The organism is Pseudomonas kuykendallii, assembly GCF_900106975.1.
GTDB classification, from domain to species: Bacteria; Pseudomonadota; Gammaproteobacteria; order Pseudomonadales; family Pseudomonadaceae; genus Pseudomonas_O; species Pseudomonas_O kuykendallii.
This window is the reverse complement of the sequence record NZ_FNNU01000009.1, coordinates 56,258-113,928: the sequence shown is the minus strand read 5'-3', so window position 1 is coordinate 113,928 and position 57,671 is coordinate 56,258. Positions and strand designations below refer to the sequence as shown.

Annotated in this window: 38 protein-coding genes (2 of these 38 running past the window's edge); 29 read left to right on the top strand and 9 right to left on the bottom strand. The window is 62.7% G+C overall.

The genetic code is table 11. The annotated features are described in order from the left end of the window. From pheA to rpsA, 6 genes are all read left to right on the top strand, one after another. Positions 1-139, top strand: the 3' portion of a protein-coding gene (gene pheA, locus BLV15_RS21270; RefSeq protein WP_090231731.1) for a prephenate dehydratase. Its footprint begins 968 nt before the window's first position; 139 of the gene's 1,107 nt are visible here — the last part of the coding sequence; its start codon lies off the left edge, out of view; it ends in the stop codon at positions 137-139. 40 nt (positions 140-179) lie between these two features. Further along, a complete protein-coding gene (locus tag BLV15_RS21265; RefSeq protein WP_090231730.1) occupies positions 180-797 on the top strand; it encodes a YitT family protein in 618 nt (205 codons plus the stop codon). Between the two features lie 33 nt (positions 798-830). Beyond that, complete coding sequence (gene hisC, locus BLV15_RS21260; protein WP_090231729.1) at positions 831-1,943, top strand: histidinol-phosphate transaminase; 1,113 nt, start codon at positions 831-833, stop codon at positions 1,941-1,943. Position 1,944: 1 nt separating this feature from the next. After that, positions 1,945-4,182 carry a bifunctional prephenate dehydrogenase/3-phosphoshikimate 1-carboxyvinyltransferase gene (locus tag BLV15_RS21255; RefSeq protein WP_090231728.1) on the top strand — a complete coding sequence of 746 codons (2,238 nt, stop codon included), beginning with the start codon at positions 1,945-1,947 and terminating at the stop codon, positions 4,180-4,182. Continuing rightward, complete coding sequence (gene cmk / locus BLV15_RS21250) at positions 4,179-4,868, top strand: (d)CMP kinase (RefSeq protein WP_090231727.1); 690 nt, start codon at positions 4,179-4,181, stop codon at positions 4,866-4,868. The genes BLV15_RS21255 and cmk overlap by 4 nt, the downstream gene beginning before the upstream one ends. Before the next feature lie 169 nt (positions 4,869-5,037). Next, on the top strand, positions 5,038-6,720 hold the full coding sequence (rpsA, locus tag BLV15_RS21245; protein WP_090231726.1) for a 30S ribosomal protein S1: 1,683 nt from the start codon (positions 5,038-5,040) through the stop codon (positions 6,718-6,720). An 87-nt stretch (positions 6,721-6,807) separates the two neighbouring features. On the opposite strand, the gene BLV15_RS21240 is transcribed toward rpsA, so the two are convergent. Beyond that, positions 6,808-24,339 carry an autotransporter-associated beta strand repeat-containing protein gene (locus BLV15_RS21240; protein ID WP_175534415.1) on the bottom strand — a complete coding sequence of 5,844 codons (17,532 nt, stop codon included), beginning with the start codon at positions 24,337-24,339 and terminating at the stop codon, positions 6,808-6,810. Here BLV15_RS21240 and BLV15_RS22200 point away from each other — a divergent pair. From BLV15_RS22200 to BLV15_RS21175, 17 genes are all read left to right on the top strand, one after another. Then, the gene (locus BLV15_RS22200) at positions 24,326-24,637 is read left to right on the top strand and encodes a hypothetical protein (protein WP_175534414.1); all 312 of its coding nucleotides are present in this window, start codon (positions 24,326-24,328) and stop codon (positions 24,635-24,637) included. The genes BLV15_RS21240 and BLV15_RS22200 overlap by 14 nt on opposite strands. 345 nt (positions 24,638-24,982) lie before the next feature. Further along, complete coding sequence (ihfB, locus tag BLV15_RS21235) at positions 24,983-25,267, top strand: integration host factor subunit beta (protein ID WP_090231724.1); 285 nt, start codon at positions 24,983-24,985, stop codon at positions 25,265-25,267. A gap of 797 nt (positions 25,268-26,064) precedes the next feature. Further along, positions 26,065-27,348, top strand: coding sequence for a Wzz/FepE/Etk N-terminal domain-containing protein (locus tag BLV15_RS21230; protein WP_090231723.1), 1,284 nt, complete (start codon positions 26,065-26,067; stop codon positions 27,346-27,348). 86 nt (positions 27,349-27,434) lie between these two features. Further along, positions 27,435-28,712 (top strand): Vi polysaccharide biosynthesis UDP-N-acetylglucosamine C-6 dehydrogenase TviB, encoded by a 1,278-nt coding sequence (tviB, locus tag BLV15_RS21225; RefSeq protein WP_090231722.1) that lies wholly within the window; start codon positions 27,435-27,437, stop codon positions 28,710-28,712. Between the two features lie 81 nt (positions 28,713-28,793). Further along, positions 28,794-29,816, top strand: coding sequence for an NAD-dependent epimerase/dehydratase family protein (locus BLV15_RS21220; RefSeq protein ID WP_090231721.1), 1,023 nt, complete (start codon positions 28,794-28,796; stop codon positions 29,814-29,816). Between the two features lie 2 nt (positions 29,817-29,818). After that, positions 29,819-31,009: a lipopolysaccharide biosynthesis protein gene (locus tag BLV15_RS22005; protein WP_139210767.1), complete on the top strand. Its 1,191-nt coding sequence runs from the start codon at positions 29,819-29,821 to the stop codon at positions 31,007-31,009. Beyond that, entirely contained in the window at positions 30,990-32,213 is a 1,224-nt protein-coding gene (locus BLV15_RS22000; protein ID WP_139210766.1) for a glycosyltransferase family protein, read from the top strand. Before BLV15_RS22005 ends, BLV15_RS22000 begins: the two co-directional genes overlap by 20 nt. Further along, positions 32,185-33,447, top strand: coding sequence for a hypothetical protein (locus tag BLV15_RS21995; protein WP_139210765.1), 1,263 nt, complete (start codon positions 32,185-32,187; stop codon positions 33,445-33,447). The genes BLV15_RS22000 and BLV15_RS21995 overlap by 29 nt, the downstream gene beginning before the upstream one ends. Beyond that, positions 33,441-34,559 carry a glycosyltransferase family 4 protein gene (locus BLV15_RS21215; RefSeq protein ID WP_090231720.1) on the top strand — a complete coding sequence of 373 codons (1,119 nt, stop codon included), beginning with the start codon at positions 33,441-33,443 and terminating at the stop codon, positions 34,557-34,559. The genes BLV15_RS21995 and BLV15_RS21215 overlap by 7 nt, the downstream gene beginning before the upstream one ends. Continuing rightward, complete coding sequence (locus BLV15_RS21210; RefSeq protein WP_090231719.1) at positions 34,556-35,806, top strand: glycosyltransferase family 4 protein; 1,251 nt, start codon at positions 34,556-34,558, stop codon at positions 35,804-35,806. The genes BLV15_RS21215 and BLV15_RS21210 overlap by 4 nt, the downstream gene beginning before the upstream one ends. Continuing rightward, positions 35,803-36,660: a dTDP-4-dehydrorhamnose reductase family protein gene (locus BLV15_RS21205; protein WP_090231718.1), complete on the top strand. Its 858-nt coding sequence runs from the start codon at positions 35,803-35,805 to the stop codon at positions 36,658-36,660. Before BLV15_RS21210 ends, BLV15_RS21205 begins: the two co-directional genes overlap by 4 nt. A 27-nt stretch (positions 36,661-36,687) precedes the next feature. After that, entirely contained in the window at positions 36,688-37,698 is a 1,011-nt protein-coding gene (locus tag BLV15_RS21200) for a polysaccharide biosynthesis protein (protein ID WP_090231717.1), read from the top strand. Continuing rightward, a complete protein-coding gene (wecB, locus tag BLV15_RS21195) occupies positions 37,691-38,818 on the top strand; it encodes a non-hydrolyzing UDP-N-acetylglucosamine 2-epimerase (protein WP_090231716.1) in 1,128 nt (375 codons plus the stop codon). Before BLV15_RS21200 ends, wecB begins: the two co-directional genes overlap by 8 nt. Positions 38,819-38,833: 15 nt before the next feature. Further along, positions 38,834-39,793: a UDP-glucose 4-epimerase family protein gene (locus tag BLV15_RS21190; protein WP_090231715.1), complete on the top strand. Its 960-nt coding sequence runs from the start codon at positions 38,834-38,836 to the stop codon at positions 39,791-39,793. 90 nt (positions 39,794-39,883) lie between these two features. Beyond that, positions 39,884-40,894, top strand: a complete 1,011-nt coding sequence (locus tag BLV15_RS21185; RefSeq protein ID WP_245728246.1) for an MraY family glycosyltransferase — start codon at positions 39,884-39,886, stop codon at positions 40,892-40,894. 76 nt (positions 40,895-40,970) lie between these two features. Further along, positions 40,971-42,965, top strand: coding sequence for a polysaccharide biosynthesis protein (locus tag BLV15_RS21180; protein ID WP_090231713.1), 1,995 nt, complete (start codon positions 40,971-40,973; stop codon positions 42,963-42,965). Positions 42,966-43,126: 161 nt separating this feature from the next. Next, positions 43,127-43,444, top strand: a complete 318-nt coding sequence (locus tag BLV15_RS21175) for a ComEA family DNA-binding protein (protein WP_090231712.1) — start codon at positions 43,127-43,129, stop codon at positions 43,442-43,444. 112 nt (positions 43,445-43,556) lie between these two features. On the opposite strand, the gene BLV15_RS21170 is transcribed toward BLV15_RS21175, so the two are convergent. Further along, positions 43,557-45,080 carry a fumarate hydratase gene (locus BLV15_RS21170; RefSeq protein WP_090231711.1) on the bottom strand — a complete coding sequence of 508 codons (1,524 nt, stop codon included), beginning with the start codon at positions 45,078-45,080 and terminating at the stop codon, positions 43,557-43,559. Positions 45,081-45,297: 217 nt separating this feature from the next. On the opposite strand from BLV15_RS21170, the gene BLV15_RS21165 reads away from it, so the two are divergent. The 3 genes from BLV15_RS21165 (at position 45,298) to BLV15_RS21155 (ending at position 48,191) form a co-directional block, all read left to right on the top strand. Continuing rightward, positions 45,298-46,422, top strand: a complete 1,125-nt coding sequence (locus tag BLV15_RS21165) for a GGDEF domain-containing protein (protein ID WP_090231710.1) — start codon at positions 45,298-45,300, stop codon at positions 46,420-46,422. After that, complete coding sequence (locus BLV15_RS21160) at positions 46,409-47,344, top strand: iron-sulfur-binding ferredoxin reductase (RefSeq protein WP_090231709.1); 936 nt, start codon at positions 46,409-46,411, stop codon at positions 47,342-47,344. Before BLV15_RS21165 ends, BLV15_RS21160 begins: the two co-directional genes overlap by 14 nt. A gap of 73 nt (positions 47,345-47,417) precedes the next feature. Continuing rightward, positions 47,418-48,191, top strand: a complete 774-nt coding sequence (locus BLV15_RS21155; protein WP_090231708.1) for an enoyl-CoA hydratase-related protein — start codon at positions 47,418-47,420, stop codon at positions 48,189-48,191. 60 nt (positions 48,192-48,251) lie between these two features. Here BLV15_RS21155 and pyk read toward each other — a convergent pair whose 3' ends face one another. Beyond that, the gene (gene pyk, locus BLV15_RS21150) at positions 48,252-49,703 is read right to left on the bottom strand and encodes a pyruvate kinase (RefSeq protein WP_090231707.1); all 1,452 of its coding nucleotides are present in this window, start codon (positions 49,701-49,703) and stop codon (positions 48,252-48,254) included. A gap of 170 nt (positions 49,704-49,873) precedes the next feature. Between pyk and BLV15_RS21145 the strand changes: the two genes are divergently transcribed. From BLV15_RS21145 to BLV15_RS21135, 3 genes are all read left to right on the top strand, one after another. Then, a complete protein-coding gene (locus BLV15_RS21145; RefSeq protein ID WP_090231706.1) occupies positions 49,874-50,254 on the top strand; it encodes a tetratricopeptide repeat protein in 381 nt (126 codons plus the stop codon). Positions 50,255-50,283: 29 nt separating this feature from the next. Next, positions 50,284-50,706 carry a DUF4124 domain-containing protein gene (locus BLV15_RS21140; RefSeq protein WP_090231705.1) on the top strand — a complete coding sequence of 141 codons (423 nt, stop codon included), beginning with the start codon at positions 50,284-50,286 and terminating at the stop codon, positions 50,704-50,706. Positions 50,707-50,768: 62 nt separating this feature from the next. Next, complete coding sequence (locus tag BLV15_RS21135; RefSeq protein WP_090231704.1) at positions 50,769-51,131, top strand: PilZ domain-containing protein; 363 nt, start codon at positions 50,769-50,771, stop codon at positions 51,129-51,131. Positions 51,132-51,167: 36 nt separating this feature from the next. Here the strand turns inward: BLV15_RS21135 and BLV15_RS21130 are convergent, their stop codons facing one another. The 6 genes in view from BLV15_RS21130 to BLV15_RS21105 are tightly spaced (at most 10 nt apart) and all read right to left on the bottom strand, a layout consistent with a single transcriptional unit that may run on beyond the window. Next, a complete protein-coding gene (locus BLV15_RS21130) occupies positions 51,168-52,499 on the bottom strand; it encodes a DUF58 domain-containing protein (RefSeq protein ID WP_090231703.1) in 1,332 nt (443 codons plus the stop codon). A gap of 10 nt (positions 52,500-52,509) precedes the next feature. Beyond that, positions 52,510-53,526 (bottom strand): AAA family ATPase, encoded by a 1,017-nt coding sequence (locus tag BLV15_RS21125; protein ID WP_090231702.1) that lies wholly within the window; start codon positions 53,524-53,526, stop codon positions 52,510-52,512. Continuing rightward, positions 53,523-54,728 (bottom strand): DUF4350 domain-containing protein, encoded by a 1,206-nt coding sequence (locus BLV15_RS21120; RefSeq protein WP_090231701.1) that lies wholly within the window; start codon positions 54,726-54,728, stop codon positions 53,523-53,525. The genes BLV15_RS21125 and BLV15_RS21120 overlap by 4 nt, the downstream gene beginning before the upstream one ends. After that, positions 54,725-56,308 (bottom strand): DUF4129 domain-containing protein, encoded by a 1,584-nt coding sequence (locus tag BLV15_RS21115; RefSeq protein ID WP_090231700.1) that lies wholly within the window; start codon positions 56,306-56,308, stop codon positions 54,725-54,727. The genes BLV15_RS21120 and BLV15_RS21115 overlap by 4 nt, the downstream gene beginning before the upstream one ends. Continuing rightward, positions 56,295-57,272 (bottom strand): stage II sporulation protein M, encoded by a 978-nt coding sequence (locus BLV15_RS21110; protein WP_090231768.1) that lies wholly within the window; start codon positions 57,270-57,272, stop codon positions 56,295-56,297. Before BLV15_RS21110 ends, BLV15_RS21115 begins: the two co-directional genes overlap by 14 nt. Further along, positions 57,269-57,671, bottom strand: partial view of an RDD family protein gene (locus BLV15_RS21105; protein WP_090231699.1) — the 3' portion only. Its footprint extends 326 nt past the window's final position; only the last 403 of its 729 coding nucleotides appear in the window; its start codon lies beyond the right edge, outside the window; its stop codon occupies positions 57,269-57,271. Before BLV15_RS21105 ends, BLV15_RS21110 begins: the two co-directional genes overlap by 4 nt.

Sequence of the window (57,671 nt, the reverse complement as noted above, 5' to 3'; positions counted from 1 at the left end):
CGGCAAGTGGACCTACGTGTTCTTCATCGACTTCGTCGGCCACCACAAGGACCCGCTGATCAAGGACCTGCTCGAGCGCCTCAGCCAGGAAGCGGTCGCGGTGAAAGTGCTGGGTTCCTACCCCAAGGCCGTGCTCTGAACGGCGCGCGGCACCTGGCGCGCCCGTGCGGAGTGGCGGCATGACGCTGGACAGCACGCCGGCCGACCGCCACAGCCTGTTCGAGGATGCCCAGGCGCTGGTCAGCGGCACCCTGATGATCGCCCTGGCGATCAATCTCTATCGTGCCGCCGGCCTGCTCACCGGCGGCACCGCGGGGCTGGCGTTCCTCACCCAGTACACCGGCGTGGTCAGCTTCGGCGTGGCCTTTTTCGTGATCAACCTGCCGTTCTACTGGCTGGCGATCCGGCGCATGGGCTGGCCGTTCACGCTGCGTACCCTGACGTCGGTGACACTGGTCTCGCTGTTCGCCGACCTGACCCCGCGGCTGATCGGTTTCCAGACGCTCAACCCGCTGTATGCCAGTATTCTGGGCGGCATCCTGATGGGCATCGGCCTGCTGATCCTGTTCCGCCACCGGGCCAGCCTGGGCGGCGTGAACATCGCGGTGCTCTATCTCCAGGACCATTTCGGCTGGCGTGCCGGCAAGGTGCAAATGGTCATCGACTGCCTGATCCTGCTGGTGGCGCTGTTCGTCGTCGATCTGCACGCCATCGCGCTGTCGATCGTCGGCGCGGTGGTACTGAACATGGTGCTGGCGGTCAATCACCGGCCAGGCCGCTATTCGGCAATCAGTTGACCGGCGCGCGGCGCCGCTTGAACAGAGGTTCGCATGAGTTGTGATTTCCTTCGTCTGGCCCAGCCCGGCGTGCAGAAGCTGTCCCCTTACGTGCCGGGCAAGCCGGTCGACGAGCTGGCGCGCGAACTCGGCCTGGAGCCGGCGAGCATCGTCAAGCTGGCCAGCAACGAGAATCCGCTGGGCCCCGGCGAAAAGGCGCTGGCGGCGATCCGCGCCGAACTGGCCGAGCTGACCCGCTACCCCGACGGCAACGGCTTCGAGCTGAAGAGCAAGCTCGCCGAGCGCTGCCGGGTGACCGCCGCGCAGGTGACCCTGGGCAACGGCTCCAACGACATCCTTGAACTGGTCGCGCGTGCCTACCTGGCGCCGGGCCTGAACGCGGTGTTCAGCCAGCACGCGTTCGCCGTCTACCCGATCGTCACCCAGGCCGTCGGCGCCGAAGGGCGCTCGGTCGCGGCGAAGCACTGGGGCCACGATCTGCCGGCGATGCTCGCGGCGATCGACGAGAATACCCGCGTGGTGTTCATCGCCAACCCGAACAACCCGACCGGCACCTGGTTCGGCCCGGCGGCGCTGGCCGACTTCCTCGCCAAGGTCCCGGAGCGTGTGCTGGTGGTGCTGGACGAGGCCTACATCGAGTACGCCGAGGGCGACGAGTTGCCCGACGGCCTCGATTACCTGGCGCAGTACCCCAACCTGCTGGTCTCGCGGACCTTCTCCAAGGCTTACGGCCTGGCCGCGTTGCGCGTCGGTTACGGGTTGTCGTCGACGGAGATCGCCGACGTGCTGAACCGCGTGCGCCAGCCCTTCAACGTCAATAGCCTGGCCCTGAGCGCCGCCTGCGCCGCCCTCGACGACGCCGACTACCTGCAGCGCAGCCGCGCGCTGAACGATGCCGGCATGAAGCAGCTCGAGCAGGGCTTCCGCGCGCTGGACCTGCAGTGGATCGCGTCGAAGGCCAACTTCATCGCCGTCGATCTCGGCCGCGACGCGGCGCCGGTGTACCAGGCGCTGCTGCGTGAAGGCGTGATCGTGCGGCCGGTAGGCGCCTACGGCATGCCCAATCACCTGCGCATCTCCATCGGCCTGGCCGAAGAGAACGCCCGTTGCCTGGATGCGCTGGGACGGATTCTCGCCCGTGGCTGATATGACGCCGCTGCCACAGGCCGGGCGCGCGCTCGGCCGCCTGGTGGTGGTCGGTCTCGGCCTGATCGGCGGCTCGTTCGCCAAAGGCCTGCGCGAGAAAGGCCTGTTCGGCGAAGTGGTGGGCTTCGACCTCGATCCGCAATCGCGCCGCCTGGCGGTGGAACAGGGGGTGGTCGATCGTTGCGAGACCGACCTCGCCGCCGCCTGCCGCGCCGCCGATGTGATCCAGCTGGCCGTGCCGATCCTGGCGATGGAAAAGCTCCTCGCCGAACTGGCCCGGCTCGACCTCGGCAATGCCGTGCTCACCGATGTCGGCAGCGCCAAGGGCAACGTGGTGCGTGCCGCCGGCGAGGCCTTCGGCGAAATGCCGGCGCGCTTCGTCCCCGGCCATCCCATCGCCGGCTCCGAGCGCAGCGGCGTCGAGGCGGCCGACGGCGGGCTGTTCCGTCGCCATAAGGTGATCCTTACGCCGCTGGCGTCGACCGACGGCGAAGCGCTGGCGCTGGTCGACCGGCTCTGGCGCGAACTGGGCGCGGACGTCGAACACATGGAGGTCGAACACCACGATCAAGTGCTCGCCGCCACCAGCCACCTGCCGCATCTGCTGGCATTCGGCCTGGTGGACTCACTGGCCAAGCGCAGCGAGAACCTGGAGATCTTCCGTTACGCCGCCGGCGGTTTTCGCGATTTCACCCGCATTGCCGGCAGCGATCCGGTGATGTGGCACGACATCTTCCTCGCCAACCGCGATGCCGTGCTGCGCACGCTCGACGCCTTCCGTGGTGATCTCGACGCCTTGCGCGAGGCTATCGACAGTGGCGACGGCCATCAGTTGCTCGGCGTGTTCACCCGCGCACGCGTCGCCCGCGAGCATTTCGGCAAGATTCTCGCCCGGCGCGCCTACGTCGATTCGGTGCAGGCCAACGGCGACCTCGTGTTCCTCGCCCAGCCCGGCGGGCGCGTCAGCGGCAGCATCCGGGTACCGGGCGACAAGTCGATTTCCCACCGTTCGATCGTGCTCGGCTCGCTGGCCGAAGGCACCACCGAGATCGACGGTTTCCTCGAAGGAGAGGACGCCCTGGCGACGCTGCAGGCGTTCCGCGACATGGGCGTGGTGATCGAGGGGCCGCACCACGGTCGCGTGATCATCCATGGCGTCGGGCTGCACGGCTTGAAGGCGCCGCCGGGGCCGCTGTATCTGGGCAATTCCGGCACGTCGATGCGCCTGCTCAGCGGGCTGCTGGCGGCGCAGCCGTTCGACAGCGTGCTGACCGGCGACGAGTCGCTGTCGAAGCGTCCGATGGGGCGCATCGCCGAACCGTTGCGCCAGATGGGCGCGCAGATCGAGACCGCCGCCGACGGTCGTCCGCCGCTGAGCATTCGCGGCGGCCAACGCCTGCAAGGGCTGAATTATGCGATGCCGATGGCCAGCGCCCAGGTCAAATCCTGCCTGCTGCTCGCCGGTCTGTACGCCGCGGGAAACACCTCGGTGACCGAGCCGGCGCCGACCCGCGACCACACCGAGCGCATGTTGCGCGGTTTCGGCTATCCGCTGGCGGTGGACGGCGCCACGGTGACGGTCGAGCCCGGCCACAGGCTGCGGGCCTGCGCCATCGAAGTGCCGGCGGACATTTCCTCGGCGGCGTTCTTCCTGGTCGCCGCCAGCATCGCCGAAGGCTCGGAATTGCTGCTGCGGCACGTCGGTGTCAATCCGACCCGCACCGGCGTGATCGACATCCTTCGCCTGATGGGCGCGGATATCACTCTGGAGAATCCGCGTGACGTCGGCGGCGAGCCGGTGGCGGACATCCGCGTGCGCGCTGCGCGCCTGCAGGGCATCGAGATTCCCCGGCACCTGGTGCCGCTGGCCATCGACGAATTCCCGGTGCTGTTCATCGCCGCCGCGGTGGCGTCCGGGCGCACCGTGCTGCGTGGCGCCGAAGAGCTGCGAGTCAAGGAGTCCGATCGCATCCAGGTCATGGCCGATGGCTTGCTCGCCCTCGGCGTGAAGTCCGAAGCGACGGCCGATGGCATCGTCATCGAGGGCGGCAACCTGGGCGGCGGCGAGGTCTACAGCCATGGCGATCACCGCATCGCCATGGCCTTCAGCGTGGCCGCATTGCGCGCCAGCGCGCCGATCCGCATCCACGACTGCGCCAATGTGGCGACATCTTTCCCCAACTTCCTCGCCCTGGCGGCGGAAGTCGGCATCCGAGTAAGCGAAGAGGGCGCATCATGAACACCCAGGCACCAGTCATAGCCATCGACGGACCGGGCGGTTCGGGCAAGGGCACCATCGCCGGCCTGCTGGCCCGGCAACTCGGCTGGAATCTGCTGGATTCCGGCGCGCTCTACCGCCTGCTGGCATTCGCCGCGCGCAACCACGGCGTCGATCTGACCAACGAGGAAGCGCTCAAGGTGCTGGCCGCACACCTCGACGTGCAGTTCGCCGTCGCCGCGCCGGGGCAGGAGCAGCACATCATTCTCGAGGGCGAGGAAGTCACCCAGGCGATCCGCAACGAGCAGATCGGCGCCGCCGCATCGCAGGTCGCCGCGCTGCCGGCGGTGCGCGATGCGCTGCTGCAGCGCCAGCGTGCGTTCCAGGAAAATCCGGGGCTGGTGGCGGACGGCCGGGACATGGGAACAGTGGTGTTTCCGGACGCGCCGCTGAAGATATTCCTCACCGCCAGCGTCGAGGAGCGTGCCCGCCGCCGGTACATGCAGTTGAAGGCCAAGGGTGATGATGTTAGTCTTGCGAGTCTTCTTGATGAGATCCGTGAGCGCGACGAACGCGATACCCAACGAGCGGTAGCGCCTTTGAAGCCGGCGCATGATGCGATCATGCTGGATTCCACGGTGCTTTCCATCGAGCAGGTGCTTGAAAAGATTCTCAGCGAAGTCGCCAGGCGCGATCTCGCCGAGTAACCAGGCCGCAGCAGCCGTCCGCGAAAGCGCCGGAACTGTAGGCCCGACAAGGAGGCGTGCGGGAGACCAGTCCTAGTCCCGCAGGCCTCTTTTTACATGAACGTATCCCACATTGTCTGGAATGTGGCAGATGGGCGTTTTCTCCGCCCTTGAACCAACAGGAATCAACATGAGCGAAAGCTTTGCAGAACTTTTTGAAGAAAGCCTGAAGTCCCTCGACATGCAGCCGGGCGCCATCATCACCGGCATCGTGGTCGACATCGATGGTGACTGGGTCACTGTCCATGCCGGTCTGAAATCCGAGGGCGTCATCCCGGTCGAGCAGTTCTACAACGAACAGGGCGAGCTGACCATCAGCGTGGGTGACGAAGTTCACGTTGCGCTGGACGCGGTTGAAGACGGCTTCGGTGAAACCAAGCTGTCCCGCGAAAAAGCCAAGCGTGCAGAGTGCTGGATCGTTCTGGAAGCGGCTTTCGCAGCGGAAGAAGTTGTCAAGGGCGTCATCAACGGCAAGGTCAAAGGCGGTTTCACCGTCGACGTCAACGGTATCCGTGCGTTCCTGCCAGGCTCCCTGGTGGATGTCCGCCCTGTGCGCGACACCACTCACCTCGAAGGCAAGGAACTCGAGTTCAAGGTCATCAAGCTCGACCAGAAGCGCAACAACGTTGTCGTTTCCCGTCGCAGCGTCCTGGAAGCCGAGAACAGCGCCGAGCGTGAAGCTCTGCTGGAATCCCTGCAGGAAGGTCAGCAAGTCAAGGGTATCGTCAAGAACCTCACCGACTACGGCGCATTCGTCGACCTCGGTGGCGTGGACGGCCTGCTGCACATCACCGACATGGCCTGGAAACGCATCAAGCATCCGTCGGAGATCGTCAACGTTGGCGACGAGATCGACGTCAAGGTTCTCAAGTTCGACCGCGAGCGCAACCGCGTATCGCTGGGCCTGAAGCAACTGGGCGAAGACCCATGGGTTGCCATCAAAGCCCGTTACCCGGAAGGCACCCGTGTCACCGCCAAGGTCACTAACCTCACCGACTACGGCTGCTTCGCCGAGCTGGAAGAGGGCGTGGAAGGCCTGGTGCACGTCTCCGAGATGGATTGGACCAACAAGAACATCCACCCGTCCAAAGTCGTTCAGGTTGGCGACGAAGTGGAAGTTCAGGTTCTCGACATCGACGAAGAGCGTCGTCGTATCTCCCTGGGCATCAAGCAGTGCAAATCCAACCCGTGGGAAGATTTCTCGAGCCGCTTCAACAAGGGTGACAAGATCTCCGGCACCATCAAGTCGATCACCGATTTCGGTATCTTCATCGGCCTGGAAGGCGGCATCGACGGTCTGGTTCACCTGTCCGACATCTCCTGGAACGAAGTCGGTGAAGAAGCCGTTCGCCGCTTCAAGAAGGGCGACGAGCTCGACACCGTCATCCTCTCGGTCGATCCGGAGCGCGAGCGCATCTCCCTGGGTATCAAGCAGCTGGAAGACGATCCGTTCTCCAACTACGCGTCGCTCAATGAGAAAGGCACCATCGTTCGCGGCACCGTGAAAGAAGTTGACGCCAAAGGCGCCATCATCGATCTGGGCAACGATATCGAAGCGACCCTGAAAGCGTCCGAAATCAGCCGCGACCGCATCGAAGATGCGCGCAACGTGCTGAAAGAAGGCGACGAAGTCGAAGCCAAGATCATCAGCATCGACCGCAAGAGCCGCGTAATCAGCCTCTCCATCAAGTCCAAAGACGTCGAAGACGAAAAAGACGCGATGAAAGAGCTGCGTACCAAGCAGGAAACCGAGAGCACCGGTCCGACCACCATTGGTGATCTGATCCGCGCTCAGATGGAAAGCCAGAACTAAGTTCTAGCGATCCAGAGAAAAAGGGCGACTTCGGTCGCCCTTTTTCATGCCCGCGATAAACCTCTGCGAAATCCGGCGGACGGCGATTCAGAAGCGGTAGGAGTAGGTCAGGCTGACGGTATGGTCGCGGCTCTTGTCGGAGAACTGGCCGGCGTAGTTGGCTGAAAGACGGCTGCGCTCCGAGATCGCCATTTCCACGCCGGCCCCGACCAGCGCCGCGTCCCTTGCCATCGGTGCGCCTTCCACCTTGAAACTGTCGCCGCCCTGGGCGAAGCGCATGCTGGCATCGGCCTGGGTGCTGCCGAAGGCATGCTGCCAGCCGACGGAGCCGCGAACGATCAGATCCGCCTCCTGGCCCAGGTCGATGTGCTTCGCCGCGCGCAGGCCAACGGTGGATTGGGTGATGGTCTGGTCGCCATCCGAACGCAGGCTCGCGTCGCCGCCTTTCTCCCTGATCGTGTCGCTCCTGTAGCGGCTGTGGCTGAGGCCGACGAAGGGCTCCAGCGCGACCATTTGGGTATCGATCACGTAGCTCAGTTCACCGAACACCTGTGCTGTGTGGGCGTCGTAACCGGCCTTGGCGCGCTCCGAGAAGCCACTGAAGGCGACATCGCGGCGGCTGTCGATCTCGTGCATCGCATAGGAGGCACCGAAGCGCGCGTTGAAGTTGCCTTCGCGGTAGGACGAGTAGGCCGCCAGGTGATAGGTGTCGACATCGCTCTTCGAGCCGCGGGCGCTGGCGTCCAGCGTGGTCTCGGCATAGCCGGCGGCGACGCCGACGCGCCACTGTTCGTCGAGCTTCTGATCGAAGCCGAACAGGATGCCGGAGCTGCGCCGTTCGAGCTCGGCGGTGTTGCCGTCGCCCTTGAGCTTGCCGCGGCTCGCCAGCGTCTGGCCCCACAGGCTTTCATCGCCCCTTCCGGCAGGCTCGTCACCAATGGCCATGCTCCAGCCGGACACCTGCCCGCCGCACGGTTCGTTCAGGTTGCGATCCAGGCCGGAGGGCGAGAGCAGGGCGCGGGCGTCCATCCGGCCGCCGCTGGAGCAGGATTGACGCAGGCGATCGGTGACCGCCGAGGCGATCATCCGCGACTCTTCGATCAGCGCGGATGCCGTGCTGGCATGGATTTCCCCGCTCAGCGCGTCATAGGCGGCGGGGATTTCGCTGGCGCCAAGGCCGGCCACGGCGCCGGCGACGCTGCTGCTCGGCAGACTGTCTAGCGCGCCGGCGACTGCCCGCTGGTTCGGCGTGACGGCCTGGGAGGCGAAGGACACGGCGCTGCGGCTGACGCTGAGGTTGACCTGCGTGGCGGTGTAGACGAGGGCGAGGTCGAGCAGCGGCGTGTCGGGAAGAATCTCCTCCTGGTAACGGTCGATGATGCCCTGGTCGGCGTTCAGCAGCGTGAAGGTGCTCGCTCCGCTGTAACCGGAGACGCCCAGCACCTGGAGAGTGCCCGCGAGGGTCGCGCTACCGTCGACCTGCAGCGCGCTATTGCCTTCGGGATGCAGCTCGATGCTGGTCCAGCCGCTGGACTGCTGAATCAGGTTGCCGGCGATGCGCAGGCGATTCGCACGGTTGGTGGCGATCATCCCGGCGTTGGTCACCGAGCCGACGGTTCCGGCGCCCATCAGTTGGCCGCCTGACTGGACGAGCAGGCTGGCGTTGGCCAGGGTCGAACGCGAGTTCGGGCCGGCGCCGACGAACAGCCCGCCGTCGGCGACGATGACGTTGCCGCTGAAGTCGCTTTCCTGGGTCATCAGCAGGTCGCCATCGCCTTGCTTGATCAGCGTTCCGCTGCCGGTCAGTGCGCCGGCGAAGAGACCGTCGAAGGACTGGTCGAACACCAGGGTCGCATTGTTCTGGATGGCGCCCTGCAGGCTGGCGCTGTCGCCGACGAGACGGCCACCGTTGACTTGGGTTCCGCCGCTGTAGCTGCTGCCCGCGCTCAGGGTCAGTGTCCCGTTGCCATTCTTGACCAGTTGCCCGGCGCCGCTGTAGAGGCCGCCGAAGGTGCCGTCCTGGGTCTGGTTGAATTGCAGGCGGGTGCTGGCGGCGCTGCTGATCGCGCCCTGCAGGTTGCTGCTGTCGCCGATCAGCGTTCCGCCGTTGAGTTCGGTACCGCCGCTGTGGCTGTTGGCGCTCGAAAGCGTCAGCGAGCCGCTGCCGTTCTTCACCAGCGTGCCTGCGCCGCCGAACGAACCGGTGAACTGGCCGTCGCCGCTCTGCCGGAACTCCAGGCGGGTTCCGGCTTCGCTGTCGATCAGCCCCTGCAGGCTGCCGCTGTCGCCGCGCAGGGTTCCGGCCGCTATCAGCGTCCCGCCGCTGTAGCTGTTGTCGCCGGTCAGCTCCAGCACGCCGTTGCCGTACTTGACCAGCGCGCCGCTGCCGTCGATGCCCTGATCCAGGCTGAAGACGTTGCTGGCGGACTGGATGTCGATGCCGCCGCCCAGGCTTCCCAGGGTGAGGTCGCGCTGGGTACTGGAGTAGCCATCGCCGGCGATGCGCAGGGTCCCGCCGTTGAGGCTCAGAGCACCGCCGGCCTGGCCGAGCTGCTCGTCGGCGCGGACCTGCAGCACGCCGCCGACGACGTGGGTGCCACCGCCGTAGCTGTTGCTGGCGGTGAGGATCAGGGTGCCGCCGTCCCGCTTGTCCAGGCCGCCGTTGCCGGTGATGGCCACATCGATCTGCGCTGTGGCGCCGCTTTCCACGCGGAACAGCGTGTGGCCGCCCGCGGCCGGCACGGTCGTGTTGAGCGCCGCGCTGTCGTCGCCGACCAGGCGATAGCCGTCCACCAGGAACTGCAGACCGGTGACGTTCTGCACGCCGTCGAGGGTGACGTTGCCGCCGCGGGTATCGAACACCGCGAAGTGGCTGGCCCAGGTTTCGCGCTGGCTGAATTCAACGTCGGTCCAGTTGTCCGTCGCCGCGGTCCAGGTTCCGTCGCCGCCGCCCACGCTGCCCAGCGCGGTGCTGTTGTCGCCGTTCCAGTACTGGATTTCGCCGGGAACGCTTTGCACCACCAGGTTGATCCGGTGTTGCGCGAGGTTTTTCTGCAGGCGCAGTTGGGCGGCGCTGTAGGCGCTGGGGAGATTGCCGTAGACCAGCCCGTTGTCGGTCAGGGTGCCGCCGTAGCTGAACATCTGGTAGATGCCGGTGCCCATGCCACCGGCGTCGTTGATGTTCAGGGTGCCGTCGAGGGTCAGGTCGCCCGCGACCTCGACCATGGTCGTCGCCGCATTCGGCAGGCCGAACTGGAAGTCGAGGATGCTGCCGCCGGACAGTTGCAGCGCGTTGAGCCGCAGCGGGGTCATGTTGGTGCCGGCGATGAGGTGGGCGTTGTCGGCCAGGGTGACGTTACCGCCGATCTTCCCGCCGCCGCCGAGGCTGCCGTTGGCGCCGACGTTGATCTGGCTGCTGGCGTTGCCCAGTGAGCCGTCGACCTGCAACTGGCCCGCATCGACCTGGGTGATGCCGCCGAAGCCGCTGCTGTTGCCGCTGAGGATGAGCGTGCCGGCGCCGTCCTTGACCAAGGTGCCGTTTCCGCTGAGCTGGCCGGCGTAGGCACCTTCCATGAGTTGCTGGAAGACCAGGGTGCCGCTGTTGGCGATGTCGCCCTGCAGGCTGCTGCTGTCGCCCACCAGCGTTCCGGCCTGGAGGTCGGTGCCGCCGCTGTAGGTGTTCGCACCGCTGAGGATCAGCGTGCCGGCGCCCGTCTTGATCAGTTCGGCGCCGCCGCTCAGCACGCCGGCGTAGGTGCCGTTGACGCCGCTGCCCTGCTGGAACTCGACCCGCGTGCCGGCCGCGCCGCCGATGTTGCCTTGCAGGCTGCCGCTGTTGCCGATCAGCCCGCCGCCATTCACCTGGGTGCCGCCGCTGTAGCTGTTGCTGCCGGCGAGGAGGAGATCGCCGAGGCCGTTCTTGATCAGGCTGCCGGTGCCGCCGAGGTCGCCGGAAAGGCTCAGGTCATGGCTGCCGCCGATGCTCAATGCGGCGCCGAGCAGGATGTTCTGGGCCAGGTCGATGCCGGCCAGGTTGCTGTCCAGCGTCGCCGCGCCGCCGACGCTGAGCGTGCCGCCGGGCGCACCCAGCGCGGCATCGTTGCCGACGACCAGGGTGCCGCCGTCGAGTTGCGTGCCGCCGGTGTAGGTGTTCGCGCCGTTGAGCGTCACGCTGCCCGGCCCGCCGAGAAGCAGGCCGCCGCCGCCGGTGATGGTGCCGTCGAGAGTCAGCGACGGGTTGCCGGCCAGGCTCAGCAGCGCGCCGAGGTCGATGGCATTGGCCAGGGTGACGCTCGGGTCGCTCTGCAGGCTGGCGTTGCCGGCGACGTGCAGGACGTTGCCGGCGAGGCCGAGGGCGCTGTCGCTACCGACCACCAGGGTGCCGGCGTTGAGCATGGTGTCGCCGCTGAAGCTGTTGTTTCCGGCGAGGGTGAGGCTGGCGTTGCCGTTCTTCACCAGCGGGCCGGTGCCGGCGATGTCGCCGGAGAGCATCAGCCCGGCGTTGCCGGCGAGGGTCAGCAGGCCGCCCAGGTTGATGTCGTTGAGCAGGTTGACCGAGGTATTGCTGTCCAGCGTGGTGCCGGCGGCGGTGGTCAGCGCGCCGCTGCCGAGGGCGGCGGCGTTGCCGACGATCAGCGTGCCGCCGTTGAGCAGCGTGCCGCCGGAGTAGGTGTTGGCGCCGTTCAGGACCAGCACGGCGGGGCCTTCCTTGACCAGGGTGCCGGTGCCGGGACCGTCGCCGATGACGCCGTTCAGGGTCAGGTCGTCGCTGCCGAGGAAGGTCACCGCGCCGCTCAGGTCGAGGGCATTGGCGACGACCAGCGCGGCGTCGTTGCCGATCGAGGTGCCCGCGGCGGCGGACAGCGCGCCGCTGCCCAGGGCGCCGGAGCTGCCGAGGATCAGCGTGCCGGCCTCGAGCGCCATGCCGCCGCTGAAGGTGTTGTTGCCGCCGAGGATGAGGCTGCCCGGGCCTTGCTTGATCAACTCGCCGCTGCCCTGGATCACGCCGGCCAGGTTCAGGTTGGAGGTGCCGCCGACGGTCAGGATGTCGTTCAGCTGGATCAGGTTGGCCAGACGCACGTCGGTGTTGCTGTCGAGGGTGGCGTCGCCCAGCACGTCGAGGGCTCCGCTGCCGAGGGCGTCGTTGGCGCCCACCACCAGGGCGCCGGCATACAGCCGGGTTCCGCCGTTGTAGCCATTGCTGCCGTTGAGCACCAGGGTGCCCGCGCCCTGTTTGCTCAGCGAGCCGGGGCCGCCGAGGTCCTGCCCGAGCGTCAGGGTATTGCCGGCACTGGCGATGTCCAGGGTGCCGCCGCTGGCCAGCAGGAGGATGTTGCGGGTGGTGCTCTGGTAGCTGTCGCCGAGGATCTGCAGGGTGCCGCCGTTGAAGGTCAGCGCGCCGGCTGCGGCGCCGAGGTTGGCGTCGCTGCTGACCTGGGTGACGCCGCCGGAGAAGGTGGTGCCGCCGCTGTAGGTATTGGTGCCGCTGAGTATCAGGGTACCGCCGTCGCGCTTGTCGATCCCCGCGTTGCCGGCGAGGGTCGAGGCGATGGTCGCGGTGACGCCGGCATCGACACGGATCGGCGTGGCGCTGCCGTTGCTGCCCGCGGTGGCGAGCAGTGTGCCGCCGTTCAGCTGGTAACCGTCGGTGAGGAACTGCATGCCGGTGAAGGACTGCTGACCCAGCACACTGACGCTCCCGGGGGTGCCGCCGAACAGTGCGTAACCGCTGTTCCAGGCGAGGTCCGCGCCGGTGGTCGCGGTCAGCCAGTTCGTCGCGCCGCCGCCCCAGCTGCCATTGCCACCCCCGACGCTGCCGATCGGGCCGGGCGTGCCATTCCAGTAGAGCAGGTTGCTGCTGCCGACCAGCAGGTTGACCTGGCCGGCGATGAAGTTCTGCACGCTCAGTTCACTGACCGGTATCCCCGCCGCCGAGCTGATGCTGGCGAAGCTTCCGGTCGGCGTCGTGCCCGCGTAGTTGAACAGCCGGTAGACGCCATAGCCGAAGCCGCCGGCGTCGGTGACGCTCAGCGCGCCGCCGAGCTGCAGCGCGCCCTGTACGTCGACCAGGCTGTTGGCGCTGCCCGGCAGGCCCAGGTTGGCGTTGAAGGTGGCGCCGCTGCCGAGGGTCAGGCTACCCACGCTCAGCGCCGTGCTGCCTGGCGTGGCGAGCAGGGTGCCGTCGACGCTGACGGCGCCGCCGAGGACGCCATTGCCGCTGAGCGTCGCGCCGCTGGCGACGTTCACCGCGCCGCTCGCCAGGCTGCCGTCGACGCGCAGCGTGCCGCTCTGCACGGCGAGCGTGCCGCTGTGCGTGCTCGTTCCGCTGAGGGTGAGGGTGCCGCTGCCGACTTTCTGCAGGCTGCCGCCGCCGTCGATGTTGCCGGCGAACAGGCCGTTCTGGTTGCCGCCCAACGCCAGGCTGGAGCCGGTATCGAGCAGCAGGCGACCGCTGCCGATGAGGGACGTGATGCTCTCCACACCGCCGAGGGCCAGGGTGCCTGCGCTGCCCAGGGTGACGCCGCCGGCGTTGGCGAGAATCGCCGAGCCGCTGGTGGCGAGGCGGCCGCCGAGCACGCTGAGCAGCCCGCTGAAGGTCTGCGGGGTGTTCAGGGTCAAGGTGCCGCTGCCGGTCTTGCTCAGATCGCCGGCACCGCTGTAGGTGCCGGAGAAGAGCCCGTCGCTGGCCTGATCGAAGCGCAGCAGCGTGCCGGCGGCCCCGCTTATGGCGCCTTGCAGGCTGTCGCTGTCGCCGATCAGGCTGCCGTTTTGCACGCCGGTGCCGCCGCTGTAGCTGTTGTTTCCGCCGAGCAGAAGCGCGCCGCTGCCGCTTTTGATCAGGCCGCCGCCGCCGCCGATGTCGCCGGCGAGGGTCAGGTCGAATGCGCCCGGCAGCGTCAGGTCGGCATCGAGCGCCAGACCGTTGCCGAGGCCCAGCGCGCGGTTGCCGGTCAACTGGCTGGCGCCGGCCACGGTGAGCAGGCCGGTGCCGAGGGCGGCATCGTCGCCCAGTTGCAGGGTGCCACCGTTCAGCGTGGTGCCGCCGCCGTAGCCGTTGGCGCCGTTCAGGGTGAGTACGCCGGCGTTCTGCTTGTCCAGCCCGCCACTGCCGCCGATGACGCCGTACAGGGTCAGGTTTTCGTCACTGGGCAGGCTCAGCCGGGCACCGTTGCCGAGGGTGATCGCGTTGCCCAGGGCCATCGCCGTGTCGTTGTCCAGACGGGCATCGCCGGTCACCGACAGTGCGCCCGCGCCCAGTGCCAAAGCGTTGCCCAGGCCTAGCGTGCCGGCCGCGAGGGTGGTGCCGCCGCTGTACAGGTTGCTGCCGCCGAGCAGCAGGGTGCCGCTGCCGGTCTTGTCGATCGCGCCGGCGCCGTCGATCACGCCGGCGAGGGTGAGGGTGTCGCTGCCACTCACGCGCACCTCCAGCGCGTCGCCCAGGTGAACCTGATTGCCGAGCAGGTGATCGCCGAGGGTGGTCAGCCGGGTGCCGCTGCCTTCCACCGCCAGCGCGCCGCTGCCGAGCGCGAGGTCGTTGTCGATGCTCAGGCTGCCGGCGCGCAGGCGCGTGGTGCCGCTGAGGCTGTTGGCGCCGCCGAGGAGGAGGTCGCTGCTGCCGAGCTTGATCAGGTCGCCGGAGTCGGAGATCACCCCGGCGAGCACCAGGTTCTGGCTGCCGGTGAGGGTGAGCGACTGATCCAGTTCGATGTCCTGCGCCAGGGTCATCGCCTGCAACGTATCCAGCGTGGCGCTGCCGGTCACGGTCAGATGGTCGCCGAGCGACTGCGCGCTGCCGAGCACCAGGCTGCCGGCCTGCAGACGGGTGTCCGCGTGGCCGTTGCTGCCGGTCAGGATCAGCGCGGCGAGGCCGTCCTTGATCAGGCTGCCGGCGCCGTCGATGTTTCCGCTGAGCGCCAGCGGGTTGCTGCCGGAGACGGTCAGCGGGGCATCGAGCTGGATGTTCTGTGCGAGGTTCAGCGCCTGGCTGTTGTCCAGGCTGGCCGCGCCGCTGACGGTCAGGGTGGAGCCGGCCGCGCCCAGGGCCTGTGCGTTGCCGAGGATCAGCGCGCCGTCGTTGAGTTCGGTGCCGCCGCTGTAGGTGTTCGCCGCATTGAGGATCAGGCTGCCGTTACCAGTGGAGCGCAGGCCGCCGCTGCCGCTGATCACGCCATTGAGGGTGAGGGCGTGGTCGCCAGAGAGGCTGAGCAGCGCGCTCAGCTCGATGGCATTCGCCACGCTCACATCGCGGGTGCTCTGCAGGGTGCCCGCGCCGGTGACGCCGAGCACGCTGGCGGCGCTGCCCAGCGCGCTGTCGCTGCCGAGGATCAGGGTGCCGGCGTTGAGTTCGGTGCCGCCCTGGTAGGTGTTGGCGCGTTCCAGGGTCAGGCTGCCGTTGCCGGTTTTCAGCAGGCCGCCGGGGCCGTCGAGCGCCCCGGCGAGGATCAGCTCGTTGTTGCCGGCGATCGTCAGCAGGCCACCCAGGTTCACCTGGTTGACCAGGCGCACCCGCTTGTCGCTTTGCAGCGCGGTGCCGGCGGCCGTGCTCAGCGTGCCGCTGCCCAGGGCGGTGTCGCTGCCGAGGATCAGCGTCCCGCCGTTCAGTTCGGTGCCGCCGCTGAAGCGGTTGTCGCCGTTGAGGGTTAGTTGCGCGTTGCCGGTCTTGATCAGCCGCCCGGTGCCGACCAGCGCACCATCGCCTTCGGCCACGGCGCCGCCCAGGGTCAGGTCGTTGCTGCCGAGGAAGGTGACGTCGCCGAGCAGCTCGATGCCGTTGCCGAGGGCCATCGCGATGCTGGTGTCGATGGCCGTGCCGTTCCCGGCGATCAGGTCGCCCCTGCCCAGCGCGTTGGCGTTGCCCAGTACCAGCGTGCCCTGTTCCAGCCAGGTGCCGCCGCCGTGGGCGTTGTTGCCGTTCAGGGCCAGGGCCGAGGCGCCGCGCTTGATCAGGCGGCCGTTACCCTCGAACACGCCGTCGAAGGTCAACGCTGAGCTGCCGGCGACGGTGAGGTCCTCGTCCAGTTGCACGCGGTTGCTCAGGGTCACCGCCGTGCTGCTGTCGAGCGTGGCGTCGCCGCGAACCGCCAGGGTGCCGCTGCCTAGCGCGGCGTCGTTGCCAACCACCAGGGTGCCGTCGAAGAGCTGGGTGCCGCCGCTGTAGCCGTTGGCGTTGGCGAGCAGCAGCGTGCCGTCGCCGTATTTGCCCAGCGCGCCGCTGCCGCTGATCGGCTGGGCGACACTGAAGCTGTTGTTCGCCGCCGCGATGTCCAGTCCGCCGCCGCCGGCTTGCAGGACGATGCTGCGCGCGCTGCTCTGGTAGCCGTTGCCGAGGATTTCCAGGCGCCCGCCGTTGAAGGTCAGCGCGCCGCTGGCATCGCCCAGGTTGTTGTCGTCGGTCACCCGGACGATGCCGCCGGTAAAGGTGGTGCCGCCGGTGTAGGTGTTGTTGCCGGCCAGCACCAGCGTGCCGCCGTCGTGTTTGTCGATGCCGGTGCTGCCGCTTATCGAGACGCCGATCGTGGCGAGCACGCCGCCGTCGACACGGATCGGCGTGGCGCCGCTGCTGGCGTCGGCGATCAGTTGGCCGTTGTTGCTGGCGACCAGGTTGTAGCCGTCGGTGATGAACTGCAGGCCGCTGAAGTGCTGCGCGCCTTCGACGCTCACCGTGCCGGCGGCGCCGGCGAACAGCGCGTAGTTGTCGTTCCACGAGGTGATGCCGAGGTTGGTCGCGCCGAGCCAGTTGAGCGAGCCGTCGGCCCAGGTGCCGTTGCCGCCGAGGATGCTGGTGGTGCCGCCGGTGCCGTTCCAGTAGCGCAGGTTGTCACCGCCGACCAGCAGGTTGACCTCGCCGGCCAGGGTCTGCAGGCCGAGCGCGCTGTCGGGAATGCCGCCCGTGGAGTTCAACTGGTCGAAGTGGCCGCTGAGAGTGCCGCCGTAGCCGAACAGGCGATAGACGCCATAGCCGTAACCGCCGATGTCGGTGATGTTCAGGCTACCACCCAGGTGCAGGTCGCCGTTCACGCTGACCAGGTTGGCGCCGCCATTCGGGGCGCCGAGCCCGACGTTGAAGTTCGAGCCGCTTTCCAGGCTCAGCGAGCCCAGGGCCAGCAGGGCGTTGCCGGGCGAGGTTTGCAGGGTGCCGAAGACATCGACGTTTCCGGTCAGGGTGCCGTTGCCCGTCAGGGTGGTGCCGCTGCTCACGGTGACCTGGCTGCTGGCCAGGGTGCCATCCACCCGCAAGGTGCCGCCGTCGAGGCTGAACGCGCCGCTGTGGGTGTTGCTGCCGGTGAGGGTCAGGGTGCTGGCGCCGACCTTGTGCAGGCTGCCGTTGCCATCGATGACCCCGGCGAACAGGTTGTCGAGGTTGCCGCCCAGACTCAGGTTGGCGTTCTGTTCGAGCAAAAGACGGCCGAAGCCGTTGAGGGTGGAGAAGCTCTCGCTGCCGCCCAGCTGCAGCGTGCCGGCATTCAGGTTCACCGTGCCGACGCTGCCGATGCGGTTGTCGCCCTGGGTGCGCAGGGTTCCGCCCAGCACGTTGAGGTCGCCGCTGAAGCCCTGCGCGCTGTTGAGGGTCAACACGCCATTGCCCGTCTTGGTCAGGCTGCCGGCGCCGCTGTAGCTGCCGGCGAAGGTGCCGTCGCTGTTCTGGGCGAAGGTCAGCGAGGTTCCGGCCGCGCTGTCGATGCTGCCCTGCAGGCTGCTGCTGGTGCCGGTCAGGCTGCCGCTTTGCACTTGGGTGCCGCCGCTGTAGCTGTTGCTGCCGCCGAGCAGCAGTGCGCCGCTGCCGGTCTTGATCAGGGCACCGCTGCCGGAGACGTTGCCGCCAAGCGCGAGGTCGAAGGCGCCCGGTAGCGTCAGGTCGGCGTTGAGGATCAGCCCGTTGCCGAGGTTGAGCGCCTTGCTGCCGAGCAGTTCGCTGTCGCCTTGGACCGTGAGCGCGCCGGCACCGAGCGCGGCGTCGTCGCCCAGCAGCAGGCGTGCGCCGGCGAGGCGGGTGCCGCCGCTGTAGCTGTTCGCCGCGTTCAGCGCCAGTTGGCCGCCGGGGCTCTTGTCCAGCCCGCCGTTACCGCTGATGACGCCGTCCAGCGTCAGGTCCTGGCTGCCTGGCAGGGTCAGACGACTGCCGTTGGCGAGGCTGATCGCGTTGCCCAGCGCCATGGCGCCGGTGGTGCTCAGGTTGGCGTTGGCGGTCACCGCCAGGTTGCTCGTTCCGAGCGCCTGGGCGTTGCCCAGGACGAGCGTCCCGGCGGTCAGGGTCGTGGTGCCGCCGTAGAGGTTGGCGCTGCCGAGGGCGAGGGTGCCGCTGCCGGTCTTGGTGAAGCCGGCGGCGCCTTCGATTTCGCCGTTCAGGGTCAGGCTGTCGCTCCCGCCGACGAGGATTTCCGGCAACTGGTCCAGGCGCACCCGATTGCCCAGGGTACGGTCGCCGAGCGAGGTGACTCGGGTTCCGCTGCCCTCGATGAACAGCTCGCCGCTGCCCAGGGCCTGGTCGTCGCCGAGGCTCAGGCCGCCGCCAACCAGCACGAGATTCCCAGTCCAGGCGTTGGCGGCGCCCAGGGTCAGCTCGGCGCTGCCCAGCTTGATCAGGTCGCCGCTGCCGGCGATCGCGCCGGCCAGCTCCAGCGCGTGGCTCCCGGTCAGGGTCAGCGTCTGGTCCAGCTGGAGACCCTGGGCGAGGGTCATGTCCTGCAGGGTGTCGAGGCTTCCGGCGCCGCTGACGGTCAGGGCGTTTCCGAGCGCCTGGGCGTTGCCGAGGATCAGGCTGCCGGCCTGCAGGCGCGTAGCGGCGTGGCCGTTGCTGCCGGTGAGGGTCAGGGCCGAGGTTCCGGCCTTGATCAGCGTTCCGCTGCCGCCGAGGGCGCCGGCGAGGATCAGGTCATGTTGGCCGGCGACGGTCAGGTCGGCCCCGGCAAGGTCGATGGCGTTGCCGACGTTCAGGGCGCGGTCGCTGTCGAGGGTCGAGGCGCCGGTCACGTTCAGGCGGCTGTTGCCCAGTGCTGCGGCGTTCGCCAGGACCAGGCGGCCGGCGGCGAGGGTGGTGTCGCCCGCGTGGCTGTTGCTGCCCGCCAGGGTCAGGCTGCCGATGCCTTGCTTGAGCAGGCCACCGTTGCCGCTGAGCACGCCGCTGAGGGTCAGGTCCTGGGTGCCGGCCACGCTGAGCCGGGCATCCAGCTGGACGTCGTTGCCAACGCTCAATGCACGGGTGCTGTCCAGCGCCGCCGCGCCGGCGACATGCAGCGCTCCCGTGCCGAGCGCCTGGCCGTTGCCCAGACGGAGGGTGCCGGCGCGCAGCGTGGTGCCGCCGCTGAAGGCATTCGCCTGGCCGAGCAAAAGCGTGCCGCTGCCGTTCTTGTCCAGCGCGCCGCTGCCGGCGACGACTCCGTCGAGGTTGAGTTGCTGGGCGTTGTCGAACTGCAGCACGCCTGTGCTGGAAAGCTCGATGCGGTTGGCGATGCTGCGTTGCGTGTCGGCCAGCAGGCTGGCGCTGCCGTTCACACGCAGCAGACCGCTGCCCAGAGCGCCGTCGGCACCGAGCAGGATCGCGCCGGCGTTGAGGCGGGTTTCGCCGCTGTAGTCGTTGTTTCGCTCCAGGGTCAGCAGCGCGGCGCCGTTCTTGGTCAGCCCGCCGCTGCCACTGATAGGTCCCGCCAGGCTCAGGTCGTTCGATCCGGCGAGGGTGAGCCGGTCGTTGAGGGTGACGGCGTTGGTCAGGCGGGCCACTGCCGCGGTGGTGTCGAGGGTGCCGGCTCCGTCCACCGTCAGGCTGCCGCCGCCGAGCGCCTGGGCGTTGTCCAGCAGCAGGCTGCCGGCGCGCAGGGTGGTGCCGCCGGCATAGGTGTTGGCGCCGGAGAGGGTGAGGGTGCCGCTGCCTTCCTTGATCAGGCGGCCGCTCAGGCCGCTGACGATACCGCCGAGGCCAAGGTCGCTGCTGCCGTCGACGGTCAGCGCCACGCCGTCGCCGATCGCCACCGCGTTCGCCAGGTCGAGCGTCTGCGCGCTGGCCAGCCGCGCGTTGCCCGATACCGTCAGCGCGCCGCTGCCCAGGGCACTGGCGTTGCCGGTAATCAGTCGCCCGGCATTCAGCAGGGTTCCGCCGCTGTAGCCGTTGCTGGCGTCGAGTCGCAGGCTGCCAAGGCCGTCCTTGCGCAGCGTTCCAGTGCCAGAGAGGGTCTGCCCGAGGGTGAAGGTGTTGCTGGCGCTGGCGATGTCCAGGCCGCCGCCGTTATCGCCCAGGGTGATGCCGCGGGCGGTCGAAGTGAAGCCATCGCCGGTGATGCGCAGGGTGCCACCATTGAAGGCCAGTGCGCCGCTGCCCAGTTGTGCATCGGCGGAAACCTGCAGCACGCCTTCGCTCAGACGCGTGCCGCCGCTGTAGCTGTTGCCGGGCGCCGTGAGGATCAGGGTCCCGAGGTCGCGCTTTTCCAGCAGGCCGCTGCCGCCGATGGCCACGCCGAGGGTCGCCACCGCATTCGGGTCGACACGGATCACGCTGCCACTGGCGTTGGTCAGTTCCAGCGCGCCGCCGGCTCCGCCGATCAACTGGTAGCCATTGGCGGCGAACTGCAGCCCATCGATTTGCTGGTTGCCGACCACGGTCACGTTGCCGGCCGCGCCGCCGAAGATGGCGAAACCCTCGTTCCAGGTCTGGCTCAGCGCACCCGCCGCATTGGTCCAGTTGCTGGTGCCGGAGACCCAGGTGCCGGAGCCGCCGTGGAGGCTGCCGTCGGCCGAGGTGACGCTGCCGTTCCAGAATTGCAGGGTGTTGCCGCTGTCCTGCACCAGCAGGTTGACCTGGCCGTTCAGGTTGGTGAGCACGCTGAGGTCGCCGGGCTGATAGCCGCCCGGGCCGTTGACCAGCGCGAAGCTGCCGGAGAGCAGGCCGCCGTAGTCGAACAGCCGGTACAGCCCCTGGCCCATGCCGCCGGCGTCGCTGACGTTCAGGGTTCCGCCGAGGGTCAGGTCCGAGGCCACGCTGACCAGGCCGCTGGTGGGCACGCTGCCCAGCGCGACGTCCAGATTGGCGTTGGCACCCAAGGTCAGCGAGCCGAGGCTGAGGGTCTGGCCGCTGCGCGCGGCGAGGTGCCCGTCCACCACGTCGACGGCGCCGCCGATGCTGCCCACGCCGCCGAGGCGCGAGCCGTTGTTCACCGTCACGTTGCTCGCCAGGGTGCCGTCCACGGTGAGGCTGCCGCCATCGAGCGAGACAGTTCCCGTGTTGCTGCTGGTGCCGCTGAGCAGCAGGTTGCCGCTGCCGGTCTTGCTGATGTTGCCGGAACCGAGCAGGGCGCCAGCGAAGACGCTGCTGCGGTTGTCGCCGCCAAGGCCGAGCGTGGCGCCGCCATCGACGGTCACGGAGCCGCCCAGTGCGCCGCCGCCGCTGAGCGACCCGAGGGTTTCGCTCGACAGCAGGCGGAGGCCGGCGCCCGCCGTATTGGCCAGGTTGACGGCGAGCGTGTCGGCGAGGGCGCTGCCGCCGCTCACCTGTACCACGCCGTCGATGATGCCCAGCCCGCCGCTGAAGCTGTTGCTGCCGTCGAGCAGGAGGCTGCCGCTGCCGGTCTTCTGCACGCTGCCGGTGCCGCTGATGCTGCCGCTGTAAGTGCCGGTGAGCGCCTGATCGAAGACCAGCGCGGCGCCGTTGCGGATGTCGCCATTCAGGCTCGTCGCCGTGCCGCGCAGGGTGCCGGCCTCCAGATCGATGCCGCCGGCGAGGGCGTTGCTGCCGGACAGGCTGAGGGTGGCGTTGCCGGTCTTGATCAGCCGGCCGCTGCCGCTGATGTCGCCGCCAAGGGCGAGATTCTGCGCACCAAGCAGGCTGAGGTCCGCGCCCAGGTTTATCTGGTTGTTCAGCGCCAGGCTCTGGCTGGCCTCCAGGCTGGAGGCGCCGTTCACGTTCAGCGTGCCGCTGCCGAGTGCCGCGCCATTGCCCAGCAGCAGTCCGCCCGCGTTCAACGTGGTGCCGCCACCGTAGCTGTTCGCCGCGTTCAGCACGAGCACGCCGCTGCCGCCCTTGACCAGGCCGCCGTTGCCGCTGATGACGCCACCGAGCGCCATTCGGTATGCCGTCTCGACGTCGAGACTGGCATTCAGCTGAACGGCATTCTGCAGGGTGCGAACGCCGCTGGTGCCGAGGACGGCGCCGGGGTTGGCGACCAGCAGGGCGCCTGTACCCAGCGCCTGGTCGTTGCCCAGCAGCAGGGTGCCGGCCTCCAGTCGGGTCCCGCCGCTGTAGGTATTCGCGCCGCCGAGGGTGAGGGTGGCGCTGTCGCTCTGGCGCAACGAGCCGGTTCCGCCGATGACGCCCGCCAGGGTCAGGCTTTGGCTGCCACCGAGGTTGAGTGCGCCTGAAAGCGCCAGGTCGTTCGCCAGGCTCAGGGCCTGGGTCGATTCCAGACTGGCCGCTCCGTTGACGGTCAGTGCGCCGCTACCCAGCGCGGACGCATTGCCCACGCGCAGCGTTCCGGCCGTCAGGGTGCTGCCGCCGCTGTAGCTGTTGGCGCCGTCGAGGGTCAGCGTGCCGCTGCCGTTCTTGTTCAGGCTGCCACTGCCGGTCAGGGCGCCGTTGAGGATCAGCGCCTGGCTCCCCGGCAGGCTCAGGGTGGCGCCCAGTTGCACGGCATTGGCCAGGCTCAGATCGCTGCTGGAGGACAGCGCGGCGGCGCCGGTGACGCTGAGCGCGCCGGTGCCCAGCGCATTGGCGTTGCCCAGCACCAGGCTGCCCGCATTCAGCTGGGTGCCGCCGCCATAGCTGTTGTTTCCGTTCAGCGTCAGCGTCGCGGCGCCGTTCTTCACCAGACCGCCGAAGGCGCCGCTCACGGCGCCATTCAGGATCAGGTCGCTGTTTCCGGCGAGCGTCAGCAGGTTGTTCAACTGCACGGCATTGCCCACCGCCATCGCAGCGCTGCTGGCGAGCGTGGATGCGCCGCCGACGGTGAGCGTTCCGCTGCCCAGCGCGTTCGCGTTGCCGAGGCTGAGGGTGCCGGCGTTGAGCGTCACGCCGCCGCCGAAGGCGTTGTTGCCGGACAGCGAAAGTTGTCCGGTGCCGTTCTTGATCAGCCGGCCGGTGCCGCTGACGATGCCGGCAAGCCCGAGCGCCTGGCCGCCGTCCAGGTTCAGCGCCGCGTTCAACTGTACGCTATTGGCGAGCGTCGCCGCCGTGTTGCTGGACAACGTGCCGGCGCCGTTGACCGTCAGGACGCCGCTGCCCAGCGCACGGTCGCTGCCGACGACCAGGCTGCCCGCATTCAGACGGGTGCCGCCGCTGTAGCTGTTGGTGCCGCTGAGCAGCAGGCCGCCGTTGCCGGACTTGACCAGTGCGCCGCTGCCGGAGACCACGCCCGTCAGCCCGAGCGAGCCGCTGCCGGGCAGGGTGAGTACGTCATTCAGCACGACGTTGTTGGCGTGGCTCGCGGTGCTTTCCAGGGTCGCCGCGCCGTCCACGCGCAGGGTGCTGTTGCCGAGCGCCTGGGCGTTGGTCAGCAGCAGGCCGCCAGCGCTGATCGAGGTGGAACCGCTGTAGCTGTTGCTGCCGGCGAGGGTCAGCACGCCGGCGTCGCTTTTCGTCAGGCCGCCGTTGCCGGAAAGCACGCCACCAAGGGTGAAGTTGTTCGCCCCCTGGATGCCCAGTGTGCCGTTGAGGGTGACGTTGTTGTTCAGCGAAAGCCCGGTTGCGCTGGCCTGCAGGGCGCCGCCGTTCACCGTCATCGTGCCGCTGCCGAAGCTCGCACTGTTGTCGAAGCGCGCCAGGCCGCCGTTCAGTGTGGTCTGTCCGCTGACCAGCGCGCCGCCGAGATCCCAGGTGCCGCTGTTCACGGTCAGGTTGTTGAAGTTGATGTAGGTGCCGGCGGAAGCGCTGCCGTTGCCCGTGATGCCACTGCCGCTGCCGCTCGCGGAGTTCTGCAGGACCAGCGTGTTGTTGCCCCCGGCCCCGCCATCGATCACCCCGGCGGTGGCGAACGCGAGGTTCAGCCCCACCACGTTGAGCACATCCAGCGCCAGGCCGCCGCTGCCATTCACCGTGGAGCCGGTCACCGCGGTGAAGGTGTTGGTGCTGTTGGTGCCCATCGACACGCTGCCGGTGATGGTTCCCGCGTTCAGGAAGGTGTTGCCTCCGCTGGCGCTCTGCAGGGCGACGCGCCCGTTGATCACGCCACTCGCTTCGTTGGTCACACGCGCCTGGGCACCGCCGTACAGCGCCATCAACGGTGTGTTGCCCGGCAGCAGGGATACGCCGAGGAGGGGCGTCGAACTGATGGTTCCGGCGTTGGTGAGCGTGGTGACGCCGCCGCTGCCGTTGGCGATGCTGACGGCCATGCCGTTGAGGTTGCTGATCGACGTGACGCCGAGCCCCAGCGCGCCACTCATGCCCTTGAGGGTGCCGCCTGCCTGGTTGTTCAGCGTGACGTTGCTGCCCGCCGCGTTGGACAGCACCACGCCGCTCGAGGCCAGGCTCAACAGGCCGAGTACCGACGGGTCGATGGTTCCTGCGTTGTTCACCGTCACCCCGGTGCCCGTGAGGCTGAGGGCCGCGCCCAGCCCCAGCGTGGCGCCGATGCTGGCGGTGGGTGTCACGTTGAGCTTGAGGTCGTTCTGGGCGCTGGAGTAGCTGATGCCGGTGAACACGGATGCGGGCGTGGTGCAGTTCACCACCGCGCCGCTGGCGGTGCAGCCTGCCATCGCGGATTGCGCAACCAGCCCCGTCATCATCCCGAGTACGGACAGTCGAACAGCCGCCGAAAGAGGTTTCAACCTCGAGGAGGGTATTGTCATTAATTATTCTCTGGAAGGCGTTGCCTCAAACCCCAGAGCAGGAATTCTTATCGATTTAGCTTCTGCTGCTCCTTTTTCGAACATAGATGCCCTCGACGAACTGGCAAGTCGCCACTTCTTTCAGCCCGTCGCTGCGGGTGCATGTCTTTAGGTCGCGAAAAAGCCCGTCAAATCAATGACCTTCAAGGGAGGGCGAGCAGCGCCGCATCATCGACGAGCGAAATGCTTACAGGGGAAGGGGTGGATGGAGTTCAACGCGGGCCTGATTCCGGCCGCGAATGCGAGCGGCTTGGTGCCCGCGATCGGCATGAAAGGCCGCCGGAATGCGGGCCACCCTCCGCCCGATGCCTCCTTCGGGTGGCCCGGCAGCGCGAAAGGGTGAAATTCTTTTCGAATCATCGAGCTAGACGCCTTTTCAGGCTGTTCAAAGTCTGTTCAGCGTGCTAAAACCGAAACTCCCGTAATGATCTAGCCGCTTGAAAAAGAAGGGAAAACCATGACCAAGTCGGAGTTGATCGAGCGAATCGTCACTCACCAGGGTCAGCTTTCATCCAAGGATGTCGAGCTGGCGATCAAGACCATGCTGGAACAAATGTCCCAGGCGCTGGCCACTGGCGACCGCATCGAGATCCGCGGCTTCGGCAGCTTCTCCCTCCACTACCGCGCCCCCCGCGTCGGCCGCAACCCAAAAACCGGCCAGTCGGTTACTCTGGACGGAAAGTTCGTCCCGCATTTCAAGCCAGGGAAAGAGCTGCGCGATCGGGTGAATGAGGATGAGTGACTTCATCCGTGCGGTAGCGTGCATGGCCGTTCCTCCTTCATGACCTTCGCGCCTCGCGAAGAATTTTCTCCCAAGTAACGGTTCCACCCGCCCTATCTACTCCGCAATAGCCCTGATCGTTGTTTGCGCTACAGGGCGCGCTGGCACTAGCCTACCGACTCGCCGAACAGCTTCTCCCGCAATAGAGCCAGCACGTGAACACGGCTGTTACGGTTCCCCCCTATGCTCAGATTTTGATAGGCTGCATCCGCCGGAACAGGCCACGTTGACGTTGCCGTATCGGGGCTGGGGTAAATCTGGAAAAGCAAGTTGTTCGATTTATTTCGTCTGCAACCCATGAGTGAGTCGCCCTAAGGAATTGACCACTTTTCCGGCGTCACAGATCAAAGCCTAAGCCGAACCAAACCGGTAAATTGGGAAAACCCAACGGTATGGGTTTCCGGCAATTATGTGGACAAGCGCGTTAAAGGACTGCCATGAGTCATCTCGACATCCTCCATTGTAGTGCCCGACAGGGTTTGGATTGTTCGTGTGGCCAGTCGCCAGTAAATGATGAGTGCACTAGCGTGCTGATCGACGGCGGCTTGAGCAATGGGCGGAAACCCTCACTCGAGGGCCTCATGGGAACCACATTTCCATTGAGTTCATGCTGGCCAGCTCCTTGTTCTGAAGTTGGGAGCGACAAAGCTCTGCAGGTTGCGAGAAGCGCATAGCAGAGCAGACCAACTTCCCAATCCCAAATCACCCATCTTTGCGATTGGCCCTTAGCCAGTTGCTTCAATGGAATTACCCTTCCGATGCTGAACAACCCGACTGTATCGCCCCGGCGAGACGATGAGATCGATATTGTTGAACTGATTCGTGCGCTATGGCAGCGCAAGTTTCTAATTGCTGGCATCACGTTCGCGGCAACCCTTATCGCGCTGGCCTACGCCCTGATGGCCACTCCCTATTACCAGACCCAGACAACACTGCGGCCCGCTTCGGCCAAGGACCTGGACGAGCTGAACAGTTCGGGACTGTACAAGCTGTCTCCGGAAGAGGCGCTAAAACGGGTAGGCGCCGGCATTGACTCCTATGAGTACCGTCTGGAGTTTTTTCGCAAGAACCAGGAACTGTTCGACTCAGAAACGCCACAAGGTGGGGCAACGCTGGAGCAAGCATTCAGTCGGGTGAACGAGGACATGAAGACCCTACGGCCTGATCCTAAGCGAAGCGAGGGCAGCTTTCCGTTCGTGGGACTTTCCTACATATACCCCGCCAATATAAAAGGCCCGGAAATAACAAACGGCCTGATCGAATATGTAATCGGCAGGGAGCGAGTCGCGATCGCCCAAGATGTTGAAGTCATCGTTCAGAACCGTCTCACCAAACTCGAGCAGACGATGGCCGCGGAGCGTTCAAGTTATCAGGCAAGCAAGGAAGCGAGGATTGCCGCGCTTACCGAAGCCGATGATCTCAAGCGTGCGAAGTTGAATGACGAACTCAAGGCATTGCGCAAGCAGTTGCGTACCCGGAGGGAGGACCGCATCGCTCAGCTGAATGAGGCGATCCTGATAGCCAGATCGCTGAACATTGTCAGGCCGGCCACGCCCTCGTCCCTGGGCAATGCGGGCCAGCCTGCGGCCGGCTCCCAGGGGAATGTCATTCGTACCGAAGTGAACAATCAGCAAATACCACTGTACTTCATGGGTACCGACGCGCTGGAGGCGGAAAAGGCTGCGCTGCAGAAGCGGGGTTCGGACGATTTCACCGAGCCGCGTGTAGGTCAGATCGAGAAAGAATTACAGTTGCTGAATCAGAACCGGGAAATCGAACAGCTCAAACAACGTGATGAAGAGGATCTTTTCATTGGCGCTTATGCCGACTGGCACAAGGAAGCTGCGAAGTTGAAAAACCTCAACCTCAACCTTGCCAACCTCAATCTGGTCAATATTGACCAGTACGCGGGGGCACCCTATTCGCCGGTCAAACCGAAGAAGGCATTGATCTTGGCGGCGGGCCTTGTGCTTGGCGTAATGCTGGGCGTCTTTGTGGCTTTGGTCCGCATATTGGTTTCCAGCTCTTCCCGGAAGAACTGATATTGCCTGGTGGTTAAGGGGAAAATGGATTTTTACATATTCATTTTTTTGGCACAGTCTTCAATGTTGTTTAAATGGATGTTGATATGTTCAGCTTGCAAGAAGTAAAGCTCGCCATCATTGGGTTAGGTTATGTCGGTCTGCCACTGGCGGTTGAGTTCGGCAAGCGTCGTTCCGTGGTAGGTTTCGACATCAACCAATCGCGAATCAACGCCCTGAAGGCTGGGCATGACGCCACTTTGGAAGTGGCTGACGATGAGTTGAAAGAGGCAGTGCAACTCGTCTATAGCGCCGATTTGAGCGCCCTGAAGGACTGTAATGTATTCATCGTAACCGTTCCGACGCCTATCGATAAGCACAAGCAGCCGGATCTGACGCCCCTGATCTTGGCTTCCGAGAGTATCGGTACAGTTTTGAAAGAGGGTGATGTCGTCATTTATGAGTCGACAGTCTATCCAGGGGCTACGGAAGAAGAATGCGTCCCGGTCTTGGAGAGAGTTTCGGGGCTTCGGTTCAACGTGGATTTTTTTGCTGGGTATAGCCCAGAACGTATTAACCCGGGAGATAAAGAACATCGAGTCACAACTATAAGAAAAATTACTTCAGGATCGACCCCTGAGGTTGCTGATATGGTCGATGACTTATACAGGGAGATCGTATCTGCAGGCACACACAAGGCCAGCAGTATCCGGGTTGCCGAGGCTGCCAAGGTGATCGAGAACACTCAGCGCGACCTCAATATCGCTCTGATCAACGAACTGGCAATCATCTTCAACAAGCTGGACATCGATACCGAAGCCGTACTCCAGGCTGCCGGCACCAAGTGGAACTTCCTGCCATTCCGCCCTGGACTGGTCGGTGGACATTGCATTGGGGTCGACCCGTACTATCTGACCCACAAAGCTCAAAGCATCGGTTACCACCCGGAGATCATCCTGGCAGGTCGGCGCTTGAACGATGGGATGGGAGCCTACGTAGTTTCGCAGCTGGTGAAAGCCATGTTGAAGCAGCGCATCCATGTGGAAGGTGCTCGCGTGCTGGTGATGGGCTTGGCCTTCAAGGAAAACTGTCCGGATCTACGCAACACGCGTGTGGTGGACATTGTCAGCGAGCTGGCGGAGTACAACATTCTGGTAGACGTCTACGATCCATGGGTCGTTCACGACGAGGCTCGTTACGAGTACGGAATCTCCCCGATCAGCGAGCCTTCTTTGGGCACCTACGATGGGATCGTTCTAGCCGTTGCGCACGATGAGTTCCGTACGTTAGGTGCAGAAAGTATTCGGAAATACGGCAAGAAGCGGCAGGTACTTTACGATCTGAAATATCTGTTGAGCGCCGAGGAGTCTGACTTGCGCTTGTAACCCGGAAGGTTGGAGTGCTACGGCCAACACAGGAATTCTTTCGACCGCTGCCGGCGTATTTTCGTTAGGAACACTGCATAGATGACTTACTACGAAACACTGCTACGAGAACTCCCGAATGCTCCGAGGACCTGGCTGATTACAGGTGTGGCAGGCTTCATCGGCTCCAATCTGCTTGAAAAGTTGTTGATGCTGAATCAGCGAGTTATTGGCCTGGATAACTTCGCAACCGGACATCAGAGAAATTTTGATGAGGTGCAAAGGAAAGTCACCGGGGAGCAGTGGGCCCGGTTCAGGTTTATTGAGGGTGATATTCGCGAGCTGGAGCATTGCCATGAGGCGTGCAAAGGTGTGGATTATGTTTTGCATCAGGCTGCGCTCGGTTCTGTACCACGTTCCATTAACGATCCTGTTGCGACAAATAGCACAAACATTTCTGGTTTTTTGAATATGCTAGTGGCAGCGCGGGACGCTCAGGTGGAGAGCTTCACCTACGCGGCAAGCAGCTCTACGTACGGTGATCATCCTGGCCTCCCCAAGGTTGAAGATGTAATTGGCAAACCATTGTCACCTTATGCTGTTACTAAATATGTCAATGAACTTTATGCGGAGGTTTTTGCGAAGTCCTATGGATTTAATACGATAGGACTGCGTTACTTTAATGTTTTTGGTAAGCGTCAGGATCCCAACGGAGCGTATGCGGCGGTCATTCCGAAATGGCTGGCTGCAATGATTAAGGGCGAGGAAATTATTATAAATGGTGATGGTGAAACCAGTCGAGATTTCTGTTTCGTCGAGAACGCGGTTCAGGCAAACCTATTAGCTGCAACGGCAAGTAACTCAGCTAAGAATCAGATTTATAATGTTGCTGTAGGCGATCAAACGACGCTTAACGATCTTTTTGATTACATGAGAGAGTGCGTGAATCGCAGTGGGTTTCGCTATTCTCTTACAGCGAGTCATGCTGGCTTTCGCCAAGGTGATGTTCGGCACTCGCTGGCTGATATAAGTAAGGCGAAAAATCTTATTGGATATCAGCCTGCTTGGCGAATACGTCAAGGACTGGAAGCGGTTACCAGTTGGTATGTTAAGCAGATCCTCTGAGTATGCTGAAGCGTATCGTGGCGGTTTTTTTAGGCGATGGCTTTTCAAAGGCTATTAACATCAGTGTGTCACTGTATTTAATCAGCTTTCTGGCAATTGACCAGTACGCTTATTTCACGGTGGTGTTTACATCAATTATGATGGGGTATCAGGTTGCCTGCGGCCTGATTGAACGACTTTATATTGCTGATCACTCCAATTTTATAGTTAATGCTCAGCAAAAACGTCTATTAATTGCCTTGCCAATTGGAAGCGTATTGTTTGTCTACGCAGTCACGGTTTTAGAATACAAGGCGGGCTTCTACTTTTTGGCAGGATATTCAGTTTTCATATGCTTTCAGATGTCGAGGATAGAGGCACAGAAAAACGAAGAGTTTAAAAGATTTATCGGTATGGATATATTGAAAAACTGTATATGGGCTTCTTTGACTGCCGTATTGGTTCTTGTGGGTGCGCAACTGGCGGATTATTTTCTGATTGTGTTAATTTTTTCAACATGGGTTATTGTGCTGTGTGCAAACCATTCGCCCCGCTCCGTTGCTATAAAACGTAGTGAGTCAAATCTTGGTGAGGTGGCAGGTTCTATTAATTATCTGGTGATGAGAGCGGATATTGTACTCTACTCGGTTTTAGCTGGTTGCATGCCATATATTGCGCTTGTGCTTGTCAGCTTTATGGGGTCGGCCAGCAACGTTGCTGTTTATGGTGTTGCAATGCGTTATCAAGCGTTATTTTCAATGGCGGTCTATGCGATAAATGTTGTATTACTCCCCAGGATGGCAAGTGGCGGTACTGAAGAGGTAAGGTATATTATTTCTGCTTTCTATAAAAAACTACCATACGCACTTTTGGCCTCGATCATTGCCGTCGCAATCGTATGGTACGTAATGCCATTTCTCGGTGCGGAAAAATACTCCGGTGCCCGACTAACTTTTTTGTTGTTCGCAGGCTGCTCGTTGTGCTCTTTGATTTCTGCTCCGGCTTCGACTTTTTTGCTAGCACTAGGGCAATATAGAAGTATGTTAAAGAGTATCTGCTTGGGGCTGCTAACGATTATTATGACTCTGCCAGTTATGCTTTTTTTCAGTAAACTTTATGGCGTGGCATGGGCTTGCGCTTTCGGTTATCTTTGCTCCGCAGGCGCATTGATTCTGCATATGAAAAGAACAGCTCATGAAAATTTTGATCATTAACTACTATTTCGAACCCTTTGTCGGGGCCCACGCTTATCGCTGGAGCCAAATTGCAAAGGTATGGGCTGCAGCAGGGCATGAAGTGAAAGTGATCTCAGGGCGTGTAGATGATGTGCGTTGTGAGATCAGGGATGGTGTTACGGTGGAGCGTATTGGTTTCCTGAGGAGGCAGAACAGTACGCAACCTTCGAGTATGGAGCCATCTGGGTGGGTGAGGGCAATACGCTCAGCTACTGTTGGTCTGCTAAAAAAAGTGAATCGCCTTTTTTTCTGGCCTGATGGCCTGTGGCACTGGCTACCGTTTTTATTGACCTCTCTATTTAAACACAGACATGCGCAATATGATCTGGTGGTCAGTTACTCTCCAACATTCTCTGCGCATTTAGGTGGCTTATTTTACAAAAGAATTAAAAAAAATAATTGCCGTTGGGTTGCGGATTATGGTGACCCGTTTTCTGTTTCTATTTCAATGCCGCCTAATAATCTAAAAATCTATAAAACGTTAAATTCATTCTTTGAGAAAAAAGTCATTAAGTCTGCGGATAAGGCTATATTTACTAATGAGAAAACTTTAATAGAGTATAAGATTTTTTTTGGGGCAGTTTCATGCGCTACGGCAGCTGTTATACCTCACGCAGTTGATGTTGGCTCTTTTTTTCAGCCGGCAAGACATGTTGCGCAAGAGCCCTTTAATCTTGTTTATGTGGGAGCTTTTCATCGTGGCATACGAGAGCCAGATGTTATGGTGAATTTTTTTAATGGACTTCGTGAAAGGTTAGATATTACTGTAAACCTATATGGTCCTCTAAATGGTGTCCCAACATCAGCGGTGAATGTGGGATGTGTGAGGCACCATGGTGTGGTGCCTCGTGACCAAGCTGTTGAGTTAATCAGGGGGGCTGATGTTCTGATAAATATAGAGAATTCAAATTGTGTTATGACACCAAGTAAGGTTGTTGAATATGTAGCTACGGGGTTGCCAATAGTGAATTTTTATGAAGAGGATAGGACGGAGTTGCTATGTGATGATAGGTTAAATGGGAGGGTATTCCATATAAAAGACCTAACGTCTTTAGATGCTGTTGGTGATTTTATTCCTAGGGCTGTTTTTAATGGCTTTTCTTTAAATCAAGTTGAGGACGTTCTTTTTGCATATGATTTGAATAACGTAGCTGATGAGTATCTGGGCGGCGCTTGTGGTTGACTTTATTTTATTTGCGATAGTTTTATTTGTTGGATGTATAATGTTTCTACTGAATAAGGATTTACTGTCGCCTGGAAAGATTTTATTCGTTTTCACATTTCTTTTCTATCTCGGTGTGTTTGCTGGCGACGTTTCGGGTTTGACTATTTTTGCATATTTATTCTTGATGGTCGCTTTAGTGGTGGTGGCATTTATAGACTCAAATTTTGAGTTTAGTGAGTATGTTAATATGCAGGCTGTTCCAATTGGAAAATATGCGATCCTTTTTTTCTTGCTGTTGCCTGCTTTTTGCTTGAAGATAAAAATGGTTATTGATGAGGGTGGGCTTGTAGCGTACTTGATGTCCCTTGCCTTTAGGGTGGTTGAGTTAGAGGGGCGCGGCTGGATCTTGGTGGTCTTTTCTTCGGTTCAAGTTTTTTACGTTTATTTGTGCTATATATTCATGCTCGACTGTAAAAAGAGTGCGCTCAAAATTTTCATCTTCCTATCATCTACTGGTATCTTTTTGTTTGTTTGTTTAACTTCTGGTTCTCGCTCTTCGTTGTTGATGCCTTTGATTACGATATTGGTTATGAGGCACTATCTTATTAAAAGAATAGGCTTGGTATTTTCTGTTGGGTGTTTATTTTTGTTTTTGTTTTTTGTCGCTTTCTATGGGGCTTTTAGAAATGATTTTGGTGGAAATGATTTCTCAGAATTAAGCTTTGAGAAGTTGAATTATGCCCATTTTTATTATGGAACGAATCCCTTAGAAATATTAGCAAGTAGTGATGTAAATGAACCGCTTCTTGGTGCGACATATGCCACTCTTTTTACAAATTTTATCCCTCGAGCTATCTATCCAGAAAAGCCTGATACTGGCGGGTTGGTTTTCACAAAAATCTATACTGGCGATCAGTGGCAGGGGCTATCCAATTTGGCGCCGGGTTCTTTTGTAGAGGGGGTTATGAACTTCGGAATGTTTCCAGGTTTTTTGTGGGGCGGGCTTTTAACTATGATTGTAATGTTTAGTGCTGTTTATCTATTTAAAAGGGCTGTAGTGTACTGTTTTGATGTTGGTGCTAATTTTTACTTCAAGGGTGTGTTATTTATATTGGTGTTCAACTACGTTTTGGTGGCGGCACGATTTAGTTACTCGGAATTCACAAATGTATTTTTTTCTTTTGTATTGTTTGTTGTTTTTCCGCTTGCTGTTATAGGCTTATTTGTTCGGCTAAGGGTTCGGTTATGGTAGTTGTTATTAACGCCTTTTCTGCCAAAGTCGGAGGGGGGAGGACATACCTTTACAACTTGCTGGAAAATCTTCCACAGGAGCATGTTAAGGTATATGTCTTTGGTTATGACGATCTTGACCAGTTTCAGTCGGAAAGTGTGCGCCGTGTAAGAACCCGTTTTCCAGTTTACAACCCAGTGCTGAGACTGTTCTGGGAGTGCTTCATCCTGCCTGTCTGGCTTGCGAGGTTAAAAGCGGACATATTGTTTTGTCCAGGCGGCATTGTGAACACTCGAGCACCGAAAGGTTGCCGGGTCGTAACCATGTTCAGGAATATGCTTCCATTCGATGAGCAAGCGTTGGCAGATGCAAAATCCATTAGGCTAAAGTTTAAGAACTATCTTCTGAGAAAGCGCATGCTCGCGAGTATGGCCTCGGCAGATTTGGTTATTTTCATTTCAGATTATGCGCGTCGCGTCATTGAACGATATATATCGGTCAATCGGGCGGTTACCATTGTACATGGTATCGGTAATGATTTTTTTGTAGGGAATAAGGCGCTGGCGCGGCCTGCTCTCCCTTTTTCGGGTAAGTACATTCTATATGTTTCCCGGTTTGAGTTTTACAAGCGTCACTTACAGTTGGTTGAAGCCTATACTCTGCTTAGTGAATCCATCCGTGATGAGTACAAGTTGTTGATTGTGGGCGGCGGCGGTGGGCAGGCTGCCGCAGAAGTACAAAGCTTCATTTTAGGGCGGGAGCTAGATGCGTCGGTATTTCTACTCGGTGAGTACTCTTACGCAGCGTTGCCTGCACTCTATAAACATGCGAGCTTGTTCACTTTCATGTCGGCCTGTGAGAACTGTCCAAATATTCTTTTGGAGGCTATGGGCTCTGGCGTGCCTATTGTCTCCTCCGATTACGCTCCGATGCCTGAGTTCGGAGGGGCAGCAATCAGATACGTATCTCCAGATGATCCGCAGCGGATATCGGAGGTTCTAGCAGAGACTCTCTCTGATCCTGTACTGCTACAGGCGCTTTCTGCACGTGTAATTGAGCGGTCGCTAGACTACAAGTGGTCTCGTACGGCGATGCTTACTTGGCACGCGCTTTTCAAGATTGCGAACACGTGAAGATAATTTTAGTTACCCAGTATTTCTGGCCGGAGACGTTCATTATTAACGATCTGGCGAAGACTTTGGTCGCGCAGGGACATGAGGTCCAGGTTTTCACTGGCAAGCCTAACTATCCGGAGGGAAAAGTATTTCCGGGATACACATCACATGGCTGTGATCGGGAATTGTACGCCAAAAAAATACCGGTCTTCCGGGCTCCATTGCGACCTCGTGGGCGCGGCGCAATAGGACTGACACTGAACTATCTTTCTTTTGTTTTCAATGGTATTCGTTTTTTTCCCAAGGCCCTCCAAACAGGGGGCAAACCATATGATGTGATTTTCGTTTTTGCGCCGTCGCCGATTTTATCCATGCTGCCAGCCGTACTTTTGAAGTGGAAGGCGAAAGCGCATCTTGCTGTATGGGTACAGGATCTCTGGCCGGAAAGTCTCAGGGCGACAGGCTTTGTTAGAAGCCGTTTTTTATTGTTTTGTGTTGGTGTGCTTGTTAGGGCTCTTTACGCATTTAGTGATACCCTGCTCATTCAGTCGCGGGCATTTAAGACCTCCGTTATGCGTTATGCCAGTGAAAGTAAAATTGTCTACTATCCTAATTGTTATGCGCAGAATGTGGCTGAGAAAACAATGCAGACGGAGATTCCTGCAGAGTTGTTAGCTTTCATGGAGCAGAATTTTTGTCTGGTTTTTGCTGGCAATCTAGGCACTGCTCAGTCACTGGAAACCTTGGTGGCCGCCGCGACAAGGTTAAAACATTTGCCCAGGTGCAAGCTCATAATTGTTGGTGCCGGTAGCATGTATGCATGGCTTGTGGCGCAGAAAGACGCATTGGGTTTGGATAATATGTACCTAGTCGGTCGTTTCCCTTCCTCCGAAATGCCTCATTTTTTCAGTCGCGCGGCAGGTCTACTTGTCACGTTGAGGAAGAGCAACGTTTTCAGCCTGACTGTACCGAGCAAACTGCAGGCCTACCTTGCTGCAGGGCGGCCAATTATTGCAGCGTTGGATGGGGAAGGTGCACGAATCGTCCAAGAGGCGCGCGCGGGATTTTGCTGCGCAGCTGAAGACAGTGCTGAGCTGGCCCGTGCGATTGAGCGGTTATTTCACATGTCGGCCGCCGAGCGCATTCAGTTGGGTGACTCTGGACAACGCTATTTTGCTGCAAATTTTGAGATGAACGCCCAGGGCAGGCGTTTAATCGAGATACTTGAGGAACGGATCGCTCAGGACAGAGAGGTTAAAAGGTGAGGATTTTAGTCTTTGGCGTTACAGGCATGCTCGGTAGTGCGGTATTTAGGCAGTTTTCATGCGATTCGGCCTTCCAGACATGGGGGACGCTACGCAGTTCAGTGGGACGGCGCCATTATTCTGATTCACTTCACGGGAATTTAATTAACAATGTCGATGTTCTCGAGCAAGACGCGTTAGTCAGTTTGCTGGAGTGCGTTCGCCCAGATGTCATCATCAATTGTATCGGTCTGATCAAGCAACTGGCAGGCGCCAAAGATCCGCTGTCGGCGCTACCTATCAACGCCATGCTGCCACATCGTTTGGCGAAACTCTGTGGATTGATGGGCGCTCGGATGATCCATGTTAGCACGGATTGTGTATTTTCCGGGCGCAAGGGCATGTATACCGAAGATGATCTTTCGGACGCGGAGGATCTCTATGGAAAGTCAAAGTTCATTGGCGAGCTGCACGAGGTGCCTCACGCCGTTACGCTGCGTACGTCCATCATCGGCCATGAGCTCGATACCCACCTCTCACTAATTGACTGGTTCCTCGCCCAAAAGGGTTCGGTTAAGGGTTACGCAAAGGCCATATTTTCCGGTTTGCCTACGGTAGAATTGGCCCGGTTGATGAAGGACTATGTAGTACCAAATTCTGACCTGCATGGCCTCTATCATGTGTCGGCAGAGCCAATCGACAAGCTGGCGCTGTTAAGGCTGGTGGCGGAAGCCTACGGACACAAGATCGAGATAGTCCCGGATGAACAGATCCACATAGATCGCTCACTGGATTCCTCTCGCTTTCGTAAGGAGGCTGGTTACCAACCTCCCGCCTGGCCGGAATTGGTCAAAATGATGCGTGATCAGCGTTAATTTTTTTCCTGAAGGTATGTGCCTTTTATGTTCAATGACAAGGTTTTAATGATTACGGGCGGCACGGGTTCGTTCGGAAATACTGTGCTGAAGCGATTCCTTGATACCAATGTCAGGGAAATAAGGGTTTTCAGTCGGGATGAAAAGAAGCAAGAGGACATGCGTATCGCCTTGGCGAACGATAAACTCAAGTTCTACATAGGGGACGTGCGCGATTACGACAGCGTTTCCCAGGCTATGGTAGGTGTTGACTATATATTTCACGCAGCGGCTCTGAAACAGGTGCCGTCGTGTGAGTTCTACCCGATGGAAGCGGTTCGTACCAATGTCTTAGGTACGGAAAATGTACTCAACGCTGCAATCGCCACCGGTGCCAAGAGGGTGGTAGTGCTCAGTACGGATAAAGCTGTGTACCCGATCAATGCGATGGGCATTTCAAAGGCCATGGCGGAAAAGCTCATGGTTGCCAAGTCGCGGATGATTCCATCTTCCGGTCCGGTTATCTGCGCTACACGCTACGGTAATGTGATGGCTTCGCGTGGCTCTGTGATCCCACTGTTCATTAGTCAGTTGAAGGCGGGCGAGCCGCTGACTGTTACCGATCCGAACATGACGCGCTTCCTGATGTCGCTGGAAGACTCCGTGGACTTGGTCCTGCATGCCTTCGAACATGCAGAACAGGGCGATATATTTGTTCAGAAAGCACCCGCTTCTACAGTGGCGGACTTGGCACAGGCGCTAAAAGAGCTATTTTCGCGTGATAACCCTATAAAGATCATCGGTACTCGTCACGGTGAAAAATTATATGAGTCACTGATTTCCCGTGAGGAAATGGCCAAGGCCGAAGACATGAGCCGCTATTACCGGATTCCGGCGGATAACCGCGACCTCAACTACAAGAAATTTTTCGTCGAAGGCGAGCAACATATTTCCGAGCTGGACGACTACACCTCGCACAACACCGAGCGTTTGAACATTCAGGGCATCAAGGATGTACTGCTCAAGCTGGATTACATTCAGGAGCAGCTCGATGCTTAAGGTGATGACACTGCTCGGCACCCGTCCGGAGCTGATCAAGATGAGCCGGGTGATCGCCGAGTTGGATAAACAGGTTCACCACGTGCTGGTGCACTCTGGGCAAAACTACGATTACGAATTGAATCAGGTTTTTTTTGATGACCTGAAAATTCGCAAGCCAGACCATTTTCTGGGCGCAGCGGGCGACACCGCAGCGAAGACCATCGCCGAGGTGATCGCCAAGGCAGATGCGGTGTTCGAGTTGGAGAATCCCGACGCGCTCTTGCTGTATGGCGACACCAACACCTGCCTGGCGGTCATTGCCGCCAAGCGTCGGAAGATCCCGGTGTTCCACATGGAGGCAGGAAACCGCTGTTTCGATCAGCGTGTGCCGGAAGAGTTGAACCGCAAGGTTCTCGATCATCTGAGCGATATCAATATGGTACTGACGGAGCATGCGCGCCGTTACCTGATCGCCGAAGGCATTCGCCCGGAAACCATCATCAAAACGGGTTCGCACATGGAGGAGGTGCTGGAATACTACATGCCGAGGATCGAGGCCTCGGATGTGCTGCAACGCGAGGGCCTGGAGGAGGGCGCGTTCTTCATCGTCAGTACTCACCGGGAAGAAAACGTCGATACACCCGAGAATCTGCGGGATCTGCTGGAAACCCTCCGCGCGCTGGCTGAAACGTATCAGTACCCCGTTATCGTTTCCACGCACCCTCGTACCCGAAAACGATTGGAGGCGTTGAACGAACCGCTGGATCACCCGCTGATCCGCTTTGTGAAGCCTTTCGGTTTACTGGATTACATCAAGCTGCAGATGTCGGCCTTTTGTGTGCTTTCTGATAGCGGGACTATCACGGAGGAGGCGTCGTTGCTGAATCTCCCCGCGGTCACCCTGCGCAGCACGCACGAGCGTCCCGAGGGTATGGACGAAGGTACTCTGATCATGAGCGGCCTGAAAAAGGATCGTGTGCTGGACGCGGTGCGGGTGGTGACCCGTCAACATGAGCGGGGCGTGCGCGTGATTTCCAGGATTAAAGACTATGAAGCGGGATCGGTATCGAAGAAGGTCGTCAGGGTCGTGCTCAGCTACACCGACTACATAAACCGGACCGTCTGGTCGAAAGCCTAAGCGGTCCTGAGATAAATGCGCATTTTGTTGACCGGCTCCACGGGTTTTGTTGGCCGTGGATTGCTGGAAAGAATGTCCGCCGAGGTCGGCGTGGAAACCGTCGCGGTGGTGCGTGATTCCTCGGTAGGGCTTCCTACGCATGCGGCGATCTTCCGGGTCGGCGAGATAGGGGCGGATACCGACTGGCGAGGCGCACTGGAGAGGATTGACGCCGTTGTCCACTGCGCTGCGCGGGTGCACGTCATGCGTGACACCTCTTCCGATCCACTCGCCGAGTTTCGTCAGGTCAATGTGAACGGAACGTTGAACCTCGCTGAGCAGGCCGCGCGCGCCGGAGTCCGTCGTTTCATCTTTATCAGCTCGGTCAAGGTGAACGGTGAGGGGACCGAGTCGGGCAAGCCATACCTTGCCGATAGCCCTCCCGCACCGCTTGACCCCTATGGCATATCAAAAATGGAGGCCGAACAGGGGTTGCGCGCATTGGCCTCTGAAACAGGTATGGAGGTCGTGATTATCCGTCCCGTTTTAGTCTACGGCCCGGGTGTCAAAGCGAATTTCCGCAGCATGATGAGCTGGCTGAGCAAGGGCGTTCCGCTGCCGCTCGGAGCCATCCACAACAGTCGCAGCCTGGTGGCGTTGGATAATCTGGTCGATCTGATCGTAACCTGCATCGATCACCCCAATGCCGCCAACCAGACGTTTCTGGTCAGCGACGCGGAGGATCTTTCCACGACCGAACTGTTGCAGCGTATGGGCCGGGCGTTGGGCAAGCCAGCACGATTGCTGCCTGTTCCGGCCCCGTTGCTCAGGGCTGGGGCCACGCTGCTCGGAAAAGGCGCCGTTGCCCAGCGGCTTTGCGGGTCGCTGCAGGTGGATATTTCGAAGACCCGCGAGCTTCTGGGTTGGACGCCACCGGTAAGTGTGCATGAGGCGCTGCGCAGAACCGCCGAGCATTACTTGGCGCAAAGGGGATGAGCGTTTCGGCAAGGCCGGAGAGGGTAACGAACTTGCTCCTGTGCTCTGGGCCGGGCGTTGAAGGCCTACGGAATGGTTGAGGGACCACAGGTGTTGATCTGGTTGCTACCGGTATTTACCGGCTTTTCTTTTTTTCTGACCTGGGTGCTGCGCCGTTATGCGCTGGTGCGCAGCATCATGGATATTCCCAATGCCCGCAGCTCCCACTCGGTACCCACACCTCGGGGTGGCGGTGTGGCTATTGTGCTCAGCTTCCTGTTGGCTCTGCCGGTTTTTGCGCTTGTCGACGCCGTCGACCTACGCTCGATGTGGGCGCTGCTGGGTGCTGGCGTCGGCATCGCGGTGCTGGGTTTCATTGATGACCACGGGCATATCGCGGCCCGTTGGCGCTTGCTGGGGCATTTCGCCGGGGCGGCCTGGATGCTGTTCTGGTTGGGTGGCCTGCCGGCCCTTTCTTTCTTCGGAAGGACCCTGGAACTGGGCTGGATCGGCCATGTGCTGGCAACCGTTTACCTGGTGTGGCTGCTGAATCTCTACAATTTCATGGACGGCATCGACGGTATAGCCAGTGTCGAGGCAATTTGCGTTTGCCTGGGTGGTGCCTTGCTTTACGGCGTACGGGGTGAGCCGGCGCTGGCCTTGCCGCCCCTGCTGCTGGCCGCTGCAGTCACGGGCTTCCTGTTCTGGAACTTCCCGCCGGCCCGTATCTTCATGGGGGACGCCGGGAGTGGATTTCTAGGCGTGATACTGGGGGGGCTTTCCCTGCAGGCCGCGTGGGCTTCACCGCCGCTGCTATGGAGCTGGTTGATCCTGCTGGGAGTCTTCATCGTCGATGCCACTTGGACACTGGCTCGCCGACTGCTTCGTGGCGACAGGCTTTACCAGGCGCATCGCAGCCACGCCTACCAGCATGCATCGCGTCGATTCGGTCATAAGCCGGTCACGCTGGCGGTGCTTGTCATCAATACCGTCTGGCTATTCCCCGTTGCACTGCTGGTGGCGTTGCAATATCTGGAGGGGAGCGTGGGGCTGTTGCTCGCCTATGTTCCATTGATGCTTCTTGCCGTGCGTTTCGATGCGGGAAAGCGGGAAGCCGGCTGAGCGCTTGTTCAGGGTTGATGAGCGATTGTTATTGAAAGGAGCAGGGTCGATTTCGACGCTGATAGTGGGACCGCCGATGAGTGTTCGCAATTTTCTGGTAAAGATGCCCCGCCGCTACAAGCGACTCGTGCAAGTAGGCGCCGATGTGCTGCTGGTCTGGCTCGCGCTATGGGCGGCATTCGTGGTGCGCCTTGGGTTGGACGATCGGGTAGATCCGCTGGGCGAGCATTTCTGGCTGTTCGCCATCGCACCGATGGTTTCCATTCCAATCTTCGTCCGCCTGGGAATGTACCGCGCGGTGATGCGCTATCTGGGTAACGACGCGCTCATCACCATATTCAAGGCGGTGACGCTTTCGGCCCTGGTCTTTGCCCTGGTCTTCTACTGGTATCGGGTCCCGCTCAACGTCGTACCGCGCTCCATCGTGTTCAACTACTGGTGGATCAGCCTCCTGCTGATCGGTGGGCTGCGCTTGACGATGCGCCAGTATTTCCTGGGTGACTGGTACATCGCGCGCCAGCAACTGCCGTTTCTCAAGCATGACGATCGTCTTACACGCGTTGCCATCTACGGTGCCGGTGCAGCGGGTAACCAACTGGTCAGTGCGCTGCGCATGGGCCAGTCGATGAGGCCGGTGGCTTTCATCGACGACGATGACAGTATCGCCACGCGGATCATCTCCGGATTGAAGGTCTACAAACCCAAGCACATCGAACAGATGATCAACGACACCGGCGCTCAGGAAATCCTTCTGGCGATTCCTTCCGCCTCGCGGATGCGCCGTCGCGAGGTGCTCGTGCTTCTTGAAAAGCATCCCTTGCACGTGCGTAGCGTGCCCGGCTTCATGGATTTGGCCAGCGGGCGGGTGAAGGTCGACGATATCCAGGAGGTGGATATCGCCGACCTGCTCGGCCGCGAAGTCGTTCCTCCCCGCCAGGCGCTCTTCGAGCGCTGCATTCGTCGGCAGGTCGTGATGGTTACCGGGGCGGGCGGGTCGATCGGTTCGGAGCTGTGCCGGCAGATCCTGCTCAATGCACCGACCACGCTGCTGCTGTTCGAGCACAGCGAGTTCAACCTCTACAGCATTCACAGCGAACTCGAGGAACGAATCCGCCGGGAGTCGCTGCCGTTGCGACTGGTGCCAATACTCGGCTCGGTGCGGGATCGCGAGCGGCTCAAGGATGTGATGCGCACCTGGCAGGTGAACACCGTCTATCACGCCGCCGCCTACAAGCATGTGCCGATGGTCGAGCACAACATTGCCGAGGGCGTGCTGAACAATGTGATGGGCTCGCTGTACACCGCGCAGGCCGCGTTGAAGGCGGGTGTCGAGAACTTCGTGCTGATCTCCACCGACAAGGCGGTGCGACCGACCAACGTCATGGGCAGTTCGAAACGCCTGGCGGAGATGGTGCTGCAGGCCCTGAGCCGTGAGAGTGCGCCATTGCTATTCCAGGCGGAGCCCTCGGTTCACCACGTCAACAAGACGCGCTTCACCATGGTTCGCTTCGGCAACGTGCTGGGCTCGTCGGGGTCGGTGATTCCGCGCTTCTACGAGCAGATTCGCAAGGGCGGCCCGGTGACCGTCACGCACCCCAATATCACCCGTTACTTCATGACCATTCCGGAAGCGGCGCAGCTGGTCATCCAGGCCGGCTCGATGGGGCAGGGCGGCGACGTGTTCGTCCTGGACATGGGCTGGCCGGTGAAGATCGTCGATCTGGCGGAGAAGATGATTCGTCTGGCAGGCATGAGCGTTCGCTCGGAGAGCAATCCCAATGGCGACATCGCCATCGAGTTCACCGGCCTTCGTCCCGGCGAGAAACTCTACGAGGAACTGCTGATCGGAGCCGAGGGGGTCACACCCACCGACCATCCGATGATCATGCGCGCCAACGAGGAGTGGTTGCCGTGGGAGGCCTTCAAGGGCGTGCTCTCGAACCTGCTCGCGGCGGTGGACGCTGACGACTATGACCGCGTCCGGCAGATTCTCAGGGAGACCGTCAGTGGCTATGCGCCGGAAGGCGAGATCGTCGATTGGATCCATCAGAAGCGTAAGAGCGAGCCTTGAGGCATTGCATGCGTGCGTGGAAGTTCGCTCCTGCGTCGTTTTCACGCACGCCATAACCGGGATTAAGCCGTAACTCCAATTGACGCGAAAAGTGCGTGGGCTACTTTTAGCCAGCGGTTATGGATGTACCGCACCATCGCATTTCATAAGGAGTTACACACATGCGCAAATGGCTTTCTGCCCTGTCCCTCGCCACACTGACTTCACTGTCTTTTTCCCTTCTCGCCGCTGAACCGGCCAAGCCTGCCGTCGACAAGCCCGTGGTGGAGCAGGCCGCCAAGGTCGCCTCGGTGAACCTGAATACCGCCGACGCCGAAACCCTGCAGCGCGAGTTGTCGGGGATCGGGCTGGTCAAGGCCAAGGCGATCGTCGCATACCGCGAGGCACACGGCCCGTTCGCTTCGGTGGACGAGTTGCTCGAAGTGAAAGGCATCGGCGCGGCCACGCTGGACAAGAACCGGAGCAAGTTGAGCCTGTAATCGGGCGAAAAAAAGCCGATCGAGAGATCGGCTTTTTTATGCACGCTCTTTTTGTAGGTGACGAATATGAAAAAGCCCGGCATTGGCCGGGCTTTTCATATTTGCGAGGAAATTACTGCACTTCCACCGCCAGGCTCTCGGCGATCTTCTTCTGCCAGATCGCCGGACCGGTGATGTGTACCGACTCACCCTTGGTGTCGACCGCCACGGTTACCGGCATGTCCTTCACCTCGAACTCGTAGATCGCTTCCATGCCCAGCTCGGCGAAAGCCAGGACCTTGGACTTCTTGATCGCTTGGGCGACCAGGTAGGCGGCACCGCCCACGGCCATCAGGTACACCGCCTTGTTGTCGCGGATCGCATCGATGGCGATCGGGCCGCGCTCGGACTTGCCGATCATGCCCAGAAGGCCGGTCTGTTCGAGGATCTGCCGGGTGAACTTGTCCATCCGCGTCGCCGTGGTCGGGCCTGCCGGGCCAACCACTTCGTCGCCAACCGGATCGACCGGGCCGACGTAGTAGATGAAGCGGCCCTTGAGGTCCACTGGCAGTTGCTCGCCTTTGTTCAGCATGTCGACCATGCGCTTGTGCGCGGCGTCGCGGCCGGTGAGCATCTTGCCGTTGAGCAGCACGGTTTCGCCCGGCTTCCAGCTTTGCACTTCCTCGGGCGTGAGGGTGTCGAGGTTGACCCGGCGCGCGCTCGGGCCGGCTTCCCAGACGATTTCCGGGTAGGCGTCCAGCGACGGCGCTTCCAGCTCGGCCGGGCCGGAGCCGTCGAGAATGAAGTGGGCGTGACGGGTAGCGGCGCAGTTGGGGATCATGCACACCGGCAAGGACGCGGCGTGGGTCGGGTAATCCATGATCTTCACGTCGAGCACGGTGGTCAGGCCGCCCAGGCCCTGGGCGCCGATGCCCAACTGGTTGACCTTCTCGAACAGCTCCAGGCGCATCTCTTCGATCTTGTTCTGCGGGCCGCGGGCTTTCAGCTCGTGGATGTCGATCTCGTCCATCAGGACTTCCTTCGCCATCACCGCCGCCTTTTCCGCGGTGCCGCCGATGCCGATGCCGAGCATGCCCGGCGGACACCAGCCTGCACCCATGGTTGGCACGGTCTTCAGCACCCAGTCGACGATGGAGTCGGACGGGTTGAGCATGGCCATCTTCGACTTGTTCTCGGAGCCGCCGCCCTTGGCCGCCACGTCAACTTCCACGGTATTGCCGGGAACGATGGAGTAGTGGATGACCGCCGGCGTGTTGTCCTTGGTGTTCTTCCGGGCGCCTGCCGGGTCAGCAAGGATGGAGGCACGCAGGACGTTTTCCGGCAGGTTGTAGGCGCGCCGCACGCCCTCGTTGATCATGTCGTCGAGGCTCAGGGTGGCGCCATCCCAGCGTACGTCCATGCCGACCTTGACGAAAACGGTGACGATGCCGGTGTCCTGGCAGATCGGACGATGCCCCGTGGCGCACATGCGCGAGTTGATCAGGATCTGCGCCATCGAGTCGCGGGCCGCCGGCGACTCTTCGCGCAGGTACGCCTCGTGCATGGCTTGGATGAAGTCGACGGGGTGGTAATAGGAAATGAACTGCAAAGCGTCGGCAACGCTCTGTATCAGGTCGTCTTGCTTGATCAGGGTCACGGGGCGCGCTCCTCTATGAACGTCGGGAACATCATTGTGGCGCCGGCCTGCATGCTGGCGCGCGGGTGCGGTGCAAAGGGCGCGGCAGTATACCGCGCACGTCCGGCTGTCGACAGTCGCTATCGCCCCTGGCCTTCGTCGCCTTCGCTAGGCAAGGCTCGGGGTGGGCAGGTACATTGGCGGCCACTTGCTAGTATGGGATGGAGCCCGTGAGCAGATGACTTCCGAGTCCAAGTGGTATGATTTACAAGGGCTTTTTCTTCGGCGATTCGGAATCGCCGCGGCGACCTACGGCCTGGTTCTGGCGCTGACCTGGCTGGGCATGGGCCTCGGGCTGTACCGCTCATCGATGACCGTGCTGGTGGTCAGCTCCCTGTTGGTGATCCTCAGCCAGTTCGCCTTTTTCCTGCTGTTCCGCTTTGACCTGAACCTTCGCTTCGATGACCCGAGCCTCACCGAGACCCAAGTCCTGGTGGCCACGGCCTGGCATACCTTCTTCATCTTCCAGATGGCGGAGGGTCGCGGCACGCTGCTGGTGTTCTACGTCGTGATTCTGCTGTTCGGTATCTTCCAATTGCGCCCGCTGCGCTTCGTCGGCTGTGCCGCGTTCGCATTCCTCTGCTTCGCCGGAGTGACCGGGCTCGAGGTCTATCTCGCCGGTGGCGCTCTGTCGTCGTCGATGGTGCTGCAGCTGTGCGTGCTGTTCCTGGTGTTCGGCTGGTTGAGCCTGATCGCCAACTACGTGCAGCAGTTGCGCGAGCGCATGCGCCAGCGGCGCTTCGCCCTGCAAGCGCACCAGGACACGCTGCGCGGGATGATGCGTCAGCTGGAGAACCTGGCGTCCACCGATGAACTCACCAGCCTCTACAACCGCCGGCATTTCCTGCGCCTTGCCGATCGCGAGCTGAGCAACCTGTCCGCCGGCCGCCAGCATGGCATGGCGCTGATCGACCTCGATCACTTCAAGCGCATCAACGATCAGCATGGCCACGCCGTGGGCGACCGGGTGCTGCAGCAGTTCGCCAGCATGGCCCGCGCCAACCTGCGGGATCGCGATGTGCTGGCCCGCTATGGCGGCGAGGAGTTCGTGCTGCTGCTGCCCAACAGCGATGCCGAGCAGGTTCTGCTGTGCTGCGAGCGCCTGCGCGACGGTTTCTCGCGCATCGAACTGGCCGATGCCGACGTCAGCGGCCTGAGCCTGTCCATCGGCATGACCCTGCTGCAGCCTGGCGATGAACTGGACGACGCGTTGCAGCGTGCCGATCAGGCGCTGTACCGGGCCAAGCGCGGCGGGCGCAACCGTTGCGAGGCGAACTGGACGCGTGTCGATGCCACGTCTTGAGGTCCGCGACCGGCAGTGGTCGGTGGCGGCGGGAAGCAACCTGCTCGATGCCCTGAACCGCGCCGGAGTCCGCGTGCCCTACAGCTGCCGCGCGGGCAGTTGCCACGCCTGCATGGTGCGCTGCGTCGCCGGGGAGGTGGAGGACGCGTTGCCCGGCGCGCTGGATGACGCCCGCCGCGCCGCCGGCTGGCGGCTGTCGTGCCAGTGCCGGGTGGTCGGCGACCTGCGTGTCGAAGTGTTCGATCCCGCTGTCGACGCGGTGGCCGCTCAGGTGCTGCAGGTCGACTGGCGCCCGGCGGATGTGCTTCGCCTGCGCCTTCAGCCTTCGCGTCCCTTGGCTTATCAGCCCGGGCAGCATGTGCAGCTGTTCGATGCCGGTGGCACCTCGCGACCCTATTCCTTCGCCAGCCTGCCGGGCGACGGCGCGCTGGAGTTTCACCTGGATTGCCGCGAGCCGGGTGCCTTCAGCGATGCGGCGCGCGCCCTGCGAGTGGGCGATGCGCTGCGCATCGGCGAGGTACGCGGTGGAGCCCTGCACTACGACCCGGACTGGAGCGAACGTCCGTTGCTCATCCTGGCCAGCGGCACGGGGCTCGCGCCGCTCTGGGGCGTGTTGCGCGAGGCGCTGCGCCAGGGGCACACGGGCCCGATCAAGCTGGTCCACCTGGCCCGGGACGTCCACGCCCACTACCTGGCGCAGGAGCTAGGCGAGCTCGCCGCGGAGCATCCGCAGCTGAGCGTCGAGCTGGTCACGGCGGCCGAGTTGCCGCGTGTTTTGGCCGGATTCCGCCTTGTTCCGCGGCGAACCGTCGCCTTACTCTGCGGCCAGCCTGCGCGCGTGGAGGATTTCGCCCGAGCGCTTTACCTGGCCGGCATTCCCCGTTCCAACCTGCTGGCCGACGTCTTCCTGCCACGTGCCTGAAGTGCCTGTCGAACGCTGACCTCCTTCCACCCTGGACGCGGGTTTCGATGGGCCTTCGGCACCCGGAGCCACCATGTCCGATCACGTTCTTGCCGACCGCAATTCGGGATTGCTGAGCCTGCAGCTCAATCGCCCCGACAAGAAGAATGCGCTGACCCGCGCCATGTACTCGCGCCTGGCCGAGGAGCTCGAGGCCGCGGATGCCGATCCGGCGATCCGTGCGGTGCTGATTTCCGGGGGCGAGGCCTGCTTCACCAGCGGCAACGACCTCGCCGATTTCATCCAGGCACCGCCGAGCGGCCTGGACAGCGCGGTGTTCAGTTTCATGAGTGCGCTCTTCGAGCTGAAGAAGCCGGTGGTGGCCGCGGTCGCCGGGCCAGCCGTCGGCATCGGCACCACGCTGCTGCTGCACTGCGATCTGGTCTACGTCAGCCGCGATGCGATGTTGCGCATGCCCTTCGTCAACCTCGGCCTGTGCCCGGAATTCGGCTCCAGCCTGATTCTCCCACGCCTGCTCGGGCACGCCCGGGCGACGCAACTGTTGATGCTCGGCGAGAGCTTCAGTGGCGAGCAGGCGGCCCAGTGGGGCATCGCCAACCAAGCGCTGGGCAGCGGGCAGGCGACGCTGGACAAGGCCCGGGAAATGGCGCTGCGCTTCGGCCGGCTGGCGCCGTCGGCGGTGGCCGACGCCAAGCGGCTGATGCGCGCGCCGGGGCGTGAGGAGCTGCGGCGGGTGATCGAAGAGGAAGGCGCGCTGTTCGGTCAGCGACTGCGCTCGCCCGAAGCCGCGGAAGCGTTGAGCGCCTTCATGCAACGCCGCGAGCCCGATTTTTCGCGCTTCGCCTGATCTCGCCCGGACATGAAAAAGCCGCTCATCGAGCGGCTTTTTCGTTCCTGCGCGCGGGCGTCAAACCAGCGCTTCACCGACGTGCAGCAGCTTCATCGTGTTGGTGCCGCCGATGGTGTGGTAGCTGTCGCCCTTGGTCAGCAGCACCCAGTCGCCCTGTTCCACCAGGCCGCGCTGCAGCAGTTCGTTGACCGCCGCCTGGCTGAGGCTTTCGGTGCGTGGCGTGGTGGGGTCGAAGGGGATGGTGTAGACGCCGCGGAACAGCGCCACCCGTGCCTGGGTTTCTCGGCTCGGGCAGAAGGCGAAGATCGGCACCGCGGAGCGGATGCGCGACATGATCAGCGGGGTGAAACCGCTTTCCGTGAGGCTGATGATCGCCTTCACGCCGGGGAAGTGGTTGGCGGTGAACATCGCCGCCAGGGCGATGCTTTCGTCGCAGCGGCTGAAGGTGTGGCCCAGGCGATGGCTGGACTTCTGGCTGGTCGGCTGCTTCTCGGCGCCCAGGCAGATGCGCGCCATCGCCTTCACCGCTTCCACCGGGTAGGAGCCGGCGGCGCTTTCCGCGGAGAGCATCACCGCGTCGGTGTAGTCGAGCACGGCGTTGGCCACGTCGGAAACTTCCGCGCGGGTCGGCATCGGGCTGGAGATCATCGATTCCATCATCTGCGTGGCGGTGATCACCGCCTTGTTGAAGCGGCGCGCGTGCAGGATGATTTTCTTCTGGATGCCGACCAGTTCGGCGTCGCCGACTTCCACGCCGAGGTCGCCACGGGCGACCATCACCGCGTCGCTGGCGCGGATCAGCGCGTCCAGGGTCTCGTCGTCGGCTACTGCTTCGGCGCGTTCGATCTTCGCCACCAGCCAGGCGGTGCCGCCGGATTCGTCGCGCAGCTTGCGGGCGTATTCCATGTCCGCCGCGTCACGCGGGAAGGACACGGCAAGGTAGTCCAGGTCCATTTCGGCAGCCAGCTTGATGTCGGCCTTGTCCTTCTCGGTCAGGGCCGGGGCGGTCAGGCCGCCACCGCGACGGTTGATGCCCTTGTGGTCGGACAGCGGGCCGCCGATCAGAACGCGGCAGTGCAGTTCCTCGTCGTTCTTGCCTTCCACACGCATAACCACGCGGCCGTCGTCGAGCAGCAGCTCGTCGCCGACATCGCAGTCCTTGACCAGGTCCGGGTAGTCGATGCCGACCACGTCCTGGGTTCCGGCGTCACGCGGGAAGGTGACGGAGAAGCGGAAGCTGTCGCCTTCCTTGAGCTCGATGCGCTTGTTGGCGAACTTGGCGATGCGGATCTTCGGCCCCTGAAGGTCACCGAGCAGGGCGACGAAACGACCGTGCCGGGCGGCGATACTGCGGATCAACGCGGCCCGCGCCTTGTGCTCGTCGGGCGTGCCGTGGGAGAAGTTCAGGCGGGCGACGTCGAGCCCGGCGAGAATCAGCTGTTCGATCACTTCCGGCGAGTTGCTGGCCGGGCCGAGGGTGGCGACGATCTTGGTGCGGCGCGAGGTCATGCAGTAGCTCCGTGGTTCAGGCAAGTTTCGAGGCTACTATGCTGGGGCGGTGTAGTCATTGTTCGCGTGCACTACGTTGCCCGCGTCCGGCAACCGACGAAATGATGCGGCGCATTCCCTGCAGAAATCCCCCGCCACGCCGATACGCTGCCCATCGGAGGAGATTGCCCATGAGATGTCTGATCGCCCTGGCGTTGCTTGCCGGAGTCGCGGGTTGCACCCGCTTTACCCTGGACCACCATCTGAACAACGCGTACCGCGCCTACGACGAGGGCGACTGCGAGCAGGTCATGCTCGAGTTGTCCCAGGCCGAGCGCAAGAGCCGCTCGCGCAACTACCTGCAGCCGGAGATATCCCTGCTGCGCGGGCAATGCCTGGAGCGCCAGAGCCTGTTCGTCGATGCGGCGCAGACCTACCAGTTCATCATCAGCCGCTACCCGACCAGCGAATACGCCTATCGGGCGCGGGCACGGCTGGAAACCCTCGACCAGTTGGGTCAAGCTCGGCCGACGGTGCCCGCCAAGCCGATTCCGGCACCGCCGCCGCATTGATCCTTTTGGCCCGTAACGGATGACCGAGCATGCGTCACTGGTGGCTTCTCCTGATCCTGCTGCCTCTGCTGGCCACCGCGGAGATCTACCGCTGGACGGACGCCAAGGGCACGCTGCATTACGGGGAACGGCCGCCGGCCGGCGCGCAAAAGGTCGATGTGCGCCCGCAGGTGATCGAGCGCGACGCCGCCACGCAGGCGCGTGAGGAACGCACCGAGCGCTTCTTCGGGGCGCGGCGCGAGGAGCAGGCGAAGACGGCCGTCGAGGCGCAGCAGAAGCAGTCGAGCCGCAATGAGCGCTGCCGCGCGCTGCGCAGCAACCTCGGTACGCTGAACAGCGGCAGGAAGCTCTACTACCGCGACGACAAAGGCGAGCGGGTGTTCTACAGCGACGAGCAGTTGAGTACCGCCCGTCGCAAAATCGACGCGCGGCTGGCAGCGGACTGCGCCTGACGGCTGTTCAGCGACCGTGAACTCGGACCATACTCGACCCACATTCATAGCGATAAGCCATCATGCGTCTACCGTCTCGAATCGAGCGCCATCAGTTGCCGTACTACCTGAAGGTGTTCAACCGGCATACCGATAAACCGATGGGCTACCTGGGCAATGTCTCGGTCGATGGGCTGATGCTCATCAGCGAGTGGCCGATGCTGACCGATGCGCGCTTCGACATGCGCCTGAAGATTCCCGGCCAGGACGGGCAGATTCATTTCGTCGACTTCTATGCGACCTGCCAGTGGAGCCAGGAAGACGCTACGCCGGGAAGCTACGATTCGGGCTTTTCCCTGGTGGCGCCGCCGGCCGAGTATGTCGAGCTGGTCCAGGTGCTGCGCCAGTACTTCGCTTTCAGCCCCAAGGTGACGTCGCCGCAGTGACGCCCCACGCGCCCACGGATGGGCGCCATCCCCGCTCTACAGAACGCCCGCCTTTTTCCACGCCAGATACCGCCCGACCAGTTCCGGACCGAGTTCGCCCGGGCGTGCGTCGAGGATCGGCAGTCCGTTGGCGGCGAGACGATCATGCAGCCCGCCACGGGCATTCAGGTAGTTGAGCGTGCCGCAGTAGGCGAGGGCATCGTCGTAGCCCCGAACCGGTGTCTGCCGCAGGCGATCGAGCACCTCCTCGCGCATACTGGCGACCAGCACCCGATGCTGGCGGCCGAGGCGCTTGAGCGCGCCGAGCAGTTCCTCGTCGTCCTCGTCGCGCAGATTACTGACCAGTACCACCAGGGCGCGGCGGCGCTGGCGGGCGAGCAACTGGCTGACCGCCGCCGCATAGTCCGCCGGGCGCTGGCTGCTGGCGAGGTCGTACACCGCGTTGAGCAGCACGCTGAGCTGCGCATGGCCCTTGGCCGGCGCGACGTGGCGGTCGTGCTCGCTGGCGAAGGTCGCCAGGCCCACCGCGTCGCCCTGGCGCAGCGCCACGTAGCTGAGCAGCAGGCAGGCGTTCAGCGCGTGATCGAAGTGCGCCAGCTCGTCGTCCTGGCTGCGCATGCGTCGGCCGCAGTCGAGCAGGAAGATGATCTGCTGGTCGCGCTCGTCCTGGTATTCGCGGGCAATCGGCAGGCGCTTGCGCGCGGTGGCTTTCCAGTCGATCTGCCGCAGGGTGTCGCCGTCGCGGAATTCGCGCAGCTGGTGGAATTCCTGTCCCAAACCGCGACGCGGGCGCTGGCGAACGCCGAGCTGGCTCAGCCAGTCGTCCACCGCCATCAGTTGGGCGCCATAGAGACGGGCGAAATCCGGGTAGACGCGGGTCTCGCCGGGTAGCGCCAGCAGGCGCCGGGCGCGCCACAGGCCGAGCGGGCTGGGCACGCCGAGCTCGCAGCGGACGAAGCTGAAATGCCCGCGTACCCGTGGGCGCAGGCGATAGCCGAATGAGCTGGTTTCGCCCGGGCGCAGCTCGACGGTCTGCGGCAGCGCCTCGAAGGCCAATCCGTCCGGCACGTGATCGAAGACCTCGACCCGCAGCGGCCGCGCATGATCGTGCGCCAGTTCCAGACGCACTTCCTCGCTGCGGCCCAAGGGCAGGTTGCCCGGCAGGCGCCGTTGCAGACGCGGCGAAGGGATGCGGCGCAGGCGCCAGGCGTCGACCGCGGCGAAGGCGCACAGCGCCAGCAACGCACCCCACCAGAGCCGATGCAGCGGCGCCGGCATTGTCACGCCAAGCGCATCCAGCGCGCCGAGCAGCAGGGCGGCGGCGAAGAGCGTGGCGACGAGCGCCAGCAGCCTGCGCGAAGGTTTCATCGTGAGGTGCTCATAGGCGCGGGGCCGGAACCTGTTCGAGCAGTTGCAGGAGGACCTGGTCGACCGACAGCCCTTCGATCTCCAGCTCCGGCGACAGCCGCACGCGGTGGCGCAGCACGGCCAGGGCGCAGCCCTTCACATCGTCCGGAATGACGAACTCGCCGCCGCGCAGCAGCGCACGGGCTCGCGCGCCGCGCACCAGCGCGAGCGAGGCGCGCGGCCCGGCGCCCAGGCTCAGGCCCGGCCAGTTGCGGGTGGCGCGGCCCAGGCGCACGGCGTAATCGAGCACCTGCTCGTCGAACGGCAGGTCGCTGGCGATCTTCTGCAGGGCGAGCACGTCCTTGGCTTGCAGCAGGGTGCGCAGCGGCGTGACCTCGAGCATGTCGGCGCGGGCCGAGCGGGTCACCTGGCGGACCATCTCCAGTTCTTCGCCGGCGTCCGGATAATCCATGCGCAGCTTGAGCATGAAGCGGTCCAGCTCGGCCTCGGGCAGCGGATAGGTGCCTTCCTGCTCGATCGGGTTCTGCGTGGCCAGCACCATGAACGGCTGCGGCACCGGCAGCGCGCGGCCTTCGAGGGTCACCTGGCGTTCCTGCATGACTTCCAGCAGTGCCGCCTGGGTCTTGGCGGGCGCGCGGTTGATCTCGTCGGCCAGCAGCAAGTGGGTGAACACCGGGCCCTTGCGCAACTTGAACTGCTCGCTGGCGAGGTCGTAGACGGCGTGGCCGGTGACGTCGCTGGGCATCAGGTCGGGGGTGAACTGGATGCGCGAGAATTCGCCGCCGAAGCAGCGCGCCAGCGCCCGCACCAGCAGGGTCTTGCCGAGGCCGGGAACGCCCTCGACGAGCACGTGGCCGCCGGCGATCAGCGCGGTGAGCACGTCGTCGATCACCTCGCGCTGGCCGATCACGGCCTTCTGCAGTTCGTGGCGCAGCGCCTGGGCCAGCTGGATCGCGCGCTGGCGCTGCACTTCAGGGCTGGAGCCGCTGGCGGCGGGCGTTGCGCTGGGTTGTTCCTGATCGCTCATAGGGCATTCCTGAGGGTTTGCAGGTGGGCTACCTGGCGGGTGAAATCGGCGGCGGAGAGGCGTTTGTCCGGCACCGGACGCATCGCCTGGCTGACGTGGCCGGGCGGCAGGCGACTGAGTCGGCCGAGCGTCTGCCACTGTTCGGCGACGCCGAGACGTTCGAAGCCGGGATGACGGCGGCGCGCGCGGCGCTGGATATCCTGTTGCAAGTCCTGCAGCAGGGTGCGCTGGCCGCTGCGTCGGAGCAGGAAATCGGCACTGCCGCGCAGGTGCTCCTGCAATTGCCGGCGCGATAGCGCGGGCAGCGGTTGCAGCGGGCCACTGCGCTGGCCGACGTGCCAGAGGCCCAGGGCGAGCAGCAGCGCGAAGGCGGCCAGCGCCTCCGGGAAATACCTGCCGAGCAGGCTGGCGAGGTTGTCGCGATCGGCGCGGTAGAGCAGGGTGACGGCGCTGTCCTGGGTCAGGTACCAGAGCAGCCAGGCGTTGTCGTACTCGCCGATCTTGCCGTTCTGCCAGATCCACGCGTCGGTGACCACGCTGATCAGCCCTTCGCCGTACTGCAACTGCAGCAGGTGCGTGGTCCGGGCGCTGTTGGCCCAGGCGTGGGCGCGGTTCTGCGAGTCGTACAGGTGGAAGTCGGTGTCGAAGCCGATGTAGGCGGGCGCCTTTTCATTCTCCAGGTAGAGCTTGGTCAGCTCCGGATAGGCATCGGCGTCGTCGGATTCCGCTTCCTGCTCGGGATCGGCCTCATCGGGCGCGGCGTCCTCGGCCGGCTTCTCCAGGTCCTTGCTGCGCAGTTGCTGGATGCCCAGGCGATCCAGCAGCAGGTCGCCGCTCTCACCCTTGTCCTCGTCGTACAGGCGCTCGGCGACCACCAGCAGGTGTCCGCCCCTGGCTGCCCATTCCAGCAGCCGTTCGTTCTGCCGCGGCGTGATGCGGTCGCGCTCGCCGAGCAGCAGCAGGGTCTGCCCGACGCTGGGCAGGTCCGCCAGCCGTTCCAGGCCATCGGCGCGCTGTACCTGCAGGCCACGCCCGCGAAGGAAATTTTCGGCGGCGAGGTAGGGATTGGCGGCGACTTCCGGAGCCGGCCCCTGTTTGACTTCTTCCTGATAAGTCGTGACCCGCCCGAGCAGGTAGATCGCCAGCAGGCCGAGCACCAGCACGGTCGCCGACAGCAGGTAGAACAGCGGCCGCCGTTTCATCGCGGCACTCCGTGCCCGAACAGCTGCCGCCAGCCCTGGCACAGCTCGTCGCGGCTGGAGAGGGGCGGGGGCCGGTGGCCGTAGGCGAGGTTCTGCCAATGGCGGGTCAGGCGGCTCGCGTAGGCGCTGAGGTCGTCCTGATAGAGTTCCTCAACCAGTTGCAGCACTTCGCCCTCGGTGTGCGCGCTTTTCAGCGGCAGACGGAACTCGCCCAGCAGGCGGCTGAGCAGCGCGCGGTAGAGCAGGCCCAAGGCTTCACGCGGCTGTTCGTCCCAGAGGCGCTCCACGCTGCCGGCGATGTCGTCGGGCAGGCTTTCCGGCGTCACTTGCAGGCCGAACAGCACGGCCGGGCGCTCCCGCGCGACGCGTTGTCGTTTTTCGCGCCCCGTGGCGAACAGCGTCAGCCATTCGCGGTAGCGCCACAGCAACAGGCCGATCAGCCCGAACAGCGCGGCCCACAGCAGCACCTCGAAGAACAGTGCGATGCCGTCGATGCTCTTCCAGAACTCCGCGAGGTGGAACAGGCCCCTGAGCAACTGCCCAAGCGACTCGACGTCGCCGCGGTCGACGTCCTTCTGCGGGTCGTCGCCAAAGCGCCAGCGGGTGACGGTCTGGCGGTTCTCGAAGGGCGGCGCATCGAGCAACTGGCCGATCGCCGCGCGGCTGGCCTTGCTGGTCAGCGTCTGTTGCTGCAGGCGATCGGCGTCTGGCCCCAGTGGGTCGGCCTCCGGCAGCGGGCAGATGGCCGCGGGTGTGTCTTGCGCCCAGCTGCGCTCCATCGGCTGCACCAGCAGCAGGCCCAGGCCGACCAGCAGCGCGTAGGCGACACCGCCGAGCCGCTGGCGAATGCGGCGGAACACCAGTTCGATGTCCCAGGCTTCCAGCGCCGTGCGGCGGTTCAGGTAGAGGCTGAAGCCGCAGGCGACGTACACCGGCTCCCAGACGATCAGCGCCAGCGCGTAGAGCAGGTTGGACAGGTGATCGAGCCACAGCCAGTTCCCGGCGTCGGGGGAGATCAGCTTCTGCCAGTCCAGATCGATGCTCATCTGTTGCGGCAACACCATATAGAGGGCGGTGACCAGGCCGAGCCAGAGGGCCATTTCCAGGTGAACGCCGACGATGGTCAGCCAGCTCGCCGCGCCGGTATCGCGCTGGCCGAGGACCACCAGGCGCTGATTGCGCGCGGCGCCGGAAAGCCCTTCGAGTTGCAGCACCGGCAGGTCGAAGCTGCGCGTCGGGCTCAGCCGGCGCCAGGTCAGGCTGGCGATCAGTTGCGGCTTGAGCAGGCGCGGGAAGGCGCGCAGCGCCTGGCCGAGGGTTGGCGTGTCGCCGAACAAGGCGCGCGAGAGGATGTACAGGGGCAGGCGCTCGAACGCCGGCTTGAGCAGCCAGAAGACGAACATCGCCCAGCTCGGGTACTCCCACAGCAGCGCCGTGAGCAGCGCCAGCACCGGCAGGCTGATCAGCGCCCAGCTGGCCATCAGCAGGCCGGCGTGGCGGCGCGCCAGCAGCACGCCGAGGTCCAGCGCCTCCCAGGCGCTGCGCGGACGGATCGCTACGCTGGCGTCAGTCAGGCGCATGGCGGCGTCCGACCAGCAGGAAATAAGCGAGCACCAGCGCCCAGAGCGCGGCGCCGACCGCATATTTGACGGTCGGCGTGGTGTAGGTCATCGACGACCAGTAGGCCTCGATGAACGCCGCGATCAGCAGGAACAGGATCACCCCGCCGACCAGTTGCACGCTGGTGCGGGCGGCCTGGCGCAGCGCCTCGCCGCGGGTCAGTCGACCCGGCGCCAGCAGCGCCCAGCCGAGTTTGAGCCCGGCGGCGCCGGAGAAGGCGATGGCGGTCAGCTCGAAAGCGCCGTGGCCGATGACGAACGACCAGAAGGTGTGGATATAGCCGATCTCGGTCAGGTGTCCGGCCACCGCTCCGATGGTCAGCCCATTGAAGAGCAGGAAGAACAGGCTGCCGAGGCCGAGCAGCAGGCCGCTGGCGAACGTCTGAAAGGCGATGCCGATGTTGTTCATGATGTAGAACCCGAACATCGCCCAGTCGTCGCTGGAGCCACGTTCGCCGAAGCGCCCCAGGCGGTGCGCGTCCGGGTCGTACATCGACTCCATGTTCTGTACCTGGTCCGGGTCCATCAGGCTGTAGATCAGCTCGGGATAGAAATAGGTCAGCAGGCCCATGCCGATCAGGCTGCCGAAGAAAAGCCCGAAGGCCAGCGCCACGCTGCGCCACTCGGCACGCACCAGGCGCGGGAATCCGCCGAACAGAAAACTCAGCAGGCGGGCGCCGAGCTGGCTGCGGTGGCGATAGAACTGCTGGTGCCCACGCATCGCCAGCTGTTGCAGCTGCTCGATCAGGTGCGGGCTGTAGCCGCGGGTCTGGGCCAGGGCGAGCTGCTGGCAGAGCTGCCGGTAGGCGGCGGCGAAACCCTGGCAGTCCTCGCGCGTGGCCTTGCCGCGCTCGAGCGCGTCGAGCCGGGCGGCGAAGCACTGCCATTCGGCCTGGTAGTGGCTTTCGAACAGGCTCTGCTTCATGCCGAACCCAACAGGCCGTGGGCAATGCCGTTGATCCGCGCCTCGGCCTGTTCCGGCGACACGCCGAGCGGCTCGGCGAGGATCGCCGCCAGCTCGGTACGTCGGGCCGCGGACAGGCCGCCCTGGCGTTCGGCGAACTCCAGCAGCGCGCGCTGTTCTTCCAGGTTCATCGCGAAGGGCGCACGCAGCGGTTCGGCCGCGGCCAGCGGCGGGCGTTCGGCGGAGCGGTCGCGGTAGATCACCAGGGTGCCGGCGGCGATGTCGCCGAGGCGCTTGAAACCCCGGCTGTTCAGGCAACTGAGGATGCCGAGGGTGTAGCCGAACGGCAGGATGTCGGCGAAGCGCAACAGGTTGCGGGTCAGCGAGGCACCCCAGCCGACCGGGGTGCCATCGTCGTGG

Excerpts from the sequence above, each read along its gene's own strand:
- BLV15_RS21255 (WP_090231728.1), top strand. The coding sequence starts at position 1,945 with ATGACGCCGCTGCCACAGGCCGGGCGCGCGCTCGGCCGCCTGGTGGTG.
- rpsA (WP_090231726.1), top strand. The coding sequence starts at position 5,038 with ATGAGCGAAAGCTTTGCAGAACTTTTTGAAGAAAGCCTGAAGTCCCTC.
- pyk (WP_090231707.1), bottom strand. The coding sequence starts at position 49,703 with ATGACCTCGCGCCGCACCAAGATCGTCGCCACCCTCGGCCCGGCCAGC.
- tviB (WP_090231722.1), top strand. The coding sequence starts at position 27,435 with ATGTTCAGCTTGCAAGAAGTAAAGCTCGCCATCATTGGGTTAGGTTAT.
- BLV15_RS22000 (WP_139210766.1), top strand. The coding sequence starts at position 30,990 with ATGAAAATTTTGATCATTAACTACTATTTCGAACCCTTTGTCGGGGCC.
- BLV15_RS21115 (WP_090231700.1), bottom strand. The coding sequence starts at position 56,308 with ATGCGCCTGACTGACGCCAGCGTAGCGATCCGTCCGCGCAGCGCCTGG.
- BLV15_RS21145 (WP_090231706.1), top strand. The coding sequence starts at position 49,874 with ATGAGATGTCTGATCGCCCTGGCGTTGCTTGCCGGAGTCGCGGGTTGC.
- cmk (WP_090231727.1), top strand. The coding sequence starts at position 4,179 with ATGAACACCCAGGCACCAGTCATAGCCATCGACGGACCGGGCGGTTCG.
- BLV15_RS21135 (WP_090231704.1), top strand. The coding sequence starts at position 50,769 with ATGCGTCTACCGTCTCGAATCGAGCGCCATCAGTTGCCGTACTACCTG.
- BLV15_RS21130 (WP_090231703.1), bottom strand. The coding sequence starts at position 52,499 with ATGAAACCTTCGCGCAGGCTGCTGGCGCTCGTCGCCACGCTCTTCGCC.
- BLV15_RS21215 (WP_090231720.1), top strand. The coding sequence starts at position 33,441 with ATGGTAGTTGTTATTAACGCCTTTTCTGCCAAAGTCGGAGGGGGGAGG.
- BLV15_RS21180 (WP_090231713.1), top strand. The coding sequence starts at position 40,971 with ATGAGTGTTCGCAATTTTCTGGTAAAGATGCCCCGCCGCTACAAGCGA.
- BLV15_RS21125 (WP_090231702.1), bottom strand. The coding sequence starts at position 53,526 with ATGAGCGATCAGGAACAACCCAGCGCAACGCCCGCCGCCAGCGGCTCC.
- BLV15_RS21110 (WP_090231768.1), bottom strand. The coding sequence starts at position 57,272 with ATGAAGCAGAGCCTGTTCGAAAGCCACTACCAGGCCGAATGGCAGTGC.
- BLV15_RS21160 (WP_090231709.1), top strand. The coding sequence starts at position 46,409 with ATGCCACGTCTTGAGGTCCGCGACCGGCAGTGGTCGGTGGCGGCGGGA.
- BLV15_RS21175 (WP_090231712.1), top strand. The coding sequence starts at position 43,127 with ATGCGCAAATGGCTTTCTGCCCTGTCCCTCGCCACACTGACTTCACTG.
- BLV15_RS21265 (WP_090231730.1), top strand. The coding sequence starts at position 180 with ATGACGCTGGACAGCACGCCGGCCGACCGCCACAGCCTGTTCGAGGAT.
- hisC (WP_090231729.1), top strand. The coding sequence starts at position 831 with ATGAGTTGTGATTTCCTTCGTCTGGCCCAGCCCGGCGTGCAGAAGCTG.
- ihfB (WP_090231724.1), top strand. The coding sequence starts at position 24,983 with ATGACCAAGTCGGAGTTGATCGAGCGAATCGTCACTCACCAGGGTCAG.
- BLV15_RS22005 (WP_139210767.1), top strand. The coding sequence starts at position 29,819 with ATGCTGAAGCGTATCGTGGCGGTTTTTTTAGGCGATGGCTTTTCAAAG.
- BLV15_RS21155 (WP_090231708.1), top strand. The coding sequence starts at position 47,418 with ATGTCCGATCACGTTCTTGCCGACCGCAATTCGGGATTGCTGAGCCTG.
- BLV15_RS21230 (WP_090231723.1), top strand. The coding sequence starts at position 26,065 with ATGCTGAACAACCCGACTGTATCGCCCCGGCGAGACGATGAGATCGAT.
- BLV15_RS21220 (WP_090231721.1), top strand. The coding sequence starts at position 28,794 with ATGACTTACTACGAAACACTGCTACGAGAACTCCCGAATGCTCCGAGG.
- BLV15_RS21165 (WP_090231710.1), top strand. The coding sequence starts at position 45,298 with ATGACTTCCGAGTCCAAGTGGTATGATTTACAAGGGCTTTTTCTTCGG.
- BLV15_RS21995 (WP_139210765.1), top strand. The coding sequence starts at position 32,185 with ATGAGTATCTGGGCGGCGCTTGTGGTTGACTTTATTTTATTTGCGATA.
- BLV15_RS21140 (WP_090231705.1), top strand. The coding sequence starts at position 50,284 with ATGCGTCACTGGTGGCTTCTCCTGATCCTGCTGCCTCTGCTGGCCACC.
- BLV15_RS21120 (WP_090231701.1), bottom strand. The coding sequence starts at position 54,728 with ATGAAACGGCGGCCGCTGTTCTACCTGCTGTCGGCGACCGTGCTGGTG.
- BLV15_RS21200 (WP_090231717.1), top strand. The coding sequence starts at position 36,688 with ATGTTCAATGACAAGGTTTTAATGATTACGGGCGGCACGGGTTCGTTC.
- wecB (WP_090231716.1), top strand. The coding sequence starts at position 37,691 with ATGCTTAAGGTGATGACACTGCTCGGCACCCGTCCGGAGCTGATCAAG.
- BLV15_RS21190 (WP_090231715.1), top strand. The coding sequence starts at position 38,834 with ATGCGCATTTTGTTGACCGGCTCCACGGGTTTTGTTGGCCGTGGATTG.
- BLV15_RS22200 (WP_175534414.1), top strand. The coding sequence starts at position 24,326 with ATGCCGGTGAACACGGATGCGGGCGTGGTGCAGTTCACCACCGCGCCG.